Here is a 57,671-nt window from a genome sequence, read left to right as displayed (position 1 = left end):
TTGCAGAGCGGCTTTCGCGCTTGTCGCCCGAGGTTGCGGCAAAAATGATCGAACAAGCGGCGCCGATCATTCATTCGTTCCTTGCGCGTTATCACGACGCGCTCATGAAAAATTACTTGGCCACACTTTGACGGTACGAAAACCGAAATACAATTCGAGGAGAGCAGCCATGTTCAATACGAGTCACCTGACGAGATTTCTGCCGATGAAGATGCAATCGCAAATCGATGCGTACTTCGAGGCGCTCGAGGTCTTGACATCGGTCAGGGATCCGAAGGTGCTCGGAGCGCTTGGGCCTTCGGGCATTCGGGGGCTGGTGCTGCGTCGTGGTAGGCAAGGGCGACCGACGGACGTACAAGCAACGCACAAAGCGCATTTCGATTGGACGTATCCGAGCGATCAGCCGGAAATGGCCGAGCTTTATCGTCGTGCAAAGACGGGTCAATGGGATGGTGATTCGCTTCCGTGGCATATCGACGTCGATCCGATGAATCCGGAGCGAGACTTGTTGCCGCGCGATTTCTTTTCGTTCGACACCATGGAGGGCGCGGGCGTCAAACTGAACGACGACGAGCAGCGCAAGCTTGGGTATTGCGTGGCGACGTGGATGCTGAGCCAATTTTTGCATGGCGAACAAGGCGCGCTTTTTGCCGCGGCGCAAGTGACCGAAGCGGTACAATTTTTCGACGGCAAACTTTATGGCGCCACGCAAGTGATGGATGAAGGGCGCCACGTCGAGGTATTCAATCGGTACCTCGATACGAAAATGAACAAGATGTACCAAATCAACGACAATCTCTTCGTGATCATCGATTCGCTGATGACCGACGGTCGTTGGGACATGAAGTTTCTCGGGATGCAGATCATGGTCGAGGGCCTGGCGCTCGGTGCATTCGGTACGCTGTACAAGCAAACGAAGGAACCGCTCCTCAAGGAATTGCTCGGGATGGTCATTCGCGACGAAGCGCGACACGTGCATTATGGAGTTTGTGCATTGCGCGAGCACTTCACGAAACACATCACCGAACGCGAAAGGCAGGAGCGCGAGGATTGGGCATTCGAGGTCGCGCTGCTCATGCGGAATCGTTTCACCGCGTACGAAGTGTACGAGGAATGGTTCGAGGGGCAGATGACGCGAGCGCAATGGCGCGACGTCGTCTACAAGTCGAAAGGAATGCGAGAATTCCGCACGGTGATGTTCAGCCGGCTCGTGCCCAATCTGCGCGAAATTGGGCTCTTGTCGCCGCGAATCATGCCGCGCTACGAGGAAGTGGGACTCATGCAGTATTTTGGTGGGCTCGCCGCGGACAAACTCACAGCCGAAAAGCTCGTGTCCGAGCTTTCAGCGTGAGCGAAAATCAGAAGACCTGACCCGTCGAACCGGGGCGCCGGAATTGCCCGAGGACGTGCCGCCGGCGCCGCCCGTTCCGAAGACGAGAATGTTGTTGGCGGTCGATACGCCGCCGCTGTTCACGCGATAAACGGCGTACGACGGTCCGCCGGCGCCGCCGCCTCCGTGCCCGCCATTGCCGCCTTTGCCGCCAGCGCCACCATTGCCGCCGGGGCCGACTTCCGACGTGCATGTCGTGGCGCCATTGCCGCCACCGCCGCCGTTGCCGCCACTGGCGCCGCTGCCGCCGCTTCCACCATTGCCACCTTTGCCGCTCGTAATCGCGTTTCCACTGAGCATCATTCCGGTTGAATTGACGAGGAAGAGGCCGAAAGAGCCGCCGCCCGCGGTGCCTCCCGTGCCGCCCGATCCGGCGCAACCGCCCGCGCCGCCGCCGCCGCCGCCATTTCCTCCACCGTTGATGACGAAACCTCCGCCTTGGCCGCCACCGCCGCCACCGCCGCCGCCGCCATTGCCGTGGGCGCCCGATGTGCCAATGCCGCCGCCATTACCAACCCAGAAGTTTGTCGTGGTGGAACCACCGCTGCCGGCGGCTCCATTCGATCCGTTGCCACCGGGCGCGCCAGTGTTCCCATTGCCGCCGCCTTGCCCAGGATCGCCGCCCGATCCGCCCGATCCGCCTTGGGTTCCGCCTGTGCCGAGGCCTCCATTGCCACCCGGATTGGTGCCGGGCGCACCGCCATTGCCCCCGCCACCGCCCGTGCGACTGCAAGCCGAGCCGCCGCCCGTTCCGCCCGTGCGAATGCCGGACGAATCGCAAGCACCGGGGCTCCCATTTGCTCCATTATTCCCCTGGGCCCCCGCGGTTCCGTTTGTCCCGGCCGAACCAGGTCCTGCCGCGCCGGCGATGAGCGAGCTATTGCGCAACGTGACCGCGGTGCAGTTGTTGCAATACATGGCGTAATTCGAGGCGCCGATGGTCAATGTATCGAATGTTTTGATCGTCAGCCGATCGAGCGTCATGGCGGTGATCAAGTCTTTCCCCTCGACGGCCGTGACGCGGCCGTTGAGGACCCCGCTCGATTGAATCGTCACGATGTTCGCGGGGCTGCGAGCCCAGTTGTTTTGGGCCGAATAGCCGCCGTAAATGGAGATGCCATTGAGGAGCGTGAGGCGGCCGTCGTAGATACCCGCAGACACGTAGACCTGTTTTTTGCCGAGCTGCTGCGCTTTGGACAATGCGCCGGCCAGCGTGAACATGGGCTGCTGCCTCGTTCCAGGGTTGGCATCGCTGCCCGTGATGGCGACGAAAACCGCGGCGCTCGCATCTCCATCGATGCCATCGCAATTCGTATCGGCGAACGTGTCGTCTGGCAGATCGGGCCCCACGTACGTGCACTCGCAGCCATTGGCCGCTTGACCATCCGCATCGCCATACCCGGGCAAACAGGAAACGAGCTGGCACGAGCCTGCCGTGCACCCGACGTTCGCATTCACCATGAGCGTGGAGCAATCGTTGTTGCACGCGCCGCAATTGAGCACATCGGTCGCGACGCTCGTTTCGCAGCCAGTCGGCGTCATGCCGTCGCAATCGTCGAAGCCCGTTTCGCATGTCCCAATCGAGCAGGTTCCGCTGACGCAAGCTTCCATGGCATTGGGCAAATTGCACGCCATTCCGCAACCACCGCAATGCGAAACGCTCGTGTCCGTATTCACCTCGCAGCCGTTGCCGGGCATCATGTCGCAATCGCCGTACGACGCGTCGCACATGCCAATCGAGCAAACGCCCGAGACGCAGGCTTCGGTGGCATTGGGAAGCGAGCACGGTGAATTGCATGCGCCGCAATGCAAGATGCTCGTTTCCACGTTCGCTTCGCAACCATTGGAATTCATGGCGTCGCAATTCTGGAAAGGCGCCGTGCACCCGGTGATCAAGCATTGGCTCGCGGCGCAAACTTCGCTGGCATTGGCCAATTCACAAACGTTGCCACACGCGCCGCAATGGTTCATGTTCGCCGTGGTATCGACTTCGCAGCCGTCGCCAGCCATTGCATTGCAATCTTCGAATCCCGCCGAGCACGCCGCGACCGTGCACGCACCTGCTTCGCAGGCCGCGGAGGCATTGGGCAGATTGCAAACGTTGCCGCAATCCCCGCAATGCTCGACCGTCGTATTCGTGTTCGTATCACACCCATTGCTTGGATCGCCGTCGCAAGCCGCCGTTCCCGCTGCGCAACCCACGGCTTCGCCCACGATGGGAACGACGACGTCGGGCATTGCTACGCCCCCGACCGTCGCGGAAACCAATGCTTCCGTCGGTGCGAGCATTTCTGCAATTCCGGTCGACGTGTACGTGACTTCAAAATAGAGCGACCCGCCCGGTGGCCGAGTCGAAGGCAGATTGACGGGCACCCGGAGCCATTGGCTCGGGTCATTCGGTGGATCCTCGACGTAACGCACGGTTTCGACAGAATAATCTGGATCTTGTATAGTGACCGTCTCAAATATCGCGTCGGCATCGCTTTCATTGTCGATACGAAAGGCTCGCATGCGCTGCGTGCCGGCCGGCACGGTATCGAAAGACAAATTCGCAGGGCTTGCACAAGGATCGGCCGGACCTCCATCGTTCAGCACGCACACGGCTAGCTTCGCGTTGGCTCCGCCGCCCGCTCCTGCATCGCCACCGCTGCCGGTTCCCCCACCGCTACCAGCAAACCCACCATCACCCCCATCGCCCCCGACGCCGCCATCGCCCCCGCCACCACCGTCTCCCCCGCCATTACCACCGCTGCCGGTGGAAGGGACATTGACCGTGCCGCCCTCGGCACACCCAACGACGAATGGTCCTAGCGTGAGGACTGCGGACGAAAGGACGAGTCCCGTCAATCTACGTTTGACCGTGTTCTTCATGGTCGTATTGAAACACGAAATGAGGGGTCTTGTCCACGACGAGGCAGCGAAAAGCCGGTCACGTAAACCACGACGACGCAGGGACGCAACGTCTCCGTTCGAGCCGTCGCGCGCTGCAGCGCCCGAGGCGTCGTAATCGTGCATGCGTCCGCGGCGCTCGACGGACCTCTTGAAGGCAGCATGAAAATCGTGCACCATCCGAGCGCCAAATGACAGCACGCGCGCTGTATGCGGCCGATGACGAGGAGAACATCATGATCACGCTGCGTCGTTCGGAGGAACGAGGGCACGCCAATCACGGTTGGCTCGACAGCTATCACACCTTTTCGTTTGCCGGGTATTTCGACCCGAAACATGTGGGATTTCGTTCCCTTCGTGTCATCAACGAAGATCGCGTCGAGCCGGGTAGGGGGTTTGGCACACACCCACATCGAGACATGGAGATCATCTCCTATGTCATCGAAGGAGCGCTCGAGCACAAGGACTCGATGGGCAATGGTTCGGTGATTCGACCGGGCGACGTTCAGCGAATGAGCGCAGGAACGGGCGTGACCCATAGCGAATTCAATGGTTCACCTTCCGACCAGGTGCATTTCCTTCAAATATGGATCGTCCCGGAAAAGCAAGGAATTCCGCCAGGTTACGAGCAAAAACATTTTTCCACGAGCGAAAAGCAGAACCAATTGCGGCTCGTGGCTTCCTCCGACGGTCGCGATGGCAGCGTGACCATTCATCAAGATGCGAGCGTGTTTGCAACGGTGCTCGATACGGGACAAACCGTGACGTACAAGCTCGATGCGGCCCGTCACGCATGGATTCATGTGGTTCGTGGTGAAGTGAATGCGTCGGGGCATGTGCTTCACAGCGGGGATGCGGCCGGCGTGAGCGGAGAGCCGGAAATCGTCTTATCGGGTCTAAAGAATGCGGAAGTGCTCCTCTTCGACCTCGCGTGACGCAAATTCGATGGCCGAGCGCTATTCCGCAGTCTCCGCAGCCCGCGCCTGGTGATACAGTCGCGCCGTATCGATGGCCATCGCAGCCCGATGCGCAAGATCCTCGGCCAATGCCAAATCCGCTGCTTCGTAGGCACGATGGGTTTTTCCACGAACGAACGTAATGGCCCCGAGAATCCGACCACGTGCAGCAATCGGTACGCACATGTACGAGCGGAATCCAAGCTCTTTCAGTAGCTCCAAGTGCTCGGGATCCCTAGAGAAATTCTCGATCCACGCATCGGAGACCTCCGCCACGAATTCGGAAGCTCCCGTGCGGGCCACGTGCGGAGCTCCGTGGGCATCGTCGGATTTCGGCGGATACCGCAGCTTCAGCTTGTGCGTGGCCGACCGTTGCGCGGGATCCGCGTGAGCCACTGCGAGCCGGAAAAACGATGCATCTCCATTCGATTCTGCGCCGTCTGCGCTTGGTTCGGATGTATCGATGATGCACCAATCCCCAATGTGCGGCACGGCCAAACATGCCACGCTGGCGAGCGTCGTGGGATAATCGAGCGACGCGTCGAGAAGCGTGCTTGCTTCGGCCAAAAAAGCAAACCGAGCTTTCGCCGCTTCGGCTTCGGCCCTGGCAGCTTGTTCCCGGGCAAACAGTGCAGCACGATCGATTTCGGCACGCCGGAGTGCTTCGAGATTGGCTTCGGCCGCACGGAGCGACGTTCTGAGGGCGGCGCCGAGGACGCTGATGAGCAAGGATACGACGAAAAACGCGCCGAACCGGATCACCGTGCTCGGACTGATCCGGCCATCCGCCTCGAATAACGAAGGCAGAAAAAATTGCAGAACGGCCCAGCTACCAAGCGTCGTCGACGTGAATCCCGGACCAATGCCACCGAAACATGCGGAGACCATCGTCGCAAAAAAGAAGAATGGAAAGGGGCTTGGTACGATCCATGGCCGGAGCAGCAGCGTGAGGACGAGCGCCGCCGAAAAAATGGCAAGCGCAATGCCGTATTGAAGTGCCGGCGACCGGTCTCGAATCACGAGCGCCCTCAGCCCGCGGAAGCTAATGAAATCGCTCATCATTGTGGTTCACCGCCTGCACGACGTGCGACTCCGCCAGGTTGCGGAGCTTCCCCGTCCGATTCTCGCGTATCGGCTTCGGCGCGAAGTTGGTATTTGCGAATTTTCGCCGCAAGCGTCACGCGGCTGATGTTCAAGCTGCGAGCGACGCGACTTTGATTGCCTCCATGGGCCGCGAGCGCATCGGCAAGGATTTCTCGCTCGACCCGCTCGATTCGTTCACGCAGCGACAAACCATTGTCATCGGCGGGCATATCGCGTGTTTCCGAAGGCACGTCACGCGCAGGAGCCGGCGCCGCGGCTGGTGTTGCCGGGCTCCATCTGGCCGCAAGCGAAGTGGCTTGGGCACGTTCCCAATCCGGAAGATCGAGCACCGGGGCCGAATTGAGAGCAATCATGCGCGCAATGGCATTTTCGAGCTCGCGGACATTTCCCGGCCATGGGTGAGCCGCGATGCGAGCTGCCAGGGCTGGCGTCATCGTAATGGGTCCAAGATTGAATTTACGACCGTAATTGGCGGCAAACTCGCGTGCCAAAGGAATGATGTCTTCGGGCCGTTCGCGGAGCGGTGGTATATAAAGGACGACGACGCTGAGGCGGTAAAGCAAGTCAGCGCGGAACGTTCCTGCGTCCACCGCGGCCCCGAGATCCCGGTTGGTCGAGGCGATGATGCGTACGTCGACGCGGCCATTGCCTTCTCCGGGCCGCCGGCCACCAACGGTTTGTATTTCCCCGTTTTGCAAAACACGCAAAAGCTTGGCCTGGACGTCGATTGGCAATTCGCCCACTTCGTCGAGCAGCAGAGTTCCGCCGTCGGCTTCGGCAAAAATTCCCCGGCGACTTTGGTGCGCCCCGGTAAATGCCCCATGCGCATGGCCAAAAAGCTCGACCTCGGCAAGTCCTGCAGGCAATGCAGCACAGTTGACACGAATGAACGGCCGCCGCGCTCGGTTGCTCGACGACACGATCCGCTGCGCAAGCAGTTCCTTGCCCGTGCCGCTCTCACCAAGGATGAGCACCGGGAGATCGTGCTGCGCGACGCGTTCTGCCGTCTCGAGAAGCCTGCACATGGCCTGGTTTTCGGCGACAAACGAGACCATGTTCCTGGGCGCAGTGTACGAGGATTCCGAACGGCTGTCGAGAGCGATGCTCGGCGTTGCAAAAGTGCTGTTTTTAAGGATGGTGGGCACAGAGCTCAATCGAGCGTCGTCAATTCTTTGGCAGCAGGATTGACACGCGCCGAAAAACTGCTGATCAGACATTGATCAGCTCGCAAAGATCGCAGATCATGATGCAGATCAGAATCTGTGCAAGTGCTCGTAACGCGTTGCGTGCTCGCGATCGATACACGTTGCATATTCGATGGAATGCAGTGCCCAAGGTGCGCGTGACCATTTGGCACCGAAACTGCTCGACACGGAAGCGACCAACGACTGGGTTTCGCGGATGGAGCGTCACATGGGTTCTGTCGAACGTCTTTTGGAAGTCGATACGTCAGCTTCGGTATTCGTTGATTCCTTGCAAGAATACGCACTCAGCTCACGTGCAGCAAATCACGTGTTGCTCGAGCGCATCGCCACGGGCAACATGCCGGATCTGGCAGCCAATGTCAGTTTCTTGCTCAGCGAATATTACCATTACAGCCATCAGTTTACGCGATACCTGACGGCGGTCATGGCGAATCTGACGGCTCCCGAGCATCGAGCGGCGCTCGTGCGAAATGCGGCTGATGAAGTTGGACACGTGACGCCGGATGAAGCTGCGGAGCTACTCAAAAATGGCATCGATCCCGACCATGCGCGGGCGCCGCATCCGGAGCTATTCCGACGGTTCTTGCGCGCAATCGGGGCGAAACCGGAAGAGATATTGCGTCGAAAGCCGCGCGCAGTGACGCTCGCATGGATCGAAGCGTTCCGTGATTTGTGCATGCATGGGGGCGAGGCGCAAGGTGTGGGCGCGCTCGGCGTTGCCACCGAGGGCATCGTCGCGGTCATGTATCGCCGAATTTTGCGCGGCATCAATATCGCCTGGCCAAACATGTCGGCGCGTGACAAGGTCTTCTTCGAATTGCACGCACTTCTGGACGACGACCACGCGCATACGCTCCGCGAAATTGCCGTATCGATTGCCGCCACACCCGATGGCCGAAGGCAGCTCGCGGTGGGAGCTTTGCGCGCTCTCGTTGCACGAGCCGCATTTTTCGATGAAATGATGGACGAAATCGATTCCGTCGCGACGACCATCACGAGACCCGTCGTGAATGTCGCACCCCAGGGAGCCTTCGCATGAATTCACCCGACACCGCGCGCGTTGCCAGCGAATCGTTCACGAATACGAATCAAAACCGCGATTCGCTCACGCCCGTTCCGTCTCGAATTCCCGGCGCAGATTGCGTGCATCGCGACGTGACACTCGATGATGCGCCGGCCGCTGATTTTTCACGCGAACGTGGACACCCCGTATACGCCGTACGCTTGCCCAGCAATACGGTGAGTCTGAGCATCGGCGACCTGGATCCGGGCGCAAGCACGTCCAATCACAGGCACGCCTACGAATCGCTCATCTACGTGATCTCCGGCCGTGGATACACGATTACGGAGGGGCAACGATACGATTGGAAAGTGGGCGATGCCATTTACGTACCGCCCTGGTGCTGGCATCAACACTTCGCCCATCCCGAAGAATCAGCACGTTACATCACCGCGACGAACCTGCCCCTGCTGAAGCAACTCGGACAAACCGTCGTGCGCGAAGAAGCTCGTTGAGCAAATTCCTGCTCACTTAATCGAACGATCAAGCTGGCAATAGCTCCATTTCGCATCGCGATGGTCCACGCACGGTGAGCGACGCGTTCCATTGCGTTTCCCCGACCAAACGGACGCCGCGAATGCGCGGCAGAAGCTCTTCGAGGACAATGCGTGCTTCGAGACGCGCGAGCGTTGCGCCGATGCAGAAGTGTATGCCATGCCCGAATGCAAGCGATGCCTTCTGTTTGCGGTCCATGTCGAATACTTCAGGATTGCTGAATTGCCGCTCGTCTCGATTGGCCGACGCAAGAAGTGGCACGACGAGCGACCCCTTGGGCAAAAACACGCCGGCAAGCTCGGTATCGGCAGTCGAGAGGCGCATGCGTGCGTGCGTCGAAGGTTCGAAGCGTAAAACTTCTTCGATGAAATCCGGGATGGCCGCCTTATCTGCACGCAAACGGTCCACGAGCTCGGGGTGCATGGCCAATATGCGTAGTGCCTGCGTAATCAAGTGCGTCGTCGTTTCGAATCCCGCCGTCACGAGCAAAAAGAAAAAACTCACAACTTCGTCTTCCGTGAGCCGTTGCCCATTGATTTCGGCTTCCAGGAGCTGGCTTGCCAAATCGTCGCGCGGACTTTGCCGGCGATCGGCGAGCATCTGACGTACGTGCGCTTCGAGCTCCGTGACGGTCTGAATGATACGCGGTTGCGCTTCGGCAGGCGTCCCAGGATTGACCGAAACGAGGTCTTCGGTCCATATACGAAGTTTTTCAATCGATGCGTCGTCGAGCCCGAGCAAATTGGCAATGACGTTTCCCGGGAGCATAATGGAGATTTCCGCGCATGCATCGAACACTCCCGCACCTGGCATGCGAGCTGCAAACTCGGTACAAACCCTACGCGCGAGCGGTTCGACGCGCGGCAACACGCGCACGCCGAACGCGTGCGTGATGAGCGCACGCGTGGCCGTGTGCTTCGGCGGGTCCATGAGGATGAGTGACCCGGCTATGGGATTTCTCTCGAGCCACGGGCGTATTGCCAATTCTCGCCCGCCTTGCGACGAAAACAAGAGAGGGTTTTTGAGGACATACAAGACGTCGACATAACGACTCACTGCCCACAAATTCCCTGGATCGACCTGGCACACCGGTGCCTGCGCCCGCAATTCTGCGTAGTACGGATAGGGATTTGCTCGTACATGCGGTGAGACGAGGTTCAGACGTGCCATTGATTCCCTCCCATATCCCTGCGGGCGCCCGACAATTCACCGTCCAATTCGCTTCAGGATGACGTCGAGGTCATTGGCGTGACTCGCTCGCGCACCGAAACGCTCGAGCCAGGCAATTTCGTGTTCCGCAGGCGCCTTGGGTCCCGTGACCATGTGCACCTGCATTCCCAGCTCGAGCGGCAGCGACAAGTCGAGCTCGTAAATGTCCCCGCACACGAGAACCTCTTCGGGGGCCGCTCCCACGCGACGCATGATCGCGGCGAGCGCATCGTAATATCGACCGCGGCGCGGATACACGGGCCGCTCGAGACCCGGCAGGGAAACCTGCTCCGGAACATGAGAAAACCGCTCATCGGTCGTTTCCGGTTCGCCCACGACAAACTTGCGCGCATCACCGTGCACTTCGATTCGATCGAGACCTGCCGGCCCAAGCGTGCGCAGCTTTTTCTGCGCTGCATCCGTACGCGCGTTCGTCACGACGAACGTTGGAATGCCCGATGCCGAAAGGGCCTCGAGAACTTCCTTCGCGCGAGGACGAAATGCCGTCAGGGTATTTTCGTACGCGTGGTGATAAAGCGCTTGCAAAATGGCCGCCCGCGTCTTGCCATCCTTCAGCACCCCAGCCGCATCGAACATCAAGTGTGCAGTCGTCGTCGTGTGAATGTATGGGTCTGCGCTTGCCGGCGCGACAATGCGGCCTTCATGTACCCAACCATAGCGACCTGGGTTTTCCGTGATTCGTGCAGCGTGCTCGGCCCACTCCGCAGGAAGCTCGCGACCCAACAAGTCGAAGACCGCCGCGCGGAAAGCGTCGACGAACGGAGCGGCTTCGCGCTCGACGTCGGTGAACGTGCCATCAAAATCGAGAATGATGCATTTTGTGCTCAAGGTGACCTCTGCTGCGAACAGGCGTTGGATGAATGTAAACGGTGCAGTCTCAAAGGCTCGTTGTTTCGTTCGTGAAGTTTTCCCGGATCCATGACGTAAAACCAGGCAATCGCAAACGTTCGAGCAAAGGCAGAAAAGCCCGCTCGACGCGATCCTCGCGCACGACCATCGGAAACGGACGAACCCCCACGTCGTTCGAGGCTAGCACGAATGGCATGATTTCGCTTTTCCCTTCTTCGAAAGCATCGCACAAAAGCGAAGCTTTCAGGTATGCCGCGGACACATCCAGAAATGCCGGGCGAATACCTCGAATCGATCGCGTGAAAGGTTCGGCGATGACGCGTTTCTGCGGCGTGTCGACGAGGCCCGCGGATTCGAGCTGCAAGCGGAAGAATTCGGACGCCGAAGCTCCAGGACAATGGGCTTGTCGTTTTTCCCGCTCGTACCCCTCGGCGACGACAACGAGCGCATATTCGGTGCGCGCCAGGGCTTCCGCAATTTCCTTCAACACGACGCCGGGGAATTGGAAAAATGGCAAAACGATGAGATGGGCACGGGCCGCAACGCCGCAATGAAGCGCGTGCCGTCCGCTACGGTTGCCCATCATTTCGAGCAGATAAATGCGCTTGTGCGTGTACGCATCCTCGTACAGACCTCGGGCAATCGTGGCCCCAGCCTCGACGCCGGAAAGAAACCCAATGGCGCGATCTCCGGCGAGATCGTTGTCCACCGATACGTTGACGAATCCCGCCGTGGGCCGCGGAGACGTGTGTTCGAGCAGAGCTTTCAGCCCTTCGAACGTGCCATTGCCGCCGACGCCGATGACATGCGTAAAACCTTGTGCTCGCAGCGTCTCCGCCGCGGCTCTGCGGTTTTTCACCTCGTGAAACCCCAAGTAGCGCTCACTGCGAAAATCACTGCCGGCATCGAGCACGCGACGACCCATGCTGCGCGCAGGTATGCCCTTGGCCAACATCGCATAACGTTCTCGCCGACTCACGATCAGCCGCTCGAAACGCGGCTCACTGCGCGCATCCAGCGTGAGCGACCGAAAGCCTTCCGTAGCGGCCCATACTTCGTATCCACGCTTCGAGGCTTCTTCCGTAAGTGCAACTGCTGCGGACGCGTAGCCAGGTGCATCGCCACCATCGAAGACGAGCAGAAGCCGCCGATCCGATGGCGGCAGAGCGGCTGGGGTGCCAAATTCGACGACGTTCGTCATGTGGCCGGGGGCGTAGCATGAAACCGGGGGGGAGGGGAAGACCGAAATTCCCTGCGCTTTGCGTCAACGGTAGCGGGCGATTTTCCGGGCCGGGAGCGCGGTCCCGCTGTACTGAACCCCCCCGCCGACCCCCCGCCCCCCCCCCCGGGCCGCCGGGCGCGGCGCCCCCGGGCCCCGGCGCACGGGCGGGGGGGGCCGGGGGGAAGGGCACGCCCGCCCCCGCCCCCCGCGGCGAGCTCCAGCCGACGATGGCCGATCCCATGAAAGTCGAGCGCAAACCTGGCACGACGAAAATCACCGGCACCGCAACGTCCGATTACGGTACGTACGATGTCGACGTGACCCAATGAAAATCGACATTCAATCCACGTGGGCCAGAACCACGACCGAATAACCCACGGCGATGTCACGCCCTGGATTGTGGTACGAATGCCGCTGATCTCCGCGGAAAACCACGACATCCCCAGGCTGCACCAAAAACTTTTCGCCGGCGACGACGAGCTGCATCTCGCCTGATTCCACGGTCAAATATTCACGCGTCCCAGGCGTGTGCGGTACGCCCGTCATCCGCCCATTCGAAGGAAGCTCGATTCGATCGATTTCCATTCCTGCAATGGCATCGGGCAAGAGCTTGCGCACCGTCGCTTGGCCCGGAGAGCGCACGGGCAAACTCCCTTTGGTATAATGCCGCACGACGCTGCGAGGTGCGCTCAAGAGCTCTTCGATCGAAACTTGAAGCGCCGTCGCAACTCGATGCAGCACCGAAAGTGTCGGGTTTGCCTCGCCAGACTCGAGATGCGCCCACGTCGCTCGCGGAACATTGGCGAGCTTTGCGATCTGCTGCTGCGTCATACCGCGGGCTTCGCGCAGTTGCTTGACGTTCTTGGCCAGCGTGCCCGCAAGATCACGATCGGCATCCATCGTGCCCGCCATGAGAGCGCTTTACGCGCTTTCAGGCAAGTTCTCGTCGCCACGACGGACCCAGACCCGAAAGGAATCGCTCGATCCACCCTCGGTGACATGCGCATGCGAACACGCACAAATTTTTCACTGAACCAACCGAATATTTCGTCATCCGCGTCTTGACGCATACGCCCGTGACACACGATGATGCCGCCGCGCGCGGATGAGTGATGATCCCGCTCCGCGCGCCTTGCTTCCACCGAGCACTCGAGGGATCAGGACGGTCCAAATGAACGAAACCATTCAGAAATATGTCGACGCTGCTGTGCAGATCGGCATGAACGTTGGCTTGAAAATCCTCGGCGCGCTCGTGCTGTGGATCATCGGGCGCATCGTCATCCGCGCAGTCCTCGGCATTCTCGACAAGAGCCTCAGCGATCGAAAGCTCGACGCCACCGTGTCGCGTTACGTCAATTCGGTGTGCAGCGTCATGCTGAACATCCTGCTCATGTTGGCCGTACTCAGCGTATTCGGCATCGAAACGACGACGTTCGCGGGCCTGCTCGCTGCCTTGGGTGTTGCCGTCGGTGTGGCATGGTCCGGCCTTCTCGCGAACTTGGCAGCGGGCGTCTTCATGATCGTGCTGCGCCCGTTCAAGGTGGGTGATTACGTCATCGCGGCCGGCGTCGAAGGTACGGTAAACGCCGTCGGCTTGTTCGTCACGGAAATCGATACCCCCGACAACGTGCGCACGTTCATTGGCAATGGCAAAGTCTTTGCCGATACCATCAAAAACTTCTCCGCCAATTCGTATCGTCGCGTCGAGCTCGTCGCGCAGCTTTCCGGCGAGGCCGACGTCGACAAGGCGATTGCGACGCTCAAAGAAAAACTCAAGACGATTCCCAATGTATCGAAGAAGCCCGAGCCTTGCGTCGAAGTGCTCACCTTCACGCTAGCGGGTCCGGTGCTCGCCGTACGGCCGTTCTGCCATACGGACCATTATTGGGACGTGTATTTCGCGACGAACAAGCTCATCAATGACGAGCTTGGCAAATTGGGCTTCCCGGCTCCCATGAATCCGGTTCTCGTCAAGCAGCACAAAGCAGCTTGATCACCAAGCGTACGCTTCCGGGGCTCGGCCACCGGGCCCCGGAAAGATCTCGTCGAGCTTCTTCAGCGTATCGTCGCTGAGCTTCAAATCCAGCACGCGAGCGTTTTCATCGAGCTGTTCGACCGTTCGTGGTCCAACGATCGGTCCCGTCACGGCCGGTTGCGCCAAAAGCCACGCGAGCGCCACGTCGGCCGGCTTTTGCCCAATTTCTGCACAAAGACCCTCGAATTTTTCGAGTTTGTCGCGGTACTTGTCCACGTTCTTCTGCGCAAATTCGCTCGTGCGCCGCCCTTCGTTCATTTTCTGAAGCGCACCGCCCAAAATGCCACCCTTCAGCGGGCTCCACGGAATCAATCCCAACCCGTACGATTGACACGCGGGAATCACTTCGAGCTCGATGGTGCGATCGATGAGATTGTACAAGCTTTGCTCGCAAACGAGGCCCATGAAGTGCCGTGATTTGGCCGCTTCATTGGCTTGCGCAATGTGCCAACCGGCAAAGTTGGACGAACCGACGTACGTGACTTTGCCCTGCGAAACGAGCGTCTCCATGGCTTGCCATACTTCTTCCCATGGCGCATCACGGTCGATGTGATGCATCTGGTAAAGCTCGATGTGATCCGTTTGCATGCGCTTGAGCGACGCCTCGCAAGCGCGACGAATGTGCATCGCCGACAGGTGCCCCTCATTGGGCCAATCACCCATGGTACCATACACTTTCGTGGCGATGACCGTGCGTTCGCGCCGGCCGCCGCCTTGGGCAAACCAACGCCCAATGATGTTTTCGGTAATGCCTTCGCCCCTCTTCCAACCGTACACATTGGCCGTGTCGAAGAAGTTGATACCAAGCTCGAGCGCGCGGTCCATGATGCGGAACGAATCCTCTTCGGTCGTGTGCGGGCCGAAGTTCATGGTACCGAGGCACAAGCGACTGACTTTGAGAGCCGTGCGGCCGAGACGAGTGTATTGCATGGCGCGCACGATACACGACCACTTTGGCGTTGTCTACGCTCAAAACAGCGAAAGCTGCTTGGGCGCGCCGATGAGATCGTCGAAGTCCACCGAGCCCACGAGCCGCAATATGGAATCGGCCAAAGGGCGCAGCTCGCGATTCACGTAATGCTCGTGATCCGGCGGCGCAGTCAAAGCATTTACCGGCTCGGGACCATGTCTGGTGACGACGTACGAAACAGTTCGTCCTGGCGCATCCTGCGATCTTCGCGCGGCCTTCACATGCGGTGGCGTCGTCTTCGTATACGCTTCGAGCGGCTTGCGTAACGCTTTCTGCAGCACCAGCTCGTCGTCGTTGCGCCCCGCGCGCACATTTGCAACGAACGCGCGCACGAACGGGCCCACCGGTTTGTCGTGGAATACATGCTCGAGCAGCTCGCGCTGAAACCGTCGCGAAAGGGGGCTCGCGTCCCGACGCACGGCTTCGAGCCCCACGATGTCCACTTCGAATCCACTTTGCGATGTCAAAAGCCCCGCGTAACGCTTTTTGCTTCCTCCAGCGCTCGTCCGCAATTCTGGAAGCAAGAGGCGCAAATACACTTTTTGCAATGCCAATTCGAGATGACTCTCGACGTCGAATTCTTCGCGCAATACCTGCGCTACGTCCGCTGATATTTGCTCGCGCAGCACCTCCGCCCGCTCACGAACTCGCGCATGATCCAGCTCGCCTACGTCGACGAAGATCGAATCGGTGTCTCCATAAAGCACACGATAGCCACGCCTTGCAACGGCTCGGGCCGCGGCGCGAATCACGTATTGCCCCGCAATGGGAATGGCATTTGCGACGACCGGACTGAAGAGCCGCGATGCGGGTGCGCCGAGCACGCCGTACATCGAATTCATGAGAATTTTGATCGCGTATGCTCGCCGCTCGTCTCCAGCGCTCCGCGCACGTGATCGCTCGTGCCCAAGCTCGGCGACCAATTCGGGCAAAATGCCCGGAGGTCCCCCAGTAGCTCCGCGCCGAAATGCCGCTTTGCTCGGCGTAACGATGACATCGCGACGTTTGTCCCGTGGATCCATTTCTCCCACATACGTCAGCGGATCGATTTGAAACGTCCGAATGATGCTCGGGTACAAGCTCTTGAAGTCGTACACCGCTACATTGCGATAAACTCCCGATGTTGCATCGAGCACCAGGCCGCCCACGATGGGCTCGAATTGCTGCACCTTGCGCACCGACGGCGCCACGCGACCGCGTGTGCGTAGCGCTCCGAGATAGAGCGAATCGATTGCAGCGATTTGTCCTCCCACGCGATCCGGCGGCAATCCCGTGAGCAAACTGCGTTCGACGGCCAATTCCACGAGCGACAATTTTGTCAAAATATCGCGGACGAGCCGAGCATCTTCCAGGTTGTATTCGGCGAGCGAGGTGGGATCATGAAGAAAGGACGATTCGATTTTGGCGCCGCGATCATCGTGACCAAACAGTTTGCCTCGGCCCAGAATGGAGCGCGCCGCCGTTTCCAGCCGATAATCGTCCAGTTTGACGAATGCTCCGCGCACGAGCGAAAGGCCATCGAGCACGGCGCGGCCCGGAACGAATGCTCGAGCTTCCCGCGTAAAACCAGGATCACGGCGAATCGTGATGCCTCCGCCACCTCGACCAAGCTCGCAGGGGATCTTGGCGCGTTTGCAGAATTCGACGATGGCTGGCAGGTCGAAATCGGGCAAGCTCCAGCCCGTCAAAACATCTGGATCCGCGAGGCGCACGTGGTCGAAAAAGGCAAGAAGCAGCGACCGTTCGTCTGAAAAAACATCCACATAATCGGGGAACTTCGTGGTCTCGTCGTGATGAATGATGAATACGCGATCTCCACCGGCGCCCGTGGAAGCAATCGAAAACAGGTGTTTTCCATCGAGGCTCGTTTCGATGTCGAAGGACATGACCGTCAATCGAGGGACGAATCGCGCGGGCGTCAAACGAGGATTTTTGTAGATGCGTCCGGCGCGTCCCCGTTCTTCGTAAACCCCATCGATATGGAACGAGCTGAAGATGCCGTGGTCGACGAGCCATCGCTGGACGAAGCGTACGTCGCTTTCCAGGGGCTCGATGGAGGCGCGTTCGAGTTTGTCGCGCATGTCGCCGAGGTGTTCAGGGTTTGGCGCGTCGATACGAGCGACGCTTTCGCCGTCGAATGCGCAAAGGTTTGTCGGTTCCACACGGGCCGCCGTAACGCGAGCGGCTAGGGCCCAATCGTGTTCGCGGACGAACAGGTAGGGCTTTAGGCGATCATCGACGATGAGGGCGCGATGGCCGCTTTCGAGCACCGCGTGCAGACGAACTTCGGTTCGGTCGTCATAAGACCGATACGTGGTCGTCAGGAGAAACCCGCGGTCGGACATGTTCGGTTCGTCGGGGTGGTGTGGGGTTTGTCGACGGATCGATAAAGCACGTCCGATGCTGGGGGGCAAGATGCACTCGCCAACCAATCCGCAAACGCATCACGACGCTTGAACCCTAAGCGTTTGTGTGATTCCCTCGCATGCAGTCTCTGGCAATCGGAGTTACCAGTGAGCGCTACACCTCCTCCCGATCGCGTTGACCTCGAGTTCGTTCTCACCGGTACGCTCGTCCCGCGTGATCACGGCTATTCCCTCTTTGGTGCGCTCGCCCGCGTGCTTGGCGATCTGCACGGAGCCACCTGGCTCGCTGTGCATCCGCTTGCTGGTGTTCCACGCCCCGATGGGCTCCTTGCGTTGCAGCCGCATCGTGGCGGGTTGTGCTTGCGCGTCGAGCCCGCTCACATTCCGCGCGTCCTCGGACTTGCCGGCAAGACGCTCGATATCGACGGCCATCGCGTTCACGTCGGCGTTTCACGCGTATACCCCTTGCACCCCGCAGCGGCTCTCACCGCGCGTTTGGTGGTCATCAAAGGGTTTCAGGACCCGGAACCATTCACGGAAGCCGTCAAGCGACAACTCGATTCGCTTGGTGTATCCGCGACGATCGAAGTGGGTCGCAGGCGCATGGTCACGATCGCCGGCGACAAGGTCATCGGGTTTGGCACGACGCTTCGAGGTTTGTCCGAGGAAGGATCGCTCGTCGTGCAGCGCGCAGGCATCGGCGGACGTCAACGCATGGGGTGTGGGGTGTTTGGTCCAGGGGGGTAGGGCGAGTTGGCGAGCGCCAGGGAGCCCTCGGTGCTCGTGGGGGATGGGCGGGCGTGTGGGGGTGGCAGGGCGTAATCAGCGCGCAAGCTACCACGAGGACCGGCGTTCCTCGCCTCGACGTGTACCATTCGCGATCGGGACCCGTGACGCATCGTGGGTGATCGACTTCAAAGATGACCAAGGCGGTACGCTGCTCATTGCACGCGGTGCCAAGTCGCTCGATTGTCCGGACTTGTCGATTTCGACGTGGCCCTCGGCACTCATTCAACGCCTGGCGCCAACCAAAGCCGACCCGCCAACCACGGGTTCCTGGCTGAAGAGATCGCCGCAGCACAGGGACAGGAACAGCGCTGAGTCAGCGCGATCTGGCCGAACGCCCTGCAGAAAGGCGGATCTTGGCCGCCGAAAAGGACGCCTATTTCCTCGGTGCGCCTGGCCATAGCGGAATTTGGCGGACTCGGACAGGCTCGACTCGTGCCAGGGTACAGGCGTCATTCTGGGGCGGATTGGAACTGGACGGGCGGGACAACCCGGTAAAGATGGACCGGAAAATGGACCCACCCGGACCGCAATGGCAAGAGAAATAGTTTACCGTCTGTTCGACCCCGGATATACGATTTATCATCGCGCGGCGCTTGGCGGTTTGGCAGCAACCATTCGAGCGTGGAATGGCGCTGGGCCGGCGGGTATTCGTACGAGCGTAACGCCGGACGAAGTTCGCCTTGCGTGGGGTGACGACCTCACCGATCAAGATGCCGTGCGGCGTATCCTCGACGCGTCATTCCGAATCACGGACGACAAACTCATCGATCTCGTCGGTCATGGCATACCGCCAAACGCGCGCGATCTGCGGCTTGCCGTGCACAATGGTCTGTGTGTCACTTTCTTGCAGCACAACAAGATGCGCCCGGGTGAGAAAGACGCACGACACATCGAGATTCGCAGTGTCGACGGTGAGCCGGGCATTGCGTTCTCGTACAAGGGCGTCAATGATTATGCCCACAGCGCAAGGATGCTGTTGCTCTTTCTCATGGTCGGTAGCGTGGTCTTCATCTTGCGTGCGGGCGCAGTGAGCGCTGCAAAGGCCCAATGTCGCCGCCGGTAAAGAGCTGTACGATAGCTACCTCAATCGCGTCGTCGGGGGTGCTGCCGAGGCCGGATTGCGATTCTTGCTCGACATGCGCGCCCGGGACCTCGCGCCGGTGCGACCAAAGGAGGAGGCTTGCCGACCATGATCGACCATTCGGCTCGAATCCGGAAATTCATCTTCGAACCACGGAATTTCGATCGCCTGCAAAACCTGCTCCTGTTCGCCCTCGTGAGTTACAACAAAGACGATTTCAAGAAGAGTCCGCCAGCCGCGTGAACCTCAAAGAATCCAACGGAAGACCCAAGAGCGGCCGCAAAACGAAAACACCGCAAAGTTCGTCGACGATGATCTGCATACGTCCGTTTCGGCCGAAGCAATCCGGTTCGCGTTGCGGTATCGCTTCCAGCTCGAAAACCTCGAAGTGAATCGCACCTACGACGCGGAAGCCGCCGTGCTAAACTTGACGAGCGCCTTATCGCGCCGAGATGACTGGGAAAGTGGCGGAAAAGACGCAAAGCCAAAAAGGGAAAAACCCCAAACGCCCCCGCATGGTCGCCCCCCTACGCGGCCTTCAACGCCAGCGCTAAGTAAAGGCGCAGTCGCTGTACAGCGGCGGGCCACCTGGGCGACGCCAAGGGCCGCAACCCGGCGCATGCCTCAAACGGGAGTTCGACTCACGCGCTCCCCACCCGGCTCATCGTCGGTGGAAATTGCCCGGAGCCCCTTCGGCGCCGAGTTGAAAGGCTCCGGCGTGACGGTATTCGAAGGAATCGATGCGGCGTTTCGCGAAGCCAAGGCGCGTATTGCGCGTGTTGGCGCCGAGTACGCCGCTGTTGCCGCGAAAGGCGCATGAATGCTGCTCGTACACGTCCAAGCCCCCTATGCGAGCTTTCGCAAGTCATACGCCCGTTCCTACGCGGAAACGTATCCCGTTGCGCCGCCGGCAACGTGTACGGCATGCTTCTATCGCTCGTCGGAGAGTGGAAACGTGCCGCGCATGCGGGCGTGCGTTTGGCGTTCGCCTATGCGGCCAAAGCAAATTCCCCGAGCCCGCTGCCAAAGACCGCGACGGTACTTCGGAAATTGACCCGCTTCAAATATGGCGTTGCTGCAAAGCAAGCCGTGGCCGGTAGCGCGCCCGATTATGTGGAGACTCTCTGTGGACTGTCGTTCCTTTGCTGGATCGATAGCGACGACGAGCATGGAACGTGTGCGCAGATGGGTGCTCCGCGCCTAGAAGCTCGCGTGCACGAGGCCATTTCGACACCCGAGCGAATCACACGGTCCGGCGTCGTTTGTCTCGGTATGAGCGACGACGCCATTGATGACGTGTCGGTCGTCGAAGAGCCAAAAGGCGCATGGTGTCAGTTGATTCCGACCCCGACCGGAACAATCGAATTACCCGTGTGGGTCGATCATGTCGGATCGATTGATTCTCGATGGCAACGATTCGACTTGAGGCTACCGGCGACAGTGGGACGATTGTCACTTGCGGCTTCGGATTTCGTTCCGATCGTGGATCCTCGCCGCTCCAGTCGAGCCCCGCAGTAGAGAGATTCCACCTTCACGCTGCTTGCCGCCCGACGCGCCGATGCCCATTCGGTGCAAGCCATGCAGCTAGTTCCTCGACGGACAAATCCACGACCGCGTTGGCCACCTTCCTCGGTGCCTTGAGCAATCGGCTCTCCACACGGCCACGCTCAGTCTCTGTCAGTGGACGGCCAAGTCGCCGCTCGGCAATGCGCACCCATAGCTCCTCTTGCCCCTTCCTGTACAGATAGTTGTCCATCATGACGTTTCTCGACACCCGCGAAGTTATCACTTCCATGACCCGTTTGTACCCCTTCGTCAAGCTGGCAAGCGCCAACATCGTCATCGCCAAATCCTCGAAATCACGCTGGTTCGTCCGAGCCTGCAATGCATCGAGCGCCCGCGCGACATGAAGTTCGTCCGCATCGACGGCGAGCGGAACGAAGACCAACCAGAAAACACTCCCCATGGCCTCGATTTCCATCACCGTGCGCAGGTAAATCGCTTCAATGCGAAAGCGCACGCCAGAAAATGGTTCGCCCTTGGACGACGTTCGGTAAAACCCAGTCTTCGGTAACCCACGCTTCGGCCCCGTCAAGACGACGACTACACTGTCCACAGAAACGGGTTCCGCGGCATGCCCCCCTTTCCCACGCGCCGCTTGACCATCCGTGTGCGCAGCCATCGTCAGCAAATGGTTGTACTCGTACACGCGCATGCAGATGTCGCGATCGAGACGCACAGTCCATTCAACGTGCAACCATCGCCGTTGCTCGCCAATCCTGACGCATAACGCCCGATCGACGCGACGTTGCCTCGCGGTGACCTGCGTCTCCACCCACGTCGCGTCTTCCACGGCGTCATCCACGCCAAACAGCGACCGCGGCAATGCCTGCGGATGCCTTCGAGACGCATGACGGAGCATCGTATCGATGCCGCTGCGCTCATCGCCTTCATGTTTACGTCGGGACACAGGCGCACCTCGCCTTCGATGAACAACGCAGCGGTTTTTCCCGCTGCTATACGTCCATCGTTCGGGCGCGCCTCGAGTTGCGTGGAAAGTTCAAAAAAGTGACGGCGACGTGATGCCGCGACGAACGGCTCACCTGGGACCGCTCAACCCTGCTCCAGCTCCGCCTCGAGCGCTGCCGCCTGCGCCGCCATGTCCTCCTGCGCTTTGCGCAGCGCTTCGAGCTTCGCTTCCTTCTCCTTGCGCGCCGCAGCCGCTCGCGCCGCAGCCACCGCGTCCTGCTGCGCCTGCAATACATCCCGCTGCTTCTTCCACGCCGCCAAGTCCGCTTCGGCCCCCGCTATCTTGCGGTCGAGCTCCGCGATCGTAGGCTCGTCCGATGCATCCTGCAAAAAGAACGATTCGGCCCAGCCTGCTCCCAAGCTCGCATTCGCGTGCTGAATATCTCCCAGCTTGCCATACAGCGACTTCCGGAATGCATTGAACGCCTCGTTCAGCTTCGCCCGCGTTCCAATGGCGCGAAACTCCGCGAGCTTCTGCGATGCTTGCTTTTTCTCGTTCGCCGCCGTCGTCGCCGTCTCCAATCGACCCGCCAAAAGGGGCACGTGATCCTTCAAGATCTCCTTGTCGGACTGGGCCAGCGTCTGCGGCCATTCCACCATGATCTCCAATTGCGAATTCAAAATGGGCCGACGAAATTCGCTCGGCCGCAAACCTCCAAAAAGAAGCTTGCCAAGCGGCGACTTCGAATCCGTATTCGCTGCGACGAACGTCGCCGAATCATCCAGGTCCCGATCAGCGAAATGCACCGCCGCCCCGGCCTCCATCTCGGCCTCCACGAGCGACCGCTCTTCCGCTATCGCAGCGTCGATCTGCGATCGAAATGCATCGGTCTCCGCAATCAGCGCCTTGGTCAACGGATGGCGCCGAATGCGAACCGACGTAAACGAATAATGATGCTCCGCCGTGTCGGTGGTCGCGTTGAGAGGTAATGTCTTGATGCCTGCCATGGTACTGGACGGTACGCGTCTTCGATGCAACGTGTCCAGTAATTTTCGTACAGGTCGGAAAACACTGGGAAACACTGGTGACTCTGGATGCTGGCGTGGCCGTGTCGCCCGGCGACCGCAGCAGTGGCATCCGTGGGCGCTCGATCGTCGATGAGGATGCGAAGCAACGAGTCGATAGGCGGTTTGCCCCAGCCCCTTGCATGGAATCCGACCCTTGTCAAGGCTTCAAATTGAAATTTTTTCTACTTTCTTGCGCCGTGACGTCGTTGAAAGTGGTAGGAATGTCACAGCAAATCTCGACCATCGGACAATCTATGTCCCATCACCCTTGTCGCGCACACACGAATCGCTTGCGCGCGGGTGACGGCGGCGCGTAGCCTTCTTCTCGCCCGATGGGCTCGCGTCTCACACGATGCGAACTCGTCTTCACAGACCACGACGAGGGGACAATGTTGAAGTATTTGGTGCCAGCCATTTCGGCGGTAGGCAATGGGCTATCTCTTGCGCTCGAATCGGGGATTCCATTCGATGTGCGACGATTTTGCATTCGCGAACGAATGTCGGATTTCTTTACCATCGAGCTCGAGGCTCATTGCGAAGACGCGAATGTCGATTTGAGCGACGTGGTCGAGCGGAGGGCGAGGTTCGAATTGCATCGCGGCGTGGAATCACGCGGTTGGTCGGGAATCGTGTCGAGTGCACGATTCGAAGAAGCGGCCGATGATGGCTTGTCCACCTATTCCATGACCGTCGTGCCGTCGATGTGGCTCATGACCCAACGGAAGAATCGGCGCGTCTTTCAGCACGTTGCGGAACCTGACATCGTTATGCGGCTCTTGGACGAATGGCAAGTGCCTCATGAAAAGCGGTTGTCGGAAGCGTATGCCTCGCGGAATTACCGAGTGCAATACGATGAATCAGATGCATCGTTCTTGCGACGCATGCTCGAAGAGGCTGGCATTTCGTTCTTTCTCGTGACGGAAAGCGATAAGACGCGCGTCGTGCTTTCGGACGCACCAGAGCGTGCCGAAGCGCGAATGATGCGTTTACCGTTTCGAGCCGACACGACGATGGTATCGGGCGAATACGTCACGCGCGTGCGCGCACGTGCCGCGGTTGCTCCTGGGCGCGTGGCCATGCGTGATCGTGATGATCGATTGCCTGCGGGGTATCCACTATTTGCTGCGGCCGATGCAAAGGATGCGGATCGCCGGTTGGAGCAATTTGAATCGGTGCCGGGTGCTTTTCGATTCGAGTCGTCGCGGGCTGGAGGCGGAACGCCGGTCGCGGATGATCGAGGTGCCGTACGAAGCGACGAAAAAATGGCGAAGACGCTTGCTCGCAAGCGGCTCGAAGCGTTGCGACACGATGCATGTGCGGTCGAATTCGAGACGAATGCGCTGGACTTGGCACCGGGCGTTGTCGTCCACATCGACGGTCATCCGCGTTCGGAATGTTCGAATGGCCTTCTCATCGTGGAAACGCGCATCGAGGGAACCTTCGACAGCGAATGGACGCATTCTTGTTGTGCGCGAAGCATCGAGGCTCCTTATCGACCGCCGCTGTCGACGCCGAAACCCGTTGCGAAAGGCATTGAACGCGCAACGGTGGTGGGGCCGCCTGGCGAGGAGATCCATTGCGATGAATTGGGTCGCGTGCGCGTGCAGTTTCCATGGGACCGCGAGAATGCTTGGGACGATGAAAGCTCGTGCTGGGTGCCGGTGAGCCAAGGCGCAGCCGGGGCGGGGTTTGGCATGTTGAACATTCCGCGCGTGGGGCACGAAGTGCTCGTGGAATTCATTGGGGGCGATCCGGACTTGCCGGTGATTACGGGACGCGTGCACACGCTGACGCATCAAGTACCCTATGCGCTTCCGGCGAACAAGACGCAAAGCGGATGGCGTACGGCAACGACGCCGGCTGGGCATGGATACAACGAATTGGTCTTCGAGGACAAACGCGGAGCGGAATTCATTCGCGTTCATGCCGAGCGAGACATGATGACCACCGTGGAGCGCGATGAGCGTGTGACCGTGCGGCGCGATCGCGCGACAAATGTGGTGCGCGACGACGAAGTCCGCGTGGGTCGGCATGCGACGAGGCTCGTGCAGCAAAATTCGCGAGAAAGCATTGGCTTGCATGCACAACGCAGCGTGGGCGTGAATGACATTTCGGATGTTGGCGGCGATCAAATGCTGACGATATGCGGAAAGCAAACGATTGCCGTAGGCGCATCCAGCGAAACCGTGATTGGCGGGTCGCAATCCGAAGAGATTGCGTCGAGCAAAACGGTGCTCGTTGGGGATAGGCACACGATCGTCTGCGGCGGAGCGAGCATCATCATGGAAAGCTCGGGCAAAATTACGTTATGCGGATCGGACATTCAGCTACTGTCTTCGGGTCCCGTGTCCATTGCGGGTACGACCGTATCCATCGGCGGCACTTCGGTGTCCGTCAATGCATCGGGCGCCATTGGCGTTGCGGGTGCATCGGTCAAGCTTTCGGGTGATCCCGTGGATACGAATTGAAGGGCGAATGGTCATGATTCTCCTGGACAATCGCACGCCTCTCGACGTGACCACCTTCGCCGCGAAAGACTTCGAGGACGCACCGTTTCACACGGTCGTCGCAAAGGGAGTTTTTCGCATCGAGCGGGACAAGCCACTCGTGATTGATGAAACGCAAAAGGAGTCGCTGCTCGAAGAAGATGACCTCGTGCCCTTCAAATTGGGCACCGATGTGCTCCTACGTGCAACATCGTTTGCACCGAATGGAAAGGCGTCATCATGGTGCGCAGGTTTGGCTGTCGGTGCATTGAAGAAGTACGTGACGGTGACGGGACCGCGGGCATGGATGCACGCGCCGCTTTTGGGGTGGTCGCTGACGCCGGCGGTGCCGGTAAATCGAGTGCCTTTGCGATATGAATTCGCTTATGGCGGGGCTGATTATGCGCCGAACCCACTGGGCATTGGATACGTCGACCCACGAAAACTCGATTCGGGCATGATCATTCCAGCGCCGCAAATTCTGACGGGCGGCGCAAGGCCATTGCTTTTTGGCAAGGACTGCCCCGTGGAATCCTTTTTGCCAGTGCCGCGATTGGCCCCCGGCGACGCCGGGATTCGAGGCATGTCATGTGGCGCCGCCGTCGCTCGTGACGGAAGGCTATCTGCGCGGCAATGAAGACGTCGAGCTGGTGGCGATGCATCCCGAGCATGAGCGTTTTTCATTTCGGCTGCCGAATCTACTGATCGCAGCAGCCATGACCGATCACGTCGGGTATCGCTATGGTTCGCCGGGGCGCCTCGACACAATATTCATCGACATGGAGGCCATGCGGGTATCGCTCGTATGGCGCGTCGTGCTGCCCATCTACGAAGACGGCGTCGCGCGAGTGGACGTTGCAATGTGCGGGAGGCTCGAATGAAACGCGAATTGGCTCGCGCTTGTCCGGAAGGCATCATCATGTCGATCATGCCGGACGTTTGTCTCACGCCCACGGCGACTGGCGCGATGGTACCCGTTTCGTACTTCATTCGAGCGCGTGCGGAATTGGCCATTGACACGAATCCAAAACATCGCGTCGACGGGTATCCCGTCATCACCATGAAGAGCCGGATTCCGACATGCGAGGGCAATGAAGCGGGAACGGGGGGCGGCGTCATTTCGGGCGTCAACAAAGGATGGTGTCGACCGCTCGAGCATTCGACGACGCAAAAATCAGGCGGTGAATGGGTCGTGCGTGTCGGTGATCTGTGGGCCATGAATTGCGCCGGTCCGGACGGCATGCCCAATACGCATGGGCGGTTTTACATCATCGTGCGGGTCAGCGCCCCAGCGACGACGCCGATATCGAAAACCGAGCGAACATCGGTCGATGCTGCGACGGGGCAAATCGTGCTCGAATCGATGGAGGTCGTGCGTTATCCCATCACGGGCGAAGTCGTCGAAATACGACAACGCACGACGCTGGATCCGAACACGGGCCAAGCGGCGACCGAGAGCATGACCATTACGACGAAGCCCGATGGCACGAAGTCGTATGTGCATCACGAGGGCGCTTTCGATCCCGAGTACAACCAATACGCATGGAAAACGACGGAGCGGGGCGAGGTCGATACATTGCCGCCGGATGAAGCGGACGAATCGACGGAGCTTGGCGAGCCCGCCATGGATGATGCGCAGCCGGGAGGTTTTTTCCTGCAGGACGAATCCGAGGTGTTTCGACCATTGGCAAGACCGAGCGACGAGATATCGGATACCGATCCCGAGGTATTGGCCGATCCGGAAGTGCAGGCTGCGCTGGCCGAACAAGCGGCATGCGAAGCCGAAATGGCGGACGTCAACAAAGAGCTCGCATGGGAGGCTGCGAAACTGACGGTCGACGGCGTGGGCATTGTCGATCCGACGCCGGTGTGCGATTTGGTGGGCGCGGGAATGGCGCTCGTGGATCGGGATTGGGCGGGCGCTGGATTGAGCGTCGCGGGCGCAGCATTGCCATTTGCGGGTGACGCGATTGCAAAGCCGCTCAAGGCGTCACGTGCAGGCGTGCGGATGGCAAAGCTGTGGGCGAAGCTCGAAGCGCTGACGCTGCGCATGAGCAAGCTGAAGGACAAGGTGCGCAAGGCGCTCGACCGCGTCAAGGACAGCATTGCAAAGCGGCGAGCGGGCGCGGGAGGAGCGGGCGGTGGTGGAGGTGGTTTGCCCGAGCCGCCGAAGCCGAGCGGGCCGGGAGACGGGAGCGTCGTTGCGAAGGCGGTAAAAAAGGACTATACGGTGCCGTCAGGAAAACCGGGCGGGAAGCCGAGGGGGGAGCCGGAGCCAGTACAGGGCAATGCGGAAACGAGACACAAGCTTGCGCGGCAGCATGAAGCAGCAGATACGCTCGCTGCGCGTGGATATGACGTGGAACATAATCATGATTTGCGACCGGGAACGTCAAGAAAACCAGACTATAGGATTGAAGGTCGATACTTCGATTGCTATACGCCAACGGTCTCCAAGACGAAACCCAGACCCAACAACAAGTCACCCCATGGCACGAAGGCAATTGGTCGAGCGAGGGACGAGATTAGCGAGAAAGTGGCGAAGAGACAAACAGATCGAGTCGTCGTAAATCTGGATGATACCGACATTACGCCGAGTGAAATGCAAGCGATTCTCCAACGAAGACCGATTGATGGCCTAAAAGAAGTCATCACCATCAAGAACGGAAACATCCAGCACATCTTCCCGTAGAGAAAGGATTTCAAATGGCAATCGAATACACCCTTCGCATCAACCAACGAAACGAGCAACTCGATCATGCGGCTATTCGTAAGGCTCTCACCGAAGCATTTTCAGAAGTGGACGATGGAAGTTGGTTTGGTAATCCCAATGGGCTCATCCTGACGGTATTGCCAGACTGGGACGAGGACGATCTCGCGGAGCGCCACCAGGTTGAGTTGCGCAAAGCTCTGGGATTTCCGTACAGAGGAATCTTCATTGGATTCTGCTTGCAAGGGGACCACGAGGAGAGTGCTCGACGGATGGTCCGTATAGTGAACTGGGTGCTTGCGCATTATGAGGTGGACGCCAAATTCTCCTTTGATGAAGCACACCGCATTCGACTGTTCAGGTCGCATGGACGTGTCGTGCTCGTCGACGCAGATTTCTGGCAGCACGACGCTGTTCTGCAGACGTTGATTACATTGCCGTACGAATATCGTAAGGCGAGCGTCAACTACAGCCTAACCATTTGCATGAACGACCGCACCGTGAATCCCGCGATTATTCTAGGCCGAATCATTGCGAAATTTCAACTTCTGCCACGTCATGAGTGCCCCGAAAGCGCCATTGGCGAGGGGCTCATTGTCGAACCTTACAACTACGATTCACCCACGAGTTCGGGGACGGACCATGGCAGCATGGGGCCACAGTTGGTCGTCACGTTCGAAATCGACGTCCTCTCGTACGACGCCGGTCTGGCCAAACTCGTGGCCATTACGCGCTGGGCGCTCGATCAATATGCTGGCGATGCGACGCTCGAATGGTACCCCGAATGGAACGTCCAAGCGCCCCCCCTCCTCACCCGCACCGATAACAAAATCACCCTCTCCGACGAACCCGACTTCTGGACCCCTGAGCGCAAAGCCATCATTCTGGGCAAACCGCAATCTTGAAAGGATACCTCGTCATGGCCACCCCGCTCCCTCCCGCGCTCATCGTGCCCACGTCGGCCGCCGATCACGATACCCTATTGCCGCCCGAAGACTACGACGAACCCGCCGAATCCGAATGGATCCCCGCAGCTCCCTATTGGAATGCCGCGCCGACCATGCCCCTGCCTCCACCCAGGCATGAGTACCCCGTGCCCATTCCCGCGGGCATCATGCTCATTCCAACGGACGTGCTCCCTCCCGCATGGCTCGACGCCGTCATTCCGCACGCGCCGTCTTCGATTCCACCGCCACCCATGCTCGGCTCAGAAATGCTCGCGCCTGCACGTCCGCCGCTTCGAGCCGCCAAGGACCCATCATCCATTCCACCAGCACCCATATCGCAATCGGTCGCCCCCGAACCCGTCGCATCAACCGCCATTGATTTGCTCGTAAAATCAACATTCGAACCGATATCCCTCGAACAATGCGCTGCCATGGAAGCGCTGCTCGCATTGCATCCACAACGATCCCCCGACATCCTCGCCGAACATGACATCGATGCGCCAACATGGAAACAGCATTTCACGCATTGGCAAGAGGCCATTCGCGCACGATTGAACCAGGATGATGCGTCCCTTCTTGCAAAACATGACGATGCATTCGTCTCGGCCCTCGAAATGGAGCGCGGCTCTGCCATCACCGCGGACGACCACGCAGCCATTGTCGCATCGGCTCGGCGCGGTACTCGCACAGAGACCCTGCGCGCGCTCCAAATCCCCACAACTGCGATGTCGCTCGTGGAACGCGTGTTCTTGCGACGAGCTGCAACCGGGTGATTCATCGAAACACGTTCATCGAGCGCCACGATGCCACCATGGGCACCCATGGGCGCTCGAGCGTCGATGCAAGGCATTGCGAAGGGGACTTCAGCGGCCCAAGCGAGACGTATTGCCGTTGCGGGAGCGCTGACGACGTAGGCTTCGCTCAGGCGACGTCGACGCATCTCACTGGGGCGCTTCGATAGGGCGGACGCGCATCGGTGCCGCGATGGCTGCGCCTCCAGAAGCTCCACAACGCGTTGCAAGGGCAATGCCGTCGGCCGAAATGCCGTCGCAACGCCGCGGAGCCCGGACCGAAGCGCCCAAAGTGCCGTCGCAACGCCACGGGCCACGTCTCGAAGTGCCGGAAGTGGTGTCGCAACGACCGCACGTTTGCGTGAACCGTCTCGAGTGCGGTCGCAACGCGTGGCGCCCGAGACGAAGCGGCAGAAATGCACATGCAACGGCGCGCGGGGGCATTTCGTGCGGGCGGACGGTGGAATCGGGCGGCTAGCACGAAGTTGGCGCCATCGAGTTTGTCAGGTACGGTCCGGAAAACCGAGCACGCGGGCGATGCCACGTTCGCTCGGAAATTCCAAAGGGGGAGGTTTGTCGTCATGGGTGCATCCGGACACGAAGCGAGTTTGCGCGTGATGTCGCTTCACGCGCTCGAATACTGCGAGCGACTCTTTTACTTGGAAGAAGTCGAAGAAATTCGCGTCGCAGATGCTCGCGTCTTTGCAGGTCGCACGCTTCACGAGGAGATCGATAAAGAGGAAGCCGACGGGCCGTCACAACGGTTCGTCCTGGAGAGCGAAACGCTTGGATTGCACGGCGAAGTGGATGCGATGCGGCGGCGAGATGGCCGCTGGCTGCCGTACGAGCACAAGCGCGGAAGATCGCGCCGCGAGGGCGACGAACACGCTTCGGCTTGGCCGTCGGATCGCCTTCAAATCGGCGCGTATGCGATGCTGCTCGAGGAAGCTTCGAGCGAGTCGATTCCCGAGGGGCGGCTTCGATATCACGCAGACAACGTGACGGTGCGCGTGCCCATCGATGAAGCGCTGCGTGCGGATGTGCGAGCTGCCATCGTGCGTGCGCGCGAGTTGCGTGCGCACATCGAGCGCCCGCCGGTGACATCGAATGAACGACTGTGTGGGCGCTGTTCGCTGGCGCCGGTGTGTTTGCCGGAAGAAGAGCGACTGGCAAAGGATGAAACGCACGAGGCTACGAGGCTCGTGTCGAAGGACGACGATCGGCAAGCGCTGCATGTGATGACGCATGGAGCGCGCGTGGGGCGTAGCGCGGAGGAGCTCGTGGTGACGTCACGGGAAGGCGACGAATCTCGGGTTCCATCGCGACGAACGAGGCACGTGGTGGTGCATGGTGGTGCGCAGATCACGACGCAAGCGCTGCACTTGTGCGCGGAGCGAGACGTAGGTGTGTCGTGGGTGACGACGGGAGGGCGATTCATTGGATCGATGAGCGCGGCGGGTCCGATGGTGCAGCGTCGCGTGCGGCAATATCGCGCGTTGTCGGACGAAGCATTCGCGCTGGGTTTGGCGCGGCGTCTCGTAGCTGCGAAGCTCGAAGGGCAATTGCGATTCGTGCTTCGTGCGACGCGTGGCGAGGGCGAGCGGCATGCGGATGTCGATCGAGCGATCGCATCGATGCGTCGTGGTGTGCAGCGAGCGCAGGAGACGGCGACGATCGAAGAGCTGCTCGGGTACGAAGGTGAAGGGGCGGCAGCTTTCGACATGGAAACACTTGCTTGGTGATGTGGACGAGCGGCTTCGTTACGAGGGGCGTACGCGTCGCCCGCCACGTGATCGCGTGAGTGCGTTGCTCGGATTCGGCTACGCGCTGCTCTTGACCGACGTGACGACGGCATTGCATGCGGTGGGGCTCGAGCCGGCGCTTGGTTTTTATCATCGGCCGCGTAGTGCGGCGCCGCCGTTGGCGCTCGACATGATGGAGCTGTTTCGGGTGCCGATGGTGGACATGGCGGTGCTGGGATCGCTCGGGCGAGGGCAATGGGATCCGGACGCGGATTTCGTGGTCACGGGGCCGCGGGTTTGGCTGAGCAAGGAGGGGAAGCGGAAGCTCGTCGAGGTCTACGAGCGGCGTCGCGCGGAGGAGTGGAAGCATTCGGTGGTGGGGTACTCGTTGTCGTACGGGCGCATGATCGAGCTCGAAGCGCGGCTTTTGGAGAAGGAGTGGACGGGTGCGCCTGGGTTGTTTGCTCGGTTTCGGCTGCGCTGAGCACAAGGGGTGGGGAATGTCAAGAGGGTGGGGGTTGAAAAATGAGCGAAGCGAAGGGGTGGTATTTGGTGTCGTACGACATTCGGGATCCGAAGAGGTGGCGCAAGGCGTACCAGGTGGTGCGTGGGTATGGGACGCGGGTTCAATTGTCGGTGTATCGGTGTTGGTTGTCGGTGCGGCAATTGGAGCAACTGAGGTGGGAGATGGAGAGGCAGCTCGAAGTGGAGGACAGTTTGTTGTTCGTGCCGTTGTGCAATTCGTGCATTGGGCGGATGGTGGCGCGGAATCGGCCGGAGTCGTGGGAGGAGGATGACGCGCCGGTGCGGATCGTGTAGGGGTGGAGTTGTCCGAGACGCATGCGCGCGCGGATCAAGCACCTGTGGTCGTCGGCGATGGCTGGGGGCTGCAGGTGCTTGTGGAAGATGGCAAGTGTGTGATCTCCTTGGTGTTTGACATGACGAGAGGTGGTTGGGAGGTGCATGATCGATGAGAAACGCGGTGGATCGTGGGCTTGTCGAGGTGGTGCTGGTTGCGGCTCGCGTTCAGCGGAGGGGAGCTTGGGAGGTGCTTGTTATGGCCTCTGAGTTTCGCAGTGATTCCGCATGGATAGCGGGGGGTGGCCAATTTCAGCGGTGATGCCGATAAGGCGTTGAGCACCACTTTCGCGAGCCTTGCCGTGCGAGGCGTGCACCGCCAATTTCAGCGGTGATGCCGATAAGGCGTTGAGCACGAAAAGACGCCAAAGCCGCTTTCGCTCCTCCTTCCCAATTTCAGCGGTGATGCCGATAAGGCGTTGAGCACGCACGACCCCATGACGCACGGCGGCGGCTCGCACCAAGGTTTGTCGGCATGGTTCGTCTCGCCCCCATTTTTCTTGTGTGCGTTTGTCCGTTCGTAGTAAGAGAGGAACATGCCTCGTTTCCTCGTTCCGACGGTGTGCCTCAGCGTCGCGCTTTTGTGGGCAGGATCGGCGGACGCTGAGCAGGTCGACGTCCCGCCGCACCGGGTCGAGTTCAGCGCTTCGCCAGGCTTACCGAAGTGCAACGAGTACGACGCATTTTATGGCATCATCACGAACTGGATCACGATCCCCTCGCTAAATCCGACCGCAGAGCGAAAACTCGTCGTGACCATCAAGCGGCTCGCGGATGGAGGCAAGCTGGTCGAGGTGTCCGTCCTGGATCCCGATGGGGTCAAGGTGGGGGGCGAATCGCAGACGTACTCGCCCATCGAAGAGTGCTTCAAGATCCTCTATTGGGCGGCGTTCGATTCAGCGAACCTATTGCGAACGACGATACCACCAGAGACCGAATACGAGCCGGAAAAACTCACGCCGCAACCCAATGATGCGCCCGAAAAAACCTTGCCGAGCATCGAGGATGCGCCGGAAAAACCGGCAGCAGCCGCGAGCTCGAACGTCGCGTCCAGTGAGCCAGTCACGCCCGCTCCGGCGTCCACTGGCGGAGCGGAGCACAGTTCGAGTCTGACCATCGGGCCGATGATGATGATCGGTGCATCCGAGTCACCTGCATTCGGCGTGTCACTCGTGGGGATGTACCGGTTTGGAACGCTTTCGCTCATGGGGGGCGCGCGAGCGGCATACGCCTATCGACCGCTCGAGGGCCGGGAAATCGATGCGTTTGCGTTCAGCGGAATCGCCGGACCCTGCGCACATGCGCGATGGTTCAGTACGTGCGCGATATTGGGCCTGAACGTGATAGACCCCATCTTTGCCGGAAATCAGGACATCGAGAGCGTTGCGCAGGTCGTTCCAGGCTTCGGGTTTGGAATGAATGCATTATACGATTTCAACAGGAGTCTGGGTTTACGTGCCAGCGCCGACGTCATGGTGTTGTCGAGTGACGTCGTGTATCTGGCCCGGCAATCGCGCCAAACGGTTCCCATTTGGACCGGTCATCAATTTTTGATGTCGTTCTCGGTGGGATTGGAAATCAAGCCTTGACAGGCAGATGGTGGAAAGGATCGATCAGGTCATGCTAGCCAAGCGTTGGGATATTACCTCAGCCGGTATTCTCGTCATGGGGCTCCTGCTGGGCGCGGGGGTCGTCAATGGATGCAGCGGCTTTACCACGGACGGCGCATACTTCATTTGTCCTGACGCGGAAGTCCCTGGGCTACCAGAGTGCTCGCCCGACGCCGGAACGATGTCACCGCAATCGGTTGAATGCGAGGGGAAATGTATTTCCATGGGCACGTCCGATTTTACGAAGGATGCCGTGCTGCTTTGGAAAGGAGCGGAGGAAGAAGCACCCGAATGTCCCGAGCGCGCAAGCTCCGTTTTCTACACGGGGTACGGCGATCTCGTGGTGGACATTCGATGTGCAGAGTGCTCGTGCAGCACTCCCGAATGCATTTTGCCGCAAGCGATCGGTGCGGATTCGAAGAGTTTTTGCATGAGCGGCATAAGTGACAACTACGCCGCACCGGAAAACTGGAATGGGAAATGCACGTCACCCGCGCTGTTTCCTCCTGGTAGCTTTTCATCGATTGCTCTGACGTCGCCGACTGCAACGCCATGTGTGCCTTCGGAAGACCCGCCGGCGCCTGAGCCGCCAAAGTTTGCGCCGGATCTGCCGACGTCCTATTTCGCGCCAACGCCTATGAACTTGGCATTCGGAATTTATTTCAATACATACGCGAAGGCGTGTCAAGGCAATGCGAGGGGTGAATGCAAATCATCTGGGGAGTCGTGCGTGCCGAGCGCAGAACCTCCCCCGCCTGGCTTTCGCCACTGTGTGCAATACGAACTGCCTGTGGACGAAGACAATTTGCCCAAATGCCCTGCCGCATTCCCTACGCGTGAAGTTTTCTACGAGGGCGCAGAGGGCGACCCGTCGTGTTCGCCTTGTGAATGCATGCATTCCGGGAGCAAATGCGAAGCGGCGATCACGCTGTTTCAAGACGAGATTTGCGCGGGGGTGCCGCAGCCAGCGGGACCCAACCCCGCGAATGCCACTGTTTGCCTGGATTTCACGGGGATGGGCTTCACGCTCGCCGCAATGTCGGCGCAATGGGTGACGAACGAACCGGGGGCGTGTTTGCCGGTCGGCGGAAAGCCGGTTGGAGAGATAAAGGCGGTCAACCCGCGCGTGTATTGCTGCCAATGAGTAAGCTCGTGAAACTCGACAAACGAGGAGCAGCTCGACAATCATCAATCCGGCTGCGATTTCAGCGGTGATGCCGATGAGGCGTTGAGCACGTCGGGCGTCGCGTCTATTTGCTCGACAATCAAACCACCAATTTCAGCGGTGATGCCGATAAGGCGTTGAGCACTGGCTGGTCGCGCGGTCGTGTCAACGGACGGGCGCGCTTGCCAATTTCAGCGGTGATGCCGATAAGGCGTTGAGCTCTTCTTCGGTCACGTGTACGGTACGAGACCAGCATATTCATTCGCTCGACCAACAGAATGAAGGGACGACGAAACGATGAGAAACGCTGGATCGCGAAGGGGCATGGAAGAAATGTCTGGCGTGCACGCAATGCCAAGACGCCGCTCGGCCATGCTGTGCTTGCTGCTGTTGGCGTCTGGTGTGGGAGCGACGCCGAATGAGTGTGATTCGGAGCTTGTCCCTGCCGCCGCTGAGCCCTTGGTTACCCGAAAGCCGATCGATTGTTCACGGCGTATTCCCGAGGGTGGGGAAGTGCCAGATGGGTGCATGCCGAGTCAAGGAACGGCCGTCCCGCCAGGCGCGGATCCGCCGCCCGCATGCCCGGAGACCAATGAGAATCCGTGCATGCGTTATCTCATCCCGATCGTCGGAAATCCAAATGAGGATCTCGCATTGCGCGCCAAGTACACCGCTGCATTTGGCGCGGCTTGCTACATGTCCGTAACAAACACATTCAATTGCTTTTACAAGCCGTTGAAGGACGCCTGCGAAGATGCCGCAAAGATCGGCGAGGTATCGGGAAATGCGCCGTACGACCCAGGATACGAGTGTCAGCCGGTCGGCAACGGTGACTACACGCTGCAAATCGGCCCGGATGTCGCAAACAAGCTCTTCATCTATTACCAGCCTGCACCGCGACAAACGCCACTCATTGACGTCAACGGCGTGCCCACGGAGGTGAATGGGCCGTATCGGAACTTGGTCGATCCAAACCAGGTTGGCCCAGGGAATAAGTTCGACCGCCCGAGCGGCATGTTCAACGACAAGGGCGAGGCCCTCGACCAAAAGGCGTGGGTGCTTGCAGTTAACCGAAAAAGTCACAGCGACAATAAGATTCACTCGGATCTCGCGGGCTTCATGTTTCCTTGTGAGAAGGGGAAGCCAGAGCTGTGCCCCGAACCAGATGTTCTCGGAGAGCCGTCCTGGTTGCTCGACGCGGAACCGCAGGTTCACCACGTTGTGCCGATGAAGGACCCGCGCTGTTGCCCATGGGGCACAAACTCGTACAAAAATGCGCTGGTCATCTCGCGCAAACTCAACCTTCATTTCACGAACAACGATCCGCCTGTGGATGAGGTGTTGCTGGTCAACAAGGTTCCACCGTATACGCCATGAAGCCGTTTGCCGCGCGCAGTTGACGCGGAGATCGACGCAAAGTAGACGACACATCATGATCGAACGCCCCCATCGTTTTGGGCGCCTCGTGTTTGACCGCGACGCCATCATACGCGCAGCGTTGCGCGCCTACGTTGAAGCCCTTGTCAAGGGGTCCCCGGACCGTGGCCTGCCGCTGTCGTTCGTGGCCTGCGAGTACCCGCGTTGGACGGGCGACCTAGAACGGGGGGCCTTCGACAACGGCGACCTAGAGGGGAACAACGAGGTCGTGGCGTGGACCGAGGCGGGCGTCGTCGGTCTCGGGTACGAGCTGGGGTGGGGTCCGATCGAGTACCTTAATCTTGCGGTCGACGCGGTGACCGGTGGCCCGGACGACGTGCGCGGGGCGTTACCGGGCCTTCCCGACGCGCTGGAGCCCACGCTCGTGATCGCAACCAACATGCTCGAGGAGGGAAACCATGGGGAGAAGTTGGCGGGCGTTGGCTTCTGGCTCTGCGGCGATCTCGTCGATGGCACGCTCTTCAGTGATCCGACAGCACCAGGCGCCAAGCGACTGACCATGTGGGGTTTGCTTCGACGCGGTAGGCTTCTGCCGCCGATTTATTGTTCTTCTCGTCCAGACGACATCGCGGCCCTTGCGGGGTGCGATCGCAGGGAGGCCCCCATTCACGCAATCATGGACGCAGTAGTTGACCGGCGGATGCGCGGCCCCACGGAGTTGACGACTGACGAACTCGCGGCGCTGCTTCCCCCCGCCCAACCCGGAGCCGTTGCTTTTCACCCAACGGATGCTTCAAAAGTAGGCATCGCTTGGCCCGGTTCGCCCGAGCTGCCTCCGATGCCGCCTCCAGGGCTGAACCCCTTTACGGGCAAACCCTTTACGGAAGCCGAACTCGCACGTTCCCGCCTATAATCGAACGGAACCTTCCTTCAAGGCCGACGCAGTATGCTGCTGCGGCAACTCCGGCGAAAGTTTGGTGAGCTGCCGGAAGCTGTGCTCGCGCGCGTGGAGGCTGCGGATGCCGATACGCTCGACCGGTTCGCCGACAAGGTGCTCGTTGCACGCACGGCCGAAGAAGTCATCGCCGACGAGCCGTGACGCCTCCGCTCGGAATTCAGGCATTTCGACAGGCTGGCTCTACGTCCGCCGTCCCATCCTCACCTCGCGAATCGACCCGTCGCCCGCATTCGGTTCTTCGGCATGCGTGCGGCGCGAAAATGGATCGTCGCAAAACTTCTTCCAAGCATCCCGAATCGACGTCGCTTTCGCGCCTGAAAAATGATCCCGCCGAATCTGCTCCATGATCGCGCGGCCTTTCCACATGTCGAATACGTTGGCGCTCGTCGGCCGCATGTCACAGCGATAGTCGGCATGCAGGTTTGCTTGATCCTCGCCCGCTTTCCACGTGAGCAACTGGTTTGCTCTCAAAGCGTCGTTGAAACGCGTCATCACGAATTTGACCATGCGACCGACCGTTCCGCCTTCGGGTGATTCCGCCGGCGGCGGCGGGACCGCATTCGACGCAATGACGAAATCGGCACCGATTTCACGCAAATAACGGCTCGGCACGTTGGCTACGAATGCACCGTCCACGATGAGCTCGCCGTTCAGCCGGAATGCGGGCGCGACAGGAGGCATCGTGCCGCTCAAACGCACGCCATGCCCCACCGTCGAATGCTCTTCCGTGCGCTCGCGATACGTGGTCAGGTTGCTGCTCACCGGATAAAACGGAATCTCCGTCGTGCCGAGGCCAATGGGATCGCCGTGATTGAGGCCCATGCGCCGGAGCTGCGCATCGACGAACCATTCGATCGTCGCCGCGGAAAACGCCGCAAACATCACCGTGCGCATCAGCGGGCTCGTGAGCGGCGCGATCAATGGAGACAGCGGGTTCTGCGCATCGAGCGAATTCTCTTCGATGAGGCGTTCGAGCGCCGCTCTGCCCCCGGCCGCGTAAAGCCCACCCACGATGGAGCCGAATGAAGCGCCCGTGATGTAATCAATGGGAACGCCCTGTTCCTCGAGGTTCTGAATCAGCGCGAGGTGACAATAGCCCCACGCGCCACCACCACCGAGCGCCAGGCCCACAGTGCGTCGCGTGACCACTCGAGCGAGCCGTGCGAGAGCTCGTTTCAATGGCAAATCCGGGGATCCTGGCCCCACGAGCGCATGCGGACCCTCGGTGTCCAAAAGCTTTGCGCCTTGCACGTCGTCCCGAACGCGCACGATTTGCCGCCGATGCTCGAAATCCGTATTGGCTTTCGCATCCGGCAGGCCACCCATTGCACGAGTCACCTGGTCACGCAATGCAGGCGGCAATAGCGGCAGGTATTCGCCATATCGAGCCTGATTCATCGCTTGCTGCATGCGAACGCGCTCGCGCTTCATGTACTCGGGCGTCATGCGTTCGACCCATACGAGGCGCGGGGGCTCGACATCGCTGAATCGATATCCATCCTCCGTCTCGTCGGTCACATAGAGCACCGTGGCGCTTCGTGAATTGAGGAGCACGGCGAGATCACGTGCAGCAGCATCTGCATTTTCCGCATCTTGGCGCATGCACACGATGACATAACGGAGCTCGTCGCGATTGAGCAAAAGCTCGACGAGGTTTTCCGTATCTCCCGCGGACTTCGTGTCTTTGGGCCAAACCATTTCCACGCTTGGCGGCCAATGATATCCGCTTGTGCCACTCTCCGGGGGCACGAGCTGAAAAAAATGAACATCGACCTTGTCACGCCCACCAGAACGTTTGGCTCGCGTCGCTGCTTGGAGCGGCTCCATGACGGGGCGGGCGCCGAACCCGCGCGGTCGAAAATAATTCTCGAATCGATGGGCACCTTGAAGATCCACGATGCATACCTTGCCTTGAACCAAGCTCGCAAGGGACACCGCGAGCCCCTGGGCCAATGCTGAAGTGCCCAAATGAGGCCTCGATGCCTGGACCGATACGATTTCCGGCACCGGCGATCCATGGCGCGTCGTCATCATTTTCGTAACGATCCGCTTCCATGTGGACATTCGATCGTCGAGCGTCCAGCGAAATGCGTACCAGAAAAACTCGAGCAGCTCGGCGCCGAAGCCTACACACACGTTCGTTGCGCGGGGAGCTTCGTGAATCTCGAACTCATCGTCGCCGCTGACTTCGTCGGGCATCACGATGGCTTCGTGTCCAATCAAATCGGCGATTCCGAATTTACCCACGAATCGCTCGACGCTGCTGTTCTCGCCCGGTAAGAATGCAGTGCACTTGCCCGCGAGCACCAGCGCGACGCGTCCGGATGGTTTGCCTGCGGATAAGTAGCGCACGCTCGGCGTACCGGGCTCGTATTGCTTCGGAGTGCGCCGTAGGACCCCGAGCTGCATCAAGTATTCCTGGTCGGCCGGTGGCAAGAGGCGCAGAATCGCGCTTTCTCGCATTCGAGCCAGAATTTCGTTTCGCCTGGCAAACCGAATGGACACGTGCTGCCGGACGAAGCGCAAAAGCGTCCCGTGCCGGCGCATGGCTGCGACCAAGTCCGTGACGAGCACCGATTGCGTGCTGACTTTGCCATGCGGTATCGCTTTGATGACCACCTTCGACGGTCTCGACCAAAGCGCTATTTCGGTGCGTTCGTCGAATTCACGCAGCGCGCTCGGCATACCAATCCATTGCCCCGGGCGACATTGGCCTATTTCGACGGGCTTACCGCCATCCGGATACGCGACGAGTCGCAGGCGTCCCGCAATGACGAGGTGCACGCGCGCTTCGGGCGTACGCTTGTTCAGCTCGAATAGGGGCCCGACTTCCTCGATGCCGCCCAGGAACTCGAGAATCGCGTTTACAGCGGCTGAATCGAGCAGTGGATGCAGTTGAAGGGTGGCGCCTGTAATATGCAGATCGTTTTGGTAAAAATGATTCAGCTCAGCATCTCGATAATGAGGTCGCCAGGGCGGTTCGTCTTCGTCGGCAATGAGATCCACGTGCTCGTCGAGCAGGTACGTGGGCATTCCCATCCATTCGTGCAGCGGCAATTGAGCGGACATCTCCGGACTCCTCGATCCAAGCGAATGCGCTTGGTTTGTGAGCGCAAGCGCGGAAGGCTATCTTGGAGATGCGTGGGAAGTCACGAAAATTTCTGCCGAGCCTCTTGGCATCCACCGGCCGGCAGAGGTATGCCTTGCGCACTCCAAGTGAATCCGAAAGGCGAAGCGATGAGCGACTTTCAGTACCAAGACATGTTGCCGCTCGGCAAAGACGAGACCTCGTACAGGCTCTTGACGAAAGACCACGTTTCAACGTTCGAGGCGGCAGGGCGCACGTTCTTGAAGGTGGAGCCGGAAGGGCTCACGCTCCTCACGCGTGAGGCGATGCGAGACATCGCGCACCTTTTGCGGCCGAGCCATCTCGCGCAACTGTCGAACATTCTCCAGGATCCCGAAGCAAGCGCCAACGACAGGTTCGTGGCACTGGAGCTTCTGCGGAACGCGAGCATTGCGGCTGGGTTCGTCCTGCCGTCTTGCCAAGACACCGGCACGGCCATCGTCATGGGCAAGAAAGGGCAATACGTGCTCACGGAAGGCAACGATGAGGCGGCGATTTCGCGCGGCGTATTCGACGCCTATCGCACGCTGAACCTTCGTTATTCACAACTCGCGCCGCTCGACATGTACCGCGAAGTAAATACCAAGACAAACCTTCCGGTGCAAATCGATCTCTTCGCGACGGAGGGATCGGCCTACAAATTCTTGTTCATGGCCAAAGGCGGCGGATCGGCCAACAAGAGTTATCTTTATCAAGAAACGAAGGCGCTTTTGAATCCAGAGAGCCTTCTTTCTTTCGTCGAGCAAAAAATCAGGTCACTCGGGACGGCCGCGTGCCCGCCCTATCACCTTGCAGTGGTCGTTGGCGGCACGAGCGCCGAATACACGCTGAAGGTGGCAAAGCTCGCGTCGGCGCGTTATCTGGACACGCTCCCGCCCGATGGAAACGAGCTTGGTCGAGGTTACCGCGATCGGGAGCTCGAGCAGAAAATTCTGGAAGTCGCACAACGCACCGGCATTGGTGCTCAGTTTGGTGGGAAATACTTTTGTCACGATGTACGCGTCATACGGCTTCCGCGCCATGGCGCTTCGTGTCCCGTTGGCATTGCAGTGTCCTGCTCGGCCGATCGCCAAGCGCTCGCCAAAATCACGTCCGAAGGCATTTTCCTGGAGGAGCTGGAGCGCGATCCGGCGAAGTATCTGCCCGAAACGACGGCCGAAGAGCTTGGAGGGGACGTCGTATCGGTCGACTTGAATCAGCCGATGAGCGAAATTCGGGCGAAGCTTTCGCAATATCCGATCAAGACGCGTTTGTCGCTCACGGGGCCGATGGTCGTGGCGCGCGACATTGCACATGCGAAAATCAAAGAGCGGCTCGATCGAGGCGAAGGCATGCCCGAATACATGAAGCAATACATGGTGTATTATGCGGGGCCGGCGAAAACGCCGCAAGGGTACGCTTCGGGATCGTTTGGCCCGACAACCGCGGGACGCATGGACGCGTACGTGGACTTGTTCCAGGCGAACGGCGGATCGCAGGTCATGCTGGCGAAAGGCAATCGTTCTCGCGCGGTCACGGAAGCTTGCAAGAAGCACGGCGGGTTTTACTTGGGATCGATCGGCGGGCCTGCGGCGCGGCTGGCCAAGGACTGCATTCGCAAAGTCGAAGTGCTCGAATACCCAGAGCTCGGCATGGAAGCCGTTTGGAAAATCGAAGTGGTCGACTTTCCGGCGTTCATCGTCGTCGACGACAAGGGCAATGACTTTTTCGCGGGTATCGAAGGAAAAACCGCGAAAAAGTTGGATGTCGTGGGCTGATGGAACTCCCCCCCCCCCCCGGGGCGCCGCGGCCGCCGGGGGGGGGGGGCCCGGGGGAGGTGCGCTTCTCGGCCCCGCCCGGGGCTCAGTCACGACGCGGCTCGTCCGTGCCGAAATCCGGAATGATGAATTCTTCTTTGGGCACGACGGGCCGCCTCGCCTGTGGCTGCGCGGGTAGGGTATCTTCAGCAAACCTGGCATTCGGAGGCGGCGGAAGCGTTCCGTCGCCGTCTTCAATGAGCGGCCCTTCGTACCATCGACGATGCCGGTGTGTCCGAATGATCCAATAAATGCCTAGTCCAAGAGCGGTTGCTGCCAGGGCGATTTGCCACGAAGCGACGGAGCTATTTTTTCCGAGCGCCGTGGCCCATGGATGCGCCCCTACCTGACGCAACCATATCTTTCCTCGGCCCAGGGGCAACGCATCGTAATCGTCCGAATCCACTTCGAATCGACGAATTTGATTGTGCTGCTCGTCGTCACTGTAATTCACGATCGCAGTACGATGAATGCGGGTGCGCCCCTTGCTGTCCCGAGTCTCGTAAGTTCCTTTGCCAATGTAGTCCGCAACCACGGTTTTACCGCGTATCAGCCGTGCTCGATAAGGGACGACGCTGCTCGTCGCGACGATGCCGAGTAGGCTCACGAAGATGGTCGTCCAGACAAACGCTTTCGCGCGCAGCTCGTGACGAAGGGAAAGGCTCTCTGCAGACACATACATGCCCTTGCGCTTCGTCGGCTTCATGATCCAGCCCATCGAAACGGCCGCCCGATACGAACCTCCCGCGCCCTTTGTCTCCGGATCCGGCCCGCGCTCCAGTCGTCCTTCGATGATGGCTCGTTCACCCGGCGTGAGCTCTGCTCGACGACGCCTCGACGCCGCCGATGTCCATTCCATCTGATCGAGTTTGTCCACGAGCATCACGTCGACCGGAGGCTCGACGCGCACGCGTTCGCCGTTTGCCGCACGCACGTAGAACGGCACGGCTTCGACCTCGCGATGGACCTCGGTCCACGTATGCCTGTGCCCATTTTTTACCTCGTGCTCGGCGCCTTCTTGCGTGATCGTCACGCGAATCGCCGTCTTTGCCCCTTCGGCGAGCTCCACGTGTCCGGCGACAAACCTCGATCCCTCGTGCAAGGGCAAACTCGATTGTTCGAGCCGTTTCGCTTGCCGCGCTGCACGTCGCGCCTCGCGCACCTGCCGTATGCACCACACGACCGCGAGGATCGCGATGGCGTCGAGACTCAGCACGAGCGCGTGCGACCACGGTGGATCGACGTGGTTGTTCTCGAAGACCGTGAGGATTTCGTCCAATGGAAAAGCCAGGAAACGACGATGCCGCTTGTGTGTCAAGCAGCGCCCCTCGGTGAGGTTCGTCGCGTGATCACAGCGAAATACCTTCCGTCGCGTGACTTCTGAGCGTTCGAAGTTTCGCAGAAAGAACGCGTGTTTTTTTACGCTCTGGCTGCGTAAGTGCCGGTGTACCTCGTGCGACTTTGCTGTAGACTGCCGCCCGAAATGGTCGAACAAGCGCGTCGAAGCAAAGAAACAGGCGCTGACGCCGAAGGTTTGGGGCTCACGATTGGTATTCCCAAGGAAACCGATCCGCTCGAAAAACGCGTCGCTGCGACGCCTGCTTCCGTCGTACGCCTGCGAAAGATGGGTTTCGACGTACTCGTGCAAGCAGGAGCCGGCGTAGCAGCGGGCTTCGACGATGCGGAATACGCCGAAGTAGGAGCCAAATTCGTTTCGTCCTCAAACGAATTGTGGGAACAGGCGGACATCGTCACGAAGGTGCGTCCTCCGGCGGTCGATCCGAGCACGGGCAAACACGAGGCCGAGCTTTTGAGCAAGGGCCAGAAGCTGATCTCGTTTCTCTGGCCTGCGCAAAACAAAGAGCTCGTGGACAAACTCGCGTCGCGCGGCGCCACGGTGCTCGCGATGGACGCCGTCCCGCGCATCACGCGTGCTCAAAAGCTCGATGCGCTGTCCGCGATGGCGAACGTCGTAGGATATCGCGCGGTCATTGAAGCAGCGTCGCACTACGGGCGACTCTTTGGTGGACAAACGACTGCAGCAGGACGCATCAAGCCCGCGCAAGTGTTCATCGTCGGTGCGGGTGTCGCGGGTCTCGCGGCGATTGGTGCAGCAAGGGCCCTTGGTGCGATGGTCAAAGCGTTCGACACGCGCCCCGTCGTGCGTGAACAGGTCACGAGCATGGGCGCGGAGTTCATCCCGTTCGACTTTCAAGGCGAGACGGGTGAAGGGCAGGGTGGGTACGCGAAAGAAGTGAGCGACGCGTATCTCGCCGCCGAACAGCAGCTCATTGCCGAACATTGTCGCACGAGCGACATCGTGATCACGACGGCGCTCATCCCCGGAAAGAAGGCTCCCGAGCTCATCACGACGGGCGCGGTCGTGGGCATGCGTCGAGGCAGTGTGATCGTGGATCTCGCGGCGGAACAAGGCGGAAACTGCGCGTTCACGCAGCGCGATCAACTCGTCCAGCACTACGGCGTGACGATCGTCGGCTACACGGATCTCACGAGCCGCATGGCGCGCCAGGCGAGCGAGCTATACGCGATGACCATCGTCAACCTCATCGAAGAGATCATCGGCAAAGAAAAGAAATGGACGATCTCGCTCGAGGACGAGATCCAGCGCGGCATGCTCGTGCTGCTCGATGGTGAGCTCAAGTGGCCGCCGCCGCGTCCCGAGATTCGTCCTGGTGCACCGACGCCTGCAGCCAAGCCTCCGGGGCAAGGCCATGCCAAACCCGAGGCTCCGCCAAACCCTTGGCCCGCGCGTATCGCGACGGTCTTGGGTCTCGCGTTTCTCACGCCGGTGGGCCTGTATGCGAAGCCCGAGCTCGTGCAGCACTTGACGGTTTTTCTTCTCGCATGCGTCGTCGGTTGGCACGTCGTCTGGAACGTGACGCCGGCTTTGCACACGCCGCTCATGAGCGTCACGAACGCGATCAGCGGCATCATCTTGATTGGTGGAATGCTCCTCGCCGTCAGTGGCGGTGGGGGCATTGGGATAGCGGCGATCCTCGGCGCGGTTGCGGTCTTGCTCGCGTCGATCAACGTGGCTGGTGGTTTTCTCGTGACGCAGCGGATGCTGCGCATGTTCCGCAGGTGAGAGAGCGATGAGTATCAGCCTCGTGAACGTCACGTACCTCGTGGCAAGCCTACTGTTCGTCTTGTCCCTTCGCGGCCTCAGCTCGCAGCAGACGGCGCGGCGCGGAAACCTCTTCGGGACGCTCGGCATGCTGCTCGCCGTCATCGTCACGCTTGGGGCCATCGTTGCGCCTCCCGAAGGAACGGCAGCGGCGCAACAAGCGGTTCACGTTGAAGGACTGGGGCTTCTTGCAGGGGCGATTGGTCTTGGTGCGATCGTCGGATCGGTCCTTGCGGCACGCGTGGCGATGACGAGCATGCCGGAGCTCGTCGCGATCTTGCACAGCTTCGTCGGAGCCGCCGCGGCGCTCGTGGGCATCGCGAGCGAATTCGAGAGCGTGCGCAGCGCGGCGCAACCGGATGTTGCGCATCATGTCGAGATCCACGCGGGTGTGTTCATCGGCGCGATCACGTTCACCGGTTCCGTCATCGCATTTTTGAAGCTGCGTGCGACGCTTGGTTCGAGGCCGCTCGTCATTCCGGGTCGTCATGCGATCAACGCTGCGATGGTCATCGCGTGTGTTGCACTTTCGGCGATGGCGTTTGGCAGCGACGCAACGACGCGCGTCACATATCTCTTGATTTCGACGGGGATCGCGTGCGTCCTCGGCGCGCACCTCGTGCTTGCGATTGGCGGCGGTGACATGCCGGTCGTCGTCTCGTTGCTCAACAGCTATTCCGGTTGGGCGGCGTCTGCTGCGGGCTTCATGCTCGGCAACGACCTGCTCATCGTCACCGGCGCGCTCGTGGGCAGCTCTGGCGCGATCCTCAGCTACATCATGTGCAAGGCGATGAATCGTTCCATTTGGAACGTCGTCTTCGCTGGGTTTGGCGAGCAAGGTGGGGCCGTTCCTGCAGCGAAGAAGGGCGAGCCTGCGAAGAAGGTGAACGAGACGAACATCGAAGGAGCGGCGGATCTGCTTCTCGGTGCGAAAAATGTCGTCGTCGTGCCTGGATACGGCATGGCCGTTGCGCAGGCGCAGCATGCGGTGAAAGAAATCACGTCGCTGCTCGAAAAGCGCGGAGTCAATGCGCGATATGCGATTCACCCCGTAGCTGGAAGGCTTCCGGGGCACATGAACGTGCTCTTGGCCGAGGCAAACGTTTCGTACGAGATCGTCAAGGAGATGGAGGAGATCAACGAAGATTTCTCCGAGACGGATGTCGTGATCGTGATTGGCGCCAACGACATCGTGAATCCGAGCGCGCTCGATGATCCCGAAAGTCCCATTTATGGCATGCCGGTGCTCGAAGTGTGGAAGGCTGGGCGAGTCATCATGTTGAAGCGCGGCATGGCGGCGGGGTATGCGGGCGTCGACAATCCGCTCTGCTATCTCGACAATACGCTCATGCTTTTTGGTGATGCCAAGGCGAGCGTGCAGAAGCTTTTGACTGCATTGAGCTCGCGCGTCGAGCAATTGGCGGCATGAACATGTCATCCAACGAGCTCGATATCGACCTTGCAATGGCGACGGCGAAAGCTGCCGTCGTAGCGGCGGCGTCGGCAAGTCTCGTGCATTTTCGTCAAGGCGTGCGTGTCGAAACGAAATCCGATCGATCGCCCGTGACGCAGGCAGACCGTGAAGCCGAGGCTGCGATCTTTGGTATCATTCGGACAAACTTTCCGCACCACGCGCTCCTTGGTGAAGAAACCGGCGAGCATGCGGGTGATGCCGAGACGCGCTGGATTGTCGATCCCATCGACGGCACGCGCGGTTTCACGCGGGGAGGGTATTTTTGGGGGCCGCTCGTGGCGCTCGAGCATCGCGGGGTCATCGTTGCGGGTGCGATGGCGATGCCGGTGCTTGGTGAAGTGTATTGGGCAGCTCGAGGCAAGGGGGCGTATCGCCAGATTGGCGAAGAGGCTCCGACGCGGCTTTTGGTATCGGGAATGGCCGACTTTGCCGAGGCAACGTTGTTCCTGGGCGAACCTCGCGCATTGTTTTCGCCGCCGATTGGAGAGCGAATCACGAAGCTCACGCTTTCCTGTGCGCAGACGCGTTGTTATGGCGATTTGGCCGGTTGTGCCATGGTTTTGACGGGTAGGGCGGATGTGTGGGTCGAGGCGGGGGTGCAGAGCTGGGATCTCGGGCCGTATCCGGTGCTCGTCGAGGAAGCGGGTGGGCGGTTTACCGATTTCGAAGGTAAGGTGACGGTGCATTCGGGGAATTGCGTGGTTGCCAATGCGAAGCTCCATGAGCAGGTGATGGGGGTACTGAGGGGTGGGGGAGGGGCGCGATGTTGAATCGGCTGGAGATTGAGAATTTTACAGCATTTCATGAGCTGCAATTGGACTTTGCGGCGGGAGTGAATGTTTTCGTTGGTGCAAACGGTACCGGGAAAACACATTTGTTGAAATTGCTGTATGCAGTTGCCGAAGCCCATCGCTTTGGTAATGATGTCGCTCAAAAGCTGCTGCGCGTTTTTCTCCCCGAGCCAAAACATTTGGGCCGGCTCGTGCGGCGGGCGCAAGGAGGGCATTCGGCACGCGTGCTGGTTGTCAAGGATGGCAAGGAGTTATCATTTCGTTTTAGCAGCAATCAGTCGAAAGATCGCTTTTCCGAATTCAAGAGTGACTGGCCGGAGCCTACGCAGTCCGATGGGGCTCCGGTATTTGTACCTCCCAAGGACATGCTGGCACATGCTCCTGGATTTCGCTCGTTGTACGATCAGAAAGAGGTTCATTTCGACGAAACGTATCGTGATATCTTGGTTCGTGCATTTTCTCCGGTGAGCAAGGGGGCGCCAAGTCAGGAGCGTAGAGACCTCAAAGCCAAATTGGAACGAGTGATCAGCGGCCAAGTTACGATCGAGAATGAAAACTTTTATTTGCGGAATGCTCAGGGCAAGCTCGAGTTCACCTTGTTGGCCGAGGGGCTCAGAAAATTTGCGTTACTCCTTCAATTGATTGAGAACGACACCTTGCGTCAGAGCGCACTTCTCTTTTGGGACGAACCTGAGGCGAATATCAATCCTTCGGCCATGAAGGACCTCGTCGAGCTGCTACTCCACTTGTCGCGAGAAATCGGAGTACAGATCTTCATTGCGACGCACAGTGACTTCGTGCTAAGCGAGCTCGACCTGCAACAGCGTGTCGGGGAAACGCGATTCTTTGCGCTATACCGTGAAAATGATCGCATTGCGGTGGAAGTTGCGGCGCGTGCCGCCGCACTGTCGCATAATCCAATCGATCAGGAAAATCTCCGCTTGTACGACGAAGAGATCCAGCGCGTGCTAGGGAAAGCGCAGTGAATTCCACAGCGGAAAAGTGGTGGCGAGACGAGGACACGGGGGACCTCGAGCTGGAGGTGTCCGGCGTGCCCGAAGCATGTCGTTTCGATGGTGAACTGCACAAGATCGCCGCATGGAAAAGGGTCGACTTCGTATTTCATTGGCCGAATCAAAGGGAATTGTGGCTGGTCGAAATCAAGGATCCGGACAACCCCAATGTGCAGAGCGATCCGGCCACATTGATTGAAAAATTCAGAAGCAAAGATCTCATTCGAAACAACCTGGCTCCCAAGGCAAAAGATAGTTTCCTCTACCTATTGCTTCAGAATCAGCTTCCCCAAGGGACCAGAATCATTTACTTGGTGCTATTCGCTTGTGAACAATTCAAGCTGGAGAAGCGAGCACGGTACTTCCGGGCTGCCGGGGATGAGTTGAAGCGGTGTCTCGGCTTGCCTGGCCCCGAGGGACATGCGTGGCCTCGAGCTTGCCCATATGTCGATGAGTGCCTCATCTTGTCGCTGAGCGAGTGGAATCATCAAGTTGGCTCGCGTGTGAAGGTCCGGCGGTTGTCATCGATTGAAGCAGCACATTGATTTCGACGTGAAAAGAGGGTACCATTGTGCCCATGCGCCGACCGCCCTTTCTTTCCCGCGCCGCTCAATTCCTTCAACCCCCCATGGTTTACCATCTGCACGAATTGCAGCGACGGATGGTCGAGCCATGGTCCGAGCTTGCGGCGGGGTCCTCGCGAGCGCTCGTGCACCCCAAGAACCCATTTCGAGTGCTCCCGAACGTGCGAGCGCTTGCGGCGAGCCAGGCGCTTTTTCATCGCATGACCAAGCGCTATGACAAACCTGCGTGGGGTATTCACGAGGTCGTGTCGCATGGAATGACCGTTTCGGTTGCCGAAGAAGCCGTCCTGTCCGAGCCATTTTGCAAGCTCGTGCATTTCACGAGGCGCACGCACGACGCGGACGTTGCAATGCAGCTCCGCAAGGACCCTCGAGTCTTGATTGTCGCCCCGCTCTCCGGTCATCACGCCACGCTTTTGCGCGATACCGTGCGCACGCTGCTCCAGGATCACGACGTGTACGTGACCGAATGGGCGGATGCGCGAGACGTTCCGGTTATCGAAGGTGTTTTCCACCTCGATGATTACGTGCACACCGTCATGCGCTGTATTCGGCTGCTTGGTGCAGAATCGCTGCACGTCATGGCCGTTTGTCAGCCGACGGTTCCAGTGCTCGGTGCGGTATCATTGCTTGCGCAGGCCGGGGAAAAGACGCCACGCACGCTCACGCTCATGGGCGGGCCCATCGATGCGCGCAAGAGCCCCACCGAAGTGAACACGCTCGCGACCGAACATCCTTTGGGTTGGTTCGAGAAAAACATGATTCACAAAGTGCCCGGGCCCTATGCGGGCAAGGGACGGCGGGTTTACCCGGGTTTTTTCCAGCTCACGGCGTTCGTGATGATGAACCCGAAAAACCATTTCAAGTCCTATTTTAAATACTGGGTGGATTCGCACAAAGGCGAATCTGGCGCCGCGGCGCGAGCCACGCACGAGCAATTTTACGACGAATACAATTCGGTCCTCGACATGGACGCCGAATATTACCTCGAAACGGTGCGCGTGGTATTTCAAGAATTTGCGTTGGCCAAAGGCACGTGGGACGTGCGTGGCGTGCGCGTTCGTCCGTCGGCGATTACCGACACGGCCATCTTCACGGTCGAAGGCGAAAAGGACGATATTTCGGGTCTGGGACAGACCGAAGCGGCCCACGCGCTTTGCTCGAGCGTTCCGCAGGAAAACCGACGACACCTGTTTGTGAAAGGCGCCGGTCATTACGGGATCTTCTCCGGACATCGATGGCGAGAAAATACCTACCCGATTTTGCGCGAATTCATTCGCAATCACTCGATGCCCATAGTGTAGGAAGGTCTCGGCCCGGATTTTTTCGGTGTTGGCGGGGGGGCCCCGTTGTTTGAGCCCGCGAAGCGGGCGAGTTCGGGGTCCCGCCGACGCCGAAAAAATGTGGGCCGAGACCGAGCGCTCAATTCAAATGTGGGCCGAGACTGAGCGCTCAAATTCAAGTCGCCGCGGTGGCGGATTCGATCGTAAACCTCACCCGATTCGCCTCTTCGGTCGCAATCGCACTTTCAGCAATCGGCGTATCCAATAGATACACCATTTCATCGGCTTCCCAACTGTACCTCTCACCGTTCATGCGCACCCGCCCGTCTGCGCACGCGAGCGTCACTTCGAGCAGCGGGCAATGCCCCAAATCTCGCAGCATCGCCAAAAATCGCCCCTGACGTCGCGGATCTACGAATTGAAATCGCGAGCGGGCTGCATAGGCCATGTGATACCAGCTCGGTCGAAACGCGATTCCAGCGAATCCGAGGCGCATGGCGATGCGCAATTCAATCTCGCTCATTTCTCGCGCCATGCCCAAGCCCGGTACCTCTTGCCCAGGCAGTTGCGGCCGTTTTTCTGTGAATTGCGCCAGCGGATGCCGCAGCGTCAGCCAGTGGATGTAGAGCACGTCGTGGTCCGCAATCCGCTTCTTTTCTACCACATTTTCAATGAGCAAGTGCTTTTTCCCCGCCGATTGACCGTAGACGCGCATGCGATCGCCCGCGCCGGTCGAGTCGACCTCCACTTGCAATGGGTCGTAACCAAGGCGCCGCAATTGAAAAAAGATGCCATACCGATCGAGCGCATATTCGATGCCCTCGGCCGTGTAATACCCGAGCGCCCGTGGTTTGCGGGAAGGGCCAAGCCCCAACGCTTCGAGAATGTCCGAGCTCGAGGAGTCGTCGTCATTTCCGAGATCTTTGGGAGCCAATCCCGCTGCGATTGCGGCGTATCGGCGCGACAAGGGATCGTACTTCGGCGAAATCGCCTGCCGCGTATGAAGCGAAAGTGCAATGGCAGTGCCGGCCAATACTCGCCAAGCATTTTCATGATACCCGCCCCCAGGTATCCATACACTGGGAATTCCCCGCAATCGATCCATCACGCGCATGTCTCGCCGGCGCACCCCATCGAGCGAAAGACCAAGCTTTCCAAGGCGATCGTTCGCGAGCACGTCGCCGCCCGCAATCACGAATGCAAGATCGGTCCTCGGCATACGCGATAGCATCCCATCGAGCGCATCCAAGTATTGCTCGTCTCCGGCGCCTTCCGCCAAAATCGTCTCGTCCACATTGTCGAGCGGCCCCCAATCGCACCCGGAAATGGAACCGATCCAAACATTCGCGTCGTTACCCACGCAATCGGAAGTGCCATCTGGCGGGTGGGCGTCGAGGTCGATGAACGCCGTGTGTCCCGTAAAACCTTCCGCTCGGAGCGCGGCAAGGGCGACGACCATGTCGTTTACCGCGCAAAACCCTCCTCCGGATGCTCGACCCGCGTGGTGAAATCCGCCGAGCAAATTCAGCGTGGCTTTTTGGTGCTGCAGGGCCCACCTCGCTGCCGAAAGCGTACCGCCGCAGGCCAATCGCACGGTTTGAAGCAATGGGTCGACACGAATCTCCTCCGGCGCGGCTGCAAAAACGCGCGCCAACACGATTGGGGTGCTGAGGGATTCGAGCCACGAGGCGTCGTGCACGCGGCCGAGATCATTGTATGAAATCGGTTCTGGTGTGCGAATGGCTTCGGCCGGGACGACCTGTTTGTCGACGAGGTACCATGCAACGAAATCAGCGCGCCGTGGCTCCATTCCCACGACACCATCGAGGCCCGCGAGCGGCAAACGATAAGCCGGATCGTACCAAACGGTCAAATCACGCCGGAACCATTGGCGAAGCAGTCGATTGATGAACCGCGGCGTCATGATAGCGAAGCATGCACGACCCGGCGTGGTCGTGCAAAGCCCAAAAACATCGCAGGAGTGAAATCGGACGTCGTTTTACGTGCGCATCACGCGCATCGCATGCCGCAAAGCGGCTCGAAGCGAGCCAAACGTTTTGACCGACAGCGGCACGTCGAGCTCGACGAGCGTTCGCGCGAGCGCCGGGCCGAGGCCCGAGACGAGGCATTCACTGCCCACGAGGCGCGCAGCTCGAATCATGTCACCAAGGTGGTTGGCGATGGATCCATCCATTGCAGTGGCGCCCGTCAAGTCCAAAATCGCGTACTTCGTGCTGTTTTTAACGACGGCCTCGAGCAAGCTCTCCGTCATGCGTACGGCTCGTGATTCGTCGATCGTGCCCACGATCGGCACTGCAATGATGCCTTCCCATAGATCGATGATGGGTACGGACAACTGCTCGATGGTTTGAGCCTGCGCTCGTTCGCGTTCACGCAGGTCCTCTTCGGCCTTTTTGCGATCGGTCACGTCATTGACGAGCGACGCGACGCCCATTACCTCGCCACTCGCATCCACGAGCGTCGTATTGGACCACTCGCATATGATTGTCCGCCCATCTTTCGTGACGTTTTCATTGTGAGCATTGACCGCGCCGCGCGAATCGAGCAATTGTTGCCAGACATCAGCTACGTACGGTCGCACGGCTTCGGGCACGATGAGCTCCTGGGCATATTTCCCCATCGCTTCTTCACGCCCATAGCCAAATATCCGTTCGGCTGCAGGATTCCAATCCACGACGCGGAATTCACGATCCCATTCGATCATCCCGAGAGGCGATTGCTTGAAATGCAATGCAAGACGCTGTTGTGATTTGAGCAGAGCATTTTGCGTCCGGCGCTGCTCGGTGACGTCGATACCGACGCCATAGAAGTATTGGAGTCTGCCGTGGTGGTCGAATATGGGGCGTCCGTGCCATTCGACGAGCATCTCCGTGCCATCCCGCTTGATGACGTGGTTTTCGTTGAGCGTCGTCTTGTCCGCAGAATTCAGCCGCTGAAAGATTGAACCAAGCAGTGCATGTTCACGTGCAGGTACGAACGTTTCGAGGTAGTTTTTACTGACGACTTCGTCACGCGCGTACCCGATCGCCGCGAGCATCGTCGAATTCATGAAGACCGTCGCCCCGTTCGCATCGATCGCCACGACGAAGGTCGGGGACGTATCAATGATTTGGTGCGCGCGCAGCACCTCCTCCATTCGAATCTCGCCTTCACGCAAGAATTCAGCGCTCGAGGCAACCGCAACGAAAGGCGCAGCCTCCCGATTCGTACGCCACGCTCGCCACGCAAGGAGCATGTTTTCTCCCGATGGACGCGTGCACGCAGAATAAAATGAAATCGACGATTCGCCAGCGAGCAGGGCGCCCAATTTCGCCTGCACACCAGCACGGTTTTCCAATGAAGCGTGATCCGAAAATGGCACTCCGACGAGATCCCCAAGAAGATCGGAGAATGCTCGGTTCGTAGCCATGATTCGCCCGTCCGTGCCGAGAATACAAGCGGCGTCGGGGCAGGAGGTCCAAAAGGATGCGAATGTATCAATTGATTGTGCAGGCATACTTCGTATGGTCTCTTGCGGACGCTGGTTGCTGTAGGATGCAAGCGAGAAACCGCCAGAATGATGACAGTACCACAACGTTGGGCGAGGTCAATGCATATGAAGCTTGCTCTCTTGGAGAATCTGAATATTCTCGAACCATGCAACATCTCGACATCATTGGGTTGGCTTTGGCGGTCGGCGCAGTAGCTGCGCTTGCTGGGTGCGGTGGCGACACTTCAACTCCCACGGTGACCGGCGGTTTTGCCGGTGGAACCTCGTCGGGGGCGGGTGGATCGGGTGGCGCTGGCGGCGCGGCAGGTGCTGGGGGCGAAGGCGGCGGCGGCGTCGTTTGCAGTCCCGAGGGCCCATTCGATGGGCCGGCAATCAAACCAATCGATGCGCCGCCCGGAAAGTGGACGTGGATCGAAGTCGACGGCGCCAAGTGTCGTAATGGATCGCCCGCGGGATTCGGCATTCGTCCGCAAACCGATTCCGACAAGCTCGTCATTTACCTCGAAGGCGGCGGCGCATGCTTCAATGGTACGACGTGCGGCATCAATCCGGCGTCGTTCGGCGCGGTCGCATTTGCTGGGTGGGAAAACACGTCGGGAGCAGCAGGGATCTTCAATGCAAATAACGATGAAAACCCCGTCAAAGATTGGAACATGGTCTACGTGCCCTATTGTTCCGGTGACATTCATGCGGGCAATGCGACGAACGTCGACATCCCCGGGGCCTTGTCGCCCAAAGACCAGGATTTCGTCGGGTATGCCAATATCTATCTCTACTTGAAGCGAATCATTCCGACATTCCCGGGGCTCTCCAAGGTACTGCTGACGGGAATCAGCGCCGGCGGGTTTGGCGCAGCATACAATTACGTTCGCGTGGCGGAGGCTTTTTGCCCCACGCCCGTCATTCTCGTGGATGACTCCGGGCCGCCCATGTCGGATGCATACATCGCACCTTGCCTGCAAAGCCGCTGGCGTTCGTTGTGGAACCTGAATAATACTTTGCCCGCGGATTGCCCCGAATGCGCAGGGCCCGATGGCGGCGGCATCGTGCATTACGTGGATTACGTCGGCAAGAAGTACCCCAATGCGCGCCTCGGCCTCATTTCGTCGACACGTGACGCCGTCATTTCGCTCTTTTTTGGCTATGGCAAAAACGACTGCCAAAACATCGACGGTATCGCGTCATCGGTCGATGGCAACGTCTATGCCGCGGGGCTCATGGACTTGAGGGACAACCACATGGGCACCTCAGGCCAATGGGGAACGTATTTCGTCGATAGCACGACGCATACGTACCTGCTTGGCCCAGGGTTTTACTCGACCGCCGTACAGGGCAAGAAACTATCGGCGTGGCTTGGCGACATCGTGAACGATGGGCCCGTGGAGCATATCGGGCCGTGAGAGGGGGAGTTATTTCTTCTTTGCTTTCGTCGCAAATCCACGCTTCTTCATGAGCGCCTCCGTTCCCGCATCCTTGCCTCGAAATGCCCGATACCCTTCGGCCGGGTCAATCGTATCTCCCACGGAAAACACGTGCTTCCGCAGTCGCTCGGCAACGGCCGCGTCGTACGGACCTTTCGCCTCCGTAAACGCATTGTACGCATCCGCCGTCAGCGTATCCGACCATAGATAGCTGTAGTATCCGGCCGAATACCCATCGCCCGCAAAGACGTGGCTGAACTGCGGCGTGCGATGACGCATCACGATTTCCGCAGGCATACCGAGCGCCTTCAACGTGTCCCGCTCGAATGCCCCCGCGTCGATGTCCTTGGCGCCCGCGAGGTGCAGCTTCATGTCGATGAGCGCGCTGCTCAAATATTCCACCGTGCCAAACCCCTGATTGAACGTCGACGCCTTTTCGATTTTTGCGGCGAGCTCCTTCGGTAGCGGTTTGCCCGTCTGGTAATGGACCGCAAACTTTTCGAGCAGCTCCGGCGTCGAAAGCCAATGTTCGAGCAATTGCGACGGAAACTCGACATAGTCCCGCGCGACGTGCGTGCCCGAAAGCGTCGGGTACGTGACGTTCGAGCTCAAACCATGCAGCGCATGACCAAATTCGTGGAACAACGTTTGCGCATCCGTCCAGCTAATCAGGATAGGCTCGCCCTCCTTGCCCTTCACGAAATTGGAATTGTTGCTGACGATCGTCGTCACCTCGCCCTTGAATCGCTCCTGGCTTCGATACGCATTCATCCACGCTCCAGAGCGCTTCCCCTTGCGTGCATACGGATCGAAATACCACAGCCCCACGTGTTTGCCGGTCGACTTGTTCTTGACCTCCCAAACGCGCACGTCGGGATGATACACTTCCACGTTCGTGACCGGCGTGAAGCTGAATCCGAAAAGCTCTCCCGCGACCCAAAACATCCCTTCGCGGAGTTTTTCCAACTGCAAGTAAGGTTTTACCTCGTTCTCGTCGAGGTCGTACTTGGCCTTGCGCACCTTTTCCGCGTAAAACCGATAATCCCACGGCTCGACCTTGCGCTTGACGCCCGCCTTTTTCGCGATCGCCGTCATGTCCGCGACCTCTTCACGCACCCGCGCCACCGCCGCCGGCCAAACTTCTTCCAAAAGCGCCATCGCTCGATCGGGCGTCTTCGCCATGGCATTTTCCAAACGCCAATGCGCATGCGTTTCGTATCCGAGCAGCTTTGCTCGTTCCGCCCGGAGTTTTAGTATCTCCGAAATGATCTTCTTGTTGTCACGCGCATCGCCATTGTCACCGCGACTGACGAAGTTTTTCCACACCTTTTCGCGTAGTTCATCGCGCGCCGAATACGTGAGGAATGGTTCGACCGACGACCTCGTATTCGTAATGACCCACTTGCCTTCCATTCCTTTGGCTTTTGCCGCCGCAGCCGCTGCGGAACGCACCGATTCGGGCAAACCATCGAGGTCCGATTCTTTCTCGATGACCACCGTGTAGTTTTCTTCGTCCGCGAGCACGTTTTGGCTGAAGTTCGTGTAGAGCGATGCGAGGCGCTGGTTGATTTCCCCGACGCGTTTTTTCGCCGCTGCATCCAATTTCGCGCCGGAACGCACGAAATACGTATAATGGCGCCAGGTGAGCCTTTGCTGCTCGGCCGTGAGCTTGGCCTTTTCAGGAGAATTGTAGACGCCTTCGAT

At 59.5% G+C, this 57,671-nt stretch carries 46 protein-coding genes, 2 pseudogenes and 1 CRISPR repeat array (2 of these 49 cut by a window edge); of the genes and pseudogenes, 32 read left to right on the top strand and 16 right to left on the bottom strand.

Annotated features, from left to right (window positions below):
• Window positions 1-131 carry the final stretch of a MerR family transcriptional regulator gene (locus IPM54_38755; GenBank protein MBK9265717.1) on the top strand. 676 nt of this gene lie to the left of the window's left edge, so the window shows 131 of its 807 coding nt (coding positions 677-807); its start codon lies beyond the left edge, outside the window; its stop codon occupies window positions 129-131.
• Between the two features lie 80 nt (window positions 132-211).
• Window positions 212-1,351 (top strand): ferritin-like domain-containing protein, encoded by a 1,140-nt coding sequence (locus tag IPM54_38750; protein MBK9265716.1) that lies wholly within the window; start codon window positions 212-214, stop codon window positions 1,349-1,351.
• Here IPM54_38750 and IPM54_38745 read toward each other — a convergent pair.
• Complete coding sequence (locus IPM54_38745; protein ID MBK9265715.1) at window positions 1,343-4,261, bottom strand: hypothetical protein; 2,919 nt, start codon at window positions 4,259-4,261, stop codon at window positions 1,343-1,345. The two genes, IPM54_38750 and IPM54_38745, sit on opposite strands and share 9 nt — an antisense overlap.
• A gap of 254 nt (window positions 4,262-4,515) precedes the next feature.
• On the opposite strand from IPM54_38745, the gene IPM54_38740 reads away from it, so the two are divergent.
• Entirely contained in the window at window positions 4,516-5,214 is a 699-nt protein-coding gene (locus IPM54_38740) for a pirin family protein (GenBank protein MBK9265714.1), read from the top strand.
• 21 nt (window positions 5,215-5,235) lie between these two features.
• Here IPM54_38740 and IPM54_38735 read toward each other — a convergent pair whose 3' ends face one another.
• Window positions 5,236-6,255, bottom strand: a complete 1,020-nt coding sequence (locus IPM54_38735) for a DUF4118 domain-containing protein (protein ID MBK9265713.1) — start codon at window positions 6,253-6,255, stop codon at window positions 5,236-5,238.
• Between the two features lie 38 nt (window positions 6,256-6,293).
• On the bottom strand, window positions 6,294-7,394 hold the full coding sequence (locus IPM54_38730; protein MBK9265712.1) for a sigma-54-dependent Fis family transcriptional regulator: 1,101 nt from the start codon (window positions 7,392-7,394) through the stop codon (window positions 6,294-6,296).
• Here IPM54_38730 and IPM54_38725 point away from each other — a divergent pair.
• The 3 genes from IPM54_38725 to IPM54_38715 all read left to right on the top strand — a co-directional run bounded on the left by IPM54_38725 (window position 7,363) and on the right by IPM54_38715 (window position 9,059).
• Window positions 7,363-7,527 (top strand): hypothetical protein, encoded by a 165-nt coding sequence (locus IPM54_38725; GenBank protein ID MBK9265711.1) that lies wholly within the window; start codon window positions 7,363-7,365, stop codon window positions 7,525-7,527. The two genes, IPM54_38730 and IPM54_38725, sit on opposite strands and share 32 nt — an antisense overlap.
• 225 nt (window positions 7,528-7,752) lie before the next feature.
• Window positions 7,753-8,583, top strand: a complete 831-nt coding sequence (locus IPM54_38720) for an iron-containing redox enzyme family protein (GenBank protein MBK9265710.1) — start codon at window positions 7,753-7,755, stop codon at window positions 8,581-8,583.
• Complete coding sequence (locus tag IPM54_38715; protein MBK9265709.1) at window positions 8,580-9,059, top strand: cupin domain-containing protein; 480 nt, start codon at window positions 8,580-8,582, stop codon at window positions 9,057-9,059. Before IPM54_38720 ends, IPM54_38715 begins: the two co-directional genes overlap by 4 nt.
• 28 nt (window positions 9,060-9,087) lie before the next feature.
• Here the strand turns inward: IPM54_38715 and IPM54_38710 are convergent, their stop codons facing one another.
• The 4 genes from IPM54_38710 to IPM54_38695 all read right to left on the bottom strand — a co-directional run bounded on the left by IPM54_38710 (window position 9,088) and on the right by IPM54_38695 (window position 13,300).
• Window positions 9,088-10,260, bottom strand: coding sequence for a cytochrome P450 (locus IPM54_38710; GenBank protein MBK9265708.1), 1,173 nt, complete (start codon window positions 10,258-10,260; stop codon window positions 9,088-9,090).
• 45 nt (window positions 10,261-10,305) lie between these two features.
• Window positions 10,306-11,157, bottom strand: coding sequence for an HAD family hydrolase (locus tag IPM54_38705; GenBank protein MBK9265707.1), 852 nt, complete (start codon window positions 11,155-11,157; stop codon window positions 10,306-10,308).
• Window positions 11,158-11,206: 49 nt separating this feature from the next.
• Window positions 11,207-12,379 carry a 6-phosphofructokinase gene (locus tag IPM54_38700; GenBank protein MBK9265706.1) on the bottom strand — a complete coding sequence of 391 codons (1,173 nt, stop codon included), beginning with the start codon at window positions 12,377-12,379 and terminating at the stop codon, window positions 11,207-11,209.
• Between the two features lie 360 nt (window positions 12,380-12,739).
• Window positions 12,740-13,300: a helix-turn-helix transcriptional regulator gene (locus tag IPM54_38695; GenBank protein ID MBK9265705.1), complete on the bottom strand. Its 561-nt coding sequence runs from the start codon at window positions 13,298-13,300 to the stop codon at window positions 12,740-12,742.
• A 271-nt stretch (window positions 13,301-13,571) separates the two neighbouring features.
• Here IPM54_38695 and IPM54_38690 point away from each other — a divergent pair, with 271 nt between their 5' ends.
• Complete coding sequence (locus tag IPM54_38690; GenBank protein ID MBK9265704.1) at window positions 13,572-14,393, top strand: mechanosensitive ion channel family protein; 822 nt, start codon at window positions 13,572-13,574, stop codon at window positions 14,391-14,393.
• Here IPM54_38690 and IPM54_38685 read toward each other — a convergent pair whose 3' ends face one another.
• The gene (locus IPM54_38685; protein ID MBK9265703.1) at window positions 14,394-15,365 is read right to left on the bottom strand and encodes an aldo/keto reductase; all 972 of its coding nucleotides are present in this window, start codon (window positions 15,363-15,365) and stop codon (window positions 14,394-14,396) included.
• Between the two features lie 39 nt (window positions 15,366-15,404).
• Window positions 15,405-17,750, bottom strand: coding sequence for a DNA polymerase II (locus IPM54_38680; GenBank protein MBK9265702.1), 2,346 nt, complete (start codon window positions 17,748-17,750; stop codon window positions 15,405-15,407).
• 168 nt (window positions 17,751-17,918) lie between these two features.
• Here IPM54_38680 and cas6 point away from each other — a divergent pair, with 168 nt between their 5' ends.
• From cas6 to cas5, 4 genes and pseudogenes are all read left to right on the top strand, one after another.
• Window positions 17,919-18,518, top strand: a complete 600-nt coding sequence (gene cas6 / locus IPM54_38675; protein ID MBK9265701.1) for a type I-MYXAN CRISPR-associated protein Cas6/Cmx6 — start codon at window positions 17,919-17,921, stop codon at window positions 18,516-18,518.
• A 571-nt stretch (window positions 18,519-19,089) separates the two neighbouring features.
• Window positions 19,090-19,623, top strand: coding sequence for a hypothetical protein (locus IPM54_38670; protein ID MBK9265700.1), 534 nt, complete (start codon window positions 19,090-19,092; stop codon window positions 19,621-19,623).
• A gap of 688 nt (window positions 19,624-20,311) precedes the next feature.
• Complete coding sequence (locus tag IPM54_38665; GenBank protein MBK9265699.1) at window positions 20,312-20,461, top strand: hypothetical protein; 150 nt, start codon at window positions 20,312-20,314, stop codon at window positions 20,459-20,461.
• Window positions 20,462-21,159: pseudogene (gene cas5, locus IPM54_38660) on the top strand (CRISPR-associated protein Cas5).
• Window positions 21,160-21,172: 13 nt separating this feature from the next.
• On the opposite strand, the gene IPM54_38655 reads toward cas5, so the two are convergent.
• A complete protein-coding gene (locus IPM54_38655; protein MBK9265698.1) occupies window positions 21,173-22,111 on the bottom strand; it encodes a hypothetical protein in 939 nt (312 codons plus the stop codon).
• 143 nt (window positions 22,112-22,254) lie between these two features.
• On the bottom strand, window positions 22,255-23,118 hold the full coding sequence (locus tag IPM54_38650; protein MBK9265697.1) for a hypothetical protein: 864 nt from the start codon (window positions 23,116-23,118) through the stop codon (window positions 22,255-22,257).
• Window positions 23,119-23,567: 449 nt separating this feature from the next.
• On the opposite strand from IPM54_38650, the gene tssI reads away from it, so the two are divergent.
• The 13 genes and pseudogenes from tssI to IPM54_38585 all read left to right on the top strand — a co-directional run bounded on the left by tssI (window position 23,568) and on the right by IPM54_38585 (window position 37,963).
• On the top strand, window positions 23,568-25,646 hold the full coding sequence (gene tssI / locus IPM54_38645; GenBank protein ID MBK9265696.1) for a type VI secretion system tip protein VgrG: 2,079 nt from the start codon (window positions 23,568-23,570) through the stop codon (window positions 25,644-25,646).
• 13 nt (window positions 25,647-25,659) lie between these two features.
• Window positions 25,660-26,301, top strand: a complete 642-nt coding sequence (locus IPM54_38640) for a DUF2169 domain-containing protein (GenBank protein ID MBK9265695.1) — start codon at window positions 25,660-25,662, stop codon at window positions 26,299-26,301.
• On the top strand, window positions 26,255-26,545 hold the full coding sequence (locus IPM54_38635; protein MBK9265694.1) for a DUF2169 domain-containing protein: 291 nt from the start codon (window positions 26,255-26,257) through the stop codon (window positions 26,543-26,545). The genes IPM54_38640 and IPM54_38635 overlap by 47 nt, the downstream gene beginning before the upstream one ends.
• Window positions 26,542-28,356, top strand: a complete 1,815-nt coding sequence (locus IPM54_38630; protein ID MBK9265693.1) for a DUF4150 domain-containing protein — start codon at window positions 26,542-26,544, stop codon at window positions 28,354-28,356. Before IPM54_38635 ends, IPM54_38630 begins: the two co-directional genes overlap by 4 nt.
• Before the next feature lie 14 nt (window positions 28,357-28,370).
• Window positions 28,371-29,279: a hypothetical protein gene (locus tag IPM54_38625; GenBank protein ID MBK9265692.1), complete on the top strand. Its 909-nt coding sequence runs from the start codon at window positions 28,371-28,373 to the stop codon at window positions 29,277-29,279.
• 14 nt (window positions 29,280-29,293) lie between these two features.
• Complete coding sequence (locus IPM54_38620) at window positions 29,294-30,094, top strand: hypothetical protein (protein MBK9265691.1); 801 nt, start codon at window positions 29,294-29,296, stop codon at window positions 30,092-30,094.
• 599 nt (window positions 30,095-30,693) lie between these two features.
• Window positions 30,694-32,338: pseudogene (gene cas1 / locus IPM54_38615) on the top strand (type I-MYXAN CRISPR-associated endonuclease Cas1).
• A 41-nt stretch (window positions 32,339-32,379) separates the two neighbouring features.
• Entirely contained in the window at window positions 32,380-32,673 is a 294-nt protein-coding gene (gene cas2 / locus IPM54_38610; protein MBK9265690.1) for a CRISPR-associated endonuclease Cas2, read from the top strand.
• Between the two features lie 284 nt (window positions 32,674-32,957).
• A CRISPR array of direct repeats spans window positions 32,958-33,140; the repeat unit is 37 nt; unit sequence CCAATTTCAGCGGTGATGCCGATAAGGCGTTGAGCAC.
• Between the two features lie 108 nt (window positions 33,141-33,248).
• Window positions 33,249-34,301 (top strand): hypothetical protein, encoded by a 1,053-nt coding sequence (locus tag IPM54_38605; protein MBK9265689.1) that lies wholly within the window; start codon window positions 33,249-33,251, stop codon window positions 34,299-34,301.
• A 31-nt stretch (window positions 34,302-34,332) separates the two neighbouring features.
• Entirely contained in the window at window positions 34,333-35,466 is a 1,134-nt protein-coding gene (locus IPM54_38600) for a hypothetical protein (GenBank protein ID MBK9265688.1), read from the top strand.
• 627 nt (window positions 35,467-36,093) lie between these two features.
• Window positions 36,094-36,864, top strand: coding sequence for a hypothetical protein (locus IPM54_38595; GenBank protein MBK9265687.1), 771 nt, complete (start codon window positions 36,094-36,096; stop codon window positions 36,862-36,864).
• Between the two features lie 88 nt (window positions 36,865-36,952).
• Window positions 36,953-37,777 carry a hypothetical protein gene (locus tag IPM54_38590; GenBank protein ID MBK9265686.1) on the top strand — a complete coding sequence of 275 codons (825 nt, stop codon included), beginning with the start codon at window positions 36,953-36,955 and terminating at the stop codon, window positions 37,775-37,777.
• A 33-nt stretch (window positions 37,778-37,810) separates the two neighbouring features.
• Window positions 37,811-37,963 (top strand): DUF4351 domain-containing protein, encoded by a 153-nt coding sequence (locus IPM54_38585; GenBank protein MBK9265685.1) that lies wholly within the window; start codon window positions 37,811-37,813, stop codon window positions 37,961-37,963.
• A 39-nt stretch (window positions 37,964-38,002) separates the two neighbouring features.
• On the opposite strand, the gene IPM54_38580 is transcribed toward IPM54_38585, so the two are convergent.
• On the bottom strand, window positions 38,003-40,891 hold the full coding sequence (locus IPM54_38580; GenBank protein MBK9265684.1) for a patatin-like phospholipase family protein: 2,889 nt from the start codon (window positions 40,889-40,891) through the stop codon (window positions 38,003-38,005).
• A gap of 168 nt (window positions 40,892-41,059) precedes the next feature.
• Between IPM54_38580 and IPM54_38575 the strand changes: the two genes are divergently transcribed.
• Entirely contained in the window at window positions 41,060-42,706 is a 1,647-nt protein-coding gene (locus IPM54_38575; GenBank protein ID MBK9265683.1) for a fumarate hydratase, read from the top strand.
• An 85-nt stretch (window positions 42,707-42,791) separates the two neighbouring features.
• On the opposite strand, the gene IPM54_38570 is transcribed toward IPM54_38575, so the two are convergent.
• On the bottom strand, window positions 42,792-44,024 hold the full coding sequence (locus tag IPM54_38570) for a hypothetical protein (protein ID MBK9265682.1): 1,233 nt from the start codon (window positions 44,022-44,024) through the stop codon (window positions 42,792-42,794).
• Between the two features lie 204 nt (window positions 44,025-44,228).
• Between IPM54_38570 and IPM54_38565 the strand changes: the two genes are divergently transcribed.
• The 6 genes from IPM54_38565 to phaZ all read left to right on the top strand — a co-directional run bounded on the left by IPM54_38565 (window position 44,229) and on the right by phaZ (window position 51,056).
• Entirely contained in the window at window positions 44,229-45,851 is a 1,623-nt protein-coding gene (locus IPM54_38565) for a Re/Si-specific NAD(P)(+) transhydrogenase subunit alpha (protein ID MBK9265681.1), read from the top strand.
• A gap of 7 nt (window positions 45,852-45,858) precedes the next feature.
• Complete coding sequence (locus tag IPM54_38560; protein ID MBK9265680.1) at window positions 45,859-47,319, top strand: NAD(P)(+) transhydrogenase (Re/Si-specific) subunit beta; 1,461 nt, start codon at window positions 45,859-45,861, stop codon at window positions 47,317-47,319.
• A 2-nt stretch (window positions 47,320-47,321) separates the two neighbouring features.
• On the top strand, window positions 47,322-48,134 hold the full coding sequence (locus IPM54_38555; GenBank protein MBK9265679.1) for an inositol phosphatase: 813 nt from the start codon (window positions 47,322-47,324) through the stop codon (window positions 48,132-48,134).
• Window positions 48,128-49,141, top strand: coding sequence for an AAA family ATPase (locus IPM54_38550; GenBank protein MBK9265678.1), 1,014 nt, complete (start codon window positions 48,128-48,130; stop codon window positions 49,139-49,141). Before IPM54_38555 ends, IPM54_38550 begins: the two co-directional genes overlap by 7 nt.
• Entirely contained in the window at window positions 49,138-49,713 is a 576-nt protein-coding gene (locus tag IPM54_38545) for a hypothetical protein (protein ID MBK9265677.1), read from the top strand. Before IPM54_38550 ends, IPM54_38545 begins: the two co-directional genes overlap by 4 nt.
• Before the next feature lie 83 nt (window positions 49,714-49,796).
• Complete coding sequence (phaZ, locus tag IPM54_38540; protein MBK9265676.1) at window positions 49,797-51,056, top strand: polyhydroxyalkanoate depolymerase; 1,260 nt, start codon at window positions 49,797-49,799, stop codon at window positions 51,054-51,056.
• 154 nt (window positions 51,057-51,210) lie between these two features.
• On the opposite strand, the gene IPM54_38535 is transcribed toward phaZ, so the two are convergent.
• Both IPM54_38535 and IPM54_38530 read right to left on the bottom strand, forming a co-directional pair.
• Window positions 51,211-52,959 carry a histone deacetylase gene (locus IPM54_38535; protein MBK9265675.1) on the bottom strand — a complete coding sequence of 583 codons (1,749 nt, stop codon included), beginning with the start codon at window positions 52,957-52,959 and terminating at the stop codon, window positions 51,211-51,213.
• Window positions 52,960-53,034: 75 nt separating this feature from the next.
• Window positions 53,035-54,552 (bottom strand): PAS domain S-box protein, encoded by a 1,518-nt coding sequence (locus IPM54_38530; GenBank protein ID MBK9265674.1) that lies wholly within the window; start codon window positions 54,550-54,552, stop codon window positions 53,035-53,037.
• A gap of 140 nt (window positions 54,553-54,692) precedes the next feature.
• On the opposite strand from IPM54_38530, the gene IPM54_38525 reads away from it, so the two are divergent.
• Window positions 54,693-55,946, top strand: coding sequence for a hypothetical protein (locus IPM54_38525; GenBank protein MBK9265673.1), 1,254 nt, complete (start codon window positions 54,693-54,695; stop codon window positions 55,944-55,946).
• 9 nt (window positions 55,947-55,955) lie between these two features.
• On the opposite strand, the gene IPM54_38520 is transcribed toward IPM54_38525, so the two are convergent.
• On the bottom strand, window positions 55,956-57,671 hold the 3' portion of the coding sequence (locus IPM54_38520) for a M3 family metallopeptidase (GenBank protein ID MBK9265672.1). 495 nt of this gene lie beyond the right edge of the window; the window shows 1,716 of its 2,211 coding nt (coding positions 496-2,211); its start codon lies beyond the right edge, outside the window; it ends in the stop codon at window positions 55,956-55,958.

The organism is Polyangiaceae bacterium (genome assembly GCA_016715885.1).
Taxonomy (GTDB): domain Bacteria; phylum Myxococcota_A; class Polyangia; order Polyangiales; family Polyangiaceae; genus Polyangium.
The sequence above is the reverse complement of the archived record's forward strand: the minus strand, read 5'-3'. Positions and strand labels throughout refer to the sequence as shown.

Excerpts from the sequence above, each read along its gene's own strand:
- IPM54_38725 (MBK9265711.1), top strand. The coding sequence starts at position 7,363 with ATGGCCTGGTTTTCGGCGACAAACGAGACCATGTTCCTGGGCGCAGTG.
- IPM54_38745 (MBK9265715.1), bottom strand. The coding sequence starts at position 4,261 with ATGAAGAACACGGTCAAACGTAGATTGACGGGACTCGTCCTTTCGTCC.
- IPM54_38640 (MBK9265695.1), top strand. The coding sequence starts at position 25,660 with ATGATTCTCCTGGACAATCGCACGCCTCTCGACGTGACCACCTTCGCC.
- IPM54_38690 (MBK9265704.1), top strand. The coding sequence starts at position 13,572 with ATGAACGAAACCATTCAGAAATATGTCGACGCTGCTGTGCAGATCGGC.
- IPM54_38700 (MBK9265706.1), bottom strand. The coding sequence starts at position 12,379 with ATGACGAACGTCGTCGAATTTGGCACCCCAGCCGCTCTGCCGCCATCG.
- IPM54_38650 (MBK9265697.1), bottom strand. The coding sequence starts at position 23,118 with ATGGCAGGCATCAAGACATTACCTCTCAACGCGACCACCGACACGGCG.
- IPM54_38600 (MBK9265688.1), top strand. The coding sequence starts at position 34,333 with ATGCTAGCCAAGCGTTGGGATATTACCTCAGCCGGTATTCTCGTCATG.
- IPM54_38680 (MBK9265702.1), bottom strand. The coding sequence starts at position 17,750 with ATGTCCGACCGCGGGTTTCTCCTGACGACCACGTATCGGTCTTATGAC.
- cas2 (MBK9265690.1), top strand. The coding sequence starts at position 32,380 with ATGAGCGAAGCGAAGGGGTGGTATTTGGTGTCGTACGACATTCGGGAT.
- IPM54_38625 (MBK9265692.1), top strand. The coding sequence starts at position 28,371 with ATGGCAATCGAATACACCCTTCGCATCAACCAACGAAACGAGCAACTC.
- IPM54_38530 (MBK9265674.1), bottom strand. The coding sequence starts at position 54,552 with ATGCCTGCACAATCAATTGATACATTCGCATCCTTTTGGACCTCCTGC.
- IPM54_38585 (MBK9265685.1), top strand. The coding sequence starts at position 37,811 with ATGCTGCTGCGGCAACTCCGGCGAAAGTTTGGTGAGCTGCCGGAAGCT.
- IPM54_38695 (MBK9265705.1), bottom strand. The coding sequence starts at position 13,300 with ATGGATGCCGATCGTGATCTTGCGGGCACGCTGGCCAAGAACGTCAAG.
- IPM54_38550 (MBK9265678.1), top strand. The coding sequence starts at position 48,128 with ATGTTGAATCGGCTGGAGATTGAGAATTTTACAGCATTTCATGAGCTG.
- IPM54_38715 (MBK9265709.1), top strand. The coding sequence starts at position 8,580 with ATGAATTCACCCGACACCGCGCGCGTTGCCAGCGAATCGTTCACGAAT.
- IPM54_38595 (MBK9265687.1), top strand. The coding sequence starts at position 36,094 with ATGCGTTATCTCATCCCGATCGTCGGAAATCCAAATGAGGATCTCGCA.
- IPM54_38740 (MBK9265714.1), top strand. The coding sequence starts at position 4,516 with ATGATCACGCTGCGTCGTTCGGAGGAACGAGGGCACGCCAATCACGGT.
- IPM54_38580 (MBK9265684.1), bottom strand. The coding sequence starts at position 40,891 with ATGTCCGCTCAATTGCCGCTGCACGAATGGATGGGAATGCCCACGTAC.
- IPM54_38685 (MBK9265703.1), bottom strand. The coding sequence starts at position 15,365 with ATGCAATACACTCGTCTCGGCCGCACGGCTCTCAAAGTCAGTCGCTTG.
- IPM54_38525 (MBK9265673.1), top strand. The coding sequence starts at position 54,693 with ATGCAACATCTCGACATCATTGGGTTGGCTTTGGCGGTCGGCGCAGTA.
- IPM54_38575 (MBK9265683.1), top strand. The coding sequence starts at position 41,060 with ATGAGCGACTTTCAGTACCAAGACATGTTGCCGCTCGGCAAAGACGAG.
- IPM54_38560 (MBK9265680.1), top strand. The coding sequence starts at position 45,859 with ATGAGTATCAGCCTCGTGAACGTCACGTACCTCGTGGCAAGCCTACTG.
- IPM54_38720 (MBK9265710.1), top strand. The coding sequence starts at position 7,753 with ATGGGTTCTGTCGAACGTCTTTTGGAAGTCGATACGTCAGCTTCGGTA.
- IPM54_38605 (MBK9265689.1), top strand. The coding sequence starts at position 33,249 with ATGCCTCGTTTCCTCGTTCCGACGGTGTGCCTCAGCGTCGCGCTTTTG.
- IPM54_38620 (MBK9265691.1), top strand. The coding sequence starts at position 29,294 with ATGGCCACCCCGCTCCCTCCCGCGCTCATCGTGCCCACGTCGGCCGCC.
- IPM54_38565 (MBK9265681.1), top strand. The coding sequence starts at position 44,229 with ATGGTCGAACAAGCGCGTCGAAGCAAAGAAACAGGCGCTGACGCCGAA.
- IPM54_38670 (MBK9265700.1), top strand. The coding sequence starts at position 19,090 with ATGGCAAGAGAAATAGTTTACCGTCTGTTCGACCCCGGATATACGATT.
- IPM54_38750 (MBK9265716.1), top strand. The coding sequence starts at position 212 with ATGCAATCGCAAATCGATGCGTACTTCGAGGCGCTCGAGGTCTTGACA.
- IPM54_38535 (MBK9265675.1), bottom strand. The coding sequence starts at position 52,959 with ATGACGCCGCGGTTCATCAATCGACTGCTTCGCCAATGGTTCCGGCGT.
- IPM54_38555 (MBK9265679.1), top strand. The coding sequence starts at position 47,322 with ATGTCATCCAACGAGCTCGATATCGACCTTGCAATGGCGACGGCGAAA.
- tssI (MBK9265696.1), top strand. The coding sequence starts at position 23,568 with ATGTTGAAGTATTTGGTGCCAGCCATTTCGGCGGTAGGCAATGGGCTA.
- IPM54_38630 (MBK9265693.1), top strand. The coding sequence starts at position 26,542 with ATGAAACGCGAATTGGCTCGCGCTTGTCCGGAAGGCATCATCATGTCG.
- IPM54_38730 (MBK9265712.1), bottom strand. The coding sequence starts at position 7,394 with ATGGTCTCGTTTGTCGCCGAAAACCAGGCCATGTGCAGGCTTCTCGAG.
- phaZ (MBK9265676.1), top strand. The coding sequence starts at position 49,797 with ATGGTTTACCATCTGCACGAATTGCAGCGACGGATGGTCGAGCCATGG.